Raw genomic sequence first — 57,671 nt, forward strand, 5'->3', positions numbered from 1 at the left:
AATAGAATCTAAACATTTTACTTCATATACTTTTTTGGTACACTAGTATAGCTTGAGAACGATTCTCAAACAGTCCATTGGGGGGATTATAAATGAACAAGAAGCTGATCGAGCTTTGGGGTGACCTAGTTGATTTAAAAGATTTGATTATAGCGATAGCTATTTGCGGTGGCACAACGATGGGGAGTTTTTTTCTTGCCCCTGCACATGATACAACGAAACAACTTTTTTTTGGGCTAGGTGGAGCTGTTTTGGGTTTCATTATTAGTACCTTTTTAATTAAACCAAAACGAATTGTGATCATGGAGGACGACGACTAATGGATGTTGGACTACTCTTTCAAATGCTGCTAGCCGTGATCGGAGCTGTCGTTTTATATACATTTATCGGTTTTGTCCCAGGAACGGATGAAACTTCTGTTTTGATGCCTGTCACACTAGCTATTGTTTTAGCAGGTGTACAGCCGATCATCGTTTTAACGTTTTTCATAGCTGCGATCATTACCTTAAATTTAATGAATGCTATTCCAACTGCATTAGTTGGTTTACCTGGTGGCGTGATGTCAACACCGATGATCGAGCATGCTTTATACCTTAAAGAACGGGGACTAGCAACAACTAGTATTAAAAAAATGGCAACAGGTTCTGTTATCGGAACTGCCGTTGCTATACCTGTAAGTTTGCTTTTAGCAAATATTTTGGCGCCTTTTTCAGATTCTGTGAAAGCATATGCCCCATTATTATTTGTTTTCGGAGCAATTTTTTTATCATTGATTGGAAAAAATAAATTACTCGCTTTGCTAAGTATTATCCCACTCGGATTATTGTTTCAGGGGCTACGTTATCTATATTGGGGAATCGGGGCTGTTCCTCAAGAAAAAAATGTGACGGTCTCTTTCTTTTTAGGAATCACGATCGGTCCTTTACTCGTTTCTTTATTAGGATTGTTAAATAAACAAAATCGAGATGCCTTACCGCGACATGAAATAAGTAAAATCAAGTTGAACAAAACAGATGGAAAACAAGCTTCACGGCACACTTTTCAAACAATTACTAAAAAAGAAGCTGGGACAAGTATTGTCGTGTCATTGCTTTCAAACTTTCTCTTCTTTTTAAGCCCAGTCGGTTTGACGATTCTATTTGGTGAGGCAGTTGCAAATAAAGAAAAAGATCCTGTCAAAAAAGCAAGTATGGCAATTACTTCTATGAGCGCCTTATCTCATGCGACTTATCTTTCAGGCGTAATCATTCCACTGATTGCTTTAGGCATTCCCTTATCACCAGTAGCAGTCGGCCCTGCCAACGCCTTATTCAATGCACCACCTGTTTTTACGCTAGAACATAATCTCCATCATCTATTAAGTCGCTGGGAATTTATTTTTGCTATTCTTTTTGCCGGAATCTTGGCTTCTGCCATTACGTACTTCATTGCGATGAAATATGCTCGCCAGATGACAATATTCGTTTTGAAAAAGATTCCCCATGAAGCCATTTTGGGATTATTTATTGGGTTTATTTTATTGTTAGCTTATATGGACGCTGGTTTGATCAATATTTTTGGTGTTTTGCTCGTAGGAATCGTTTGTGGTACTCTTAATGAGATGGGCGTAAATTATGGCGTTCAATTCATGATTCTTTACGCCGCACCTTGGATCACGACACATCTGATATTTAAATAGAAGGACTGTTTATTACTATGTATAAAGAAAAAATAGGACACGGACAAGCATCTGGAAAAATTATCCTGATGGGGGAACATTCTGTTGTTTACGGAGAACCAGCTATTGCGTTTCCTTTTCAAGAAACGTTTATAGCAACAACAGTTGAGCCTAGTACTGCCATGACATTAGATTGCCTTTACTTTTCAGGAAATCTTGCAGATGTTCCGTCACCATTAAAAAGTATCAAAGAAGCAGTCAACCAAACACTGATTGCTCTTCACCAAGAAAATACAACGTTAAAAATCACAATTACTAGTACGATTCCAGCCGAGCGTGGTATGGGTTCCAGTGCGGCAGCAGCGGTTTCGATCGTCCGTGCTTTATTTGATTACTTTGATGTAACATGCACCAAAGAGGTATTGTTGCCTTTAGTGAACCGGGCTGAAAAAATAGCTCATGGAAATCCCAGTGGCATTGATGCTGCAGCAACTAGTGGGAATGACTCCCTATTTTTCATAAAAGGACAGCCCTTAGAATCATTTCCAATGAATGTTTCCAATGCTTTTTTAATTGTTGCTGATACAGGTATCAAAGGCCAGACCAGAGCTGCCGTCAGCGATGTTGCGAAACTTTTTGAGCAGGATAAAGCTAAAATCGCACAACATATTACTGAGCTAGGCCGTTTGACTAGACTTGCCAAACAAGTCATTTTGGCAGATAATGTTTTAGCTTTAGGAAATAGTATGAACCAAGCACAAGAGCAACTTAAAGCATTAACTGTCAGTAATGAGCAATTAGACCGATTAGTTACAACAGCTCGTGAAAATGGTGCAATTGGTGCCAAACTAACAGGAGGCGGCCGTGGCGGTTGTATGATTTCTTTAGCTGAATCGAAAGAACAAGCGGAAAAAATCGCCGCTGCTTTAAAAAACACCGGTGCAGTAGCGACCTGGATTCAATCATTAGGAGTGAACAATTAATGTATGCTGGAAAAGCACGAGCCTATACAAACATCGCCTTGATCAAATATTGGGGCAAAAAAAATGAACAATTGATTTTACCAATGAATAACAGTCTTTCTTTGACCCTTGATGCTTTTTATACAGAAACTACGGTGATTTTTGATGAAACATTGACAAAAGATACATTTTTCTTAAATGACAAATTACAAAATCCTAAGCAAACAGCTAAAGTGTCAAAATTCTTAGACCTCGTCCGCGAGCAGTATAAATTAGCTTTATTTGCTAAAGTTGAAAGTCAAAATTTTGTCCCTACAGCCGCTGGCTTAGCCTCTTCAGCTAGCGGGTTAGCGGCTTTGGCCGGCGCCTGTAGCGAAGCTTTAAATCTACAATTAAATGAAACAGAGTTGTCCCGATTGGCCCGCCGTGGTTCAGGTTCAGCTTGTCGCAGTATTTTTGGTGGATTTGCTGAATGGCAAAAAGGGGACTCTGATCAAACCTCTTTTGCTCAAGCAATCCCTGCAGATGGTTGGGAAAATGATTTAGCGATGCTTTTTGTGTTAGTTGATGATGGTATCAAAGATATTTCTAGTCGCGATGGTATGAGACGAACTGTTGAAACATCAAGTTTTTATTCTGGTTGGCTAGAAACAATTGAAGCAGACTTAACAACTGCCAAACAAGCAATCGCCGCAAAAGATTTTAATAAACTTGGTGCAGTTACTGAAGCGAACGGATTGCGTATGCATGGTACAACCCTTGGAGCAGTACCACCATTTACCTACTGGTCGCCTGAAAGTTTAAACGTCATGCAATTAGTACGCACAGCACGAGAACAAGGTCTACCTTGCTACTTTACCATGGACGCTGGTCCAAACGTTAAAATTTTAGTTGAGAAAAAAAATCTGGCTGCATTAAAGAATATTTTAGCAGAACATTTTTCAGAGCAACAACTGATTACGGCTCATGCAGGACCAAAAATCACTTTGCTCCCTCTAGAAAGGTCGGAAGAATTATGATAGAAGTTTCCACACCTGGTAAGTTATTTATTGCTGGTGAATATGCAGTTGTTGAACCTGGGCATCCAGCGATCATCGTGGCAGTAGATCAATTCGTAACAGTCACTCTTGAATCTGCTGAAAATGTTGGTAGTATTCAATCAGCGCAATACAGTTCATTGCCTGTACGCTGGACCAGACGAAATAATGAACTCGTTCTTGATATTCGAGAAAATCCTTTTCATTATGTACTAGCGGCGATTCGTTTAACTGAAAAATATGCACAAGAACAACAAAAAGAACTTGCTTTTTACCATTTAAAAGTTACCAGTGAATTAGATAATTCAAATGGTCGAAAATACGGATTAGGTTCAAGCGGTGCTGTGACCGTCGCAACTGTCAAATCATTAAGCCTGTTCTATGATTTAGATCTATCTGAAGCAGAAATATTCAAACTTTCTGCATTAGCACATTTAGAAGTCCAAGGAAATGGTTCCTGTGGTGATATCGCTGCAAGTTGTTACGGTGGCTGGATCGCCTTTTCAACTTTTGATCATCAATGGGTCAACGATCAAGCTCAAAAACAAACACTGACGGCTCTGCTTCAAGCAACATGGCCTAAATTAATGATCAAACCTTTGACCGTTCCCAAAAAATTACGTCTTCTGATTGGTTGGACCGGCAGTCCGGCTTCTACTTCTGACTTAGTAGATCAAGTCAATCAATCAAAGGAAGTTCAAAAAAATGCGTATCAGAAATTTCTAGATGACAGTAAAACGTGTGTTGAGACAATGATTACAGGTTTCGACTCTGAAAATATTTCATTGATCCAAACCCAAATTCGGAAAAACCGACAGTTACTGCAACAACTAACATCGCTCACAGGTGTTACGATCGAAACGCCCGCTCTTAAAAAATTATGTAACTTAGCTCAGACTTGCGGCGGGGCTGCAAAATCATCTGGTGCTGGCGGTGGTGACTGTGGTATTGTGATTTTCAAACAAAAATCTGGCATTTTGCCGTTGATGAGCTCATGGGAAAAAGAAGGGATCACTCCTTTACCACTACATGTATATTTTTACGGAAAGCAGGAAAAAAATGAATCGAAAAGATGAACATATTTCTTTGGCAAAAGCTTTTCATAAAGAGAAAATGAATGACTTCGATCAAATTAAATTCATTCATCATTCATTTTCAGAAATAGCGCTGGACGAAGTTGATATTTCAACAACCTTTTTTGATTTTACCTTTAAACAACCGTTTTACATCAATGCCATGACTGGTGGTAGTGAACGGGCAAAAGATATCAACCAGCAATTAGGCATTATCGCTAGAGAAACTGGTGTCATGGTTGCGACAGGTTCAGTCAACGCAGCTTTAAAAAATCCTGGTTTAGCTGATACTTATCAAATCATGCGTAAGGAAAATCCTACTGGTGCGATCTGGGCCAATATTGGAGCTGGGCTTTCTTTAGATGAAGCGAAAAGAGCAGTCGATCTTTTTCAGGCGGATGGATTGCAAATCCACGTGAATGTTCCACAAGAGCTAGTCATGCCAGAAGGCGATCGTAATTTCCATGGTTGGTTGGATACTATTGAAGATATTGTCTCAAACCTATCCGTACCTGTAATCGTGAAAGAAGTTGGTTTTGGTATGAGTAGTGAAACGATTGAGCAATTAGTCTTGCGTGGCGTAAAAGCTGTTGATGTCAGTGGTCAAGGTGGTACTAGTTTTACCCAAATCGAAAATGCCCGTCGTAAAAAACGAGAGTTAGGCTTTTTAACTGACTGGGGCCAATCAACCGTCCTTTCCTTGTTAGAATCGATCAATTGGCAACGAGACTTGACTATTTTGGCTTCAGGTGGAGTGAGACAATCATTAGATATTGTTAAAGCTCTTAGTCTTGGTGCTAAAAGCGTAGGCATTGCGGGAACGATTTTAAACCAATTAATGAAAAATGGTGTTGATGACACCATCGCACTTGTTCAGCAATGGGAAGAAGAACTTAAAATGTTGTATACCTTGCTTGGGAAAAAGAGTACGAGTGACCTTACAACGACAGATATTATTTTTTCTGGTGAGATCATTCATTGGTGTGAAAGTCGTGGAATTGCTTATCAGCCGTTTGCTAAGAGGAGTAAATAAACGAAAAAGTGAGTGAGATATGACTTAAAGAGTCATGTCCCACTCACTTTAATTATTTCTAACTTGATTCAATATAACGTTTTCTTTAACATGTATAAATGGTGTTCATGAAATAACTTTTTCTCTATTGTTTCTAGAGACACCCAACGCATCGGTTCTGTTTCTAATGGCTCTGCAACCTTTTTAGCAAGCGTACAAGCATAAAAATAACCGATATTATGTTGCGATAAATCAGGATACTGTGGAGAAACCCAATGTTTTTCAGCTTTTCCAATAAATTCACCTATACTTAAATTAAAACCTATTTCTTCAAGCGCCTCTCTTTTTAAAGCTTCAATTGGAGCTTCACCATCATTACCCGATAGGCTCTTTCAGGATCTGAATTATCAAATAGCGTGTCCATATCTGTTGTAACGGTTTGTCAACACACACCATACTCATCTTCCATCCAACCACACGGCCATTCTTTGCCTTTGGCAGTAACAGCCTCCCATAGCTGATCGATTTCTGCCTGATCTTTACAATAGACATAAAATGACGTCCCCATTGTAAAGGTAAAATCATGTGCTTCTCCGCTATCCATCACCCTAAATGGTTGTCCATGCATTGTAAATAACGCTTGTGCGACAGTACCATCAGGATTTTTTTGGACATACTCAACCTGACCATCACCAAAGATTTCGATCCATTGATGCATTGCCTCTTCTGCTTTGCCAAATTGTGCTCCCACAAATAAAAAACTAGGTGTGATCGATTGTGGCGTTTCCGCTAAAACTAACTGCCATGAAACACCATATTGATCTTTCAGCCAACCATATTTCTTGCTGAACGGGTATTCCCCAAATTCCATCAATACTTCCCCATTATGACTTAATGTTTCCCATAGCTTGTCGATTTGTGCTTCTGTCTCACATTCTACAAAGAACGAAATTGCTGGTGTTAGGCTAAATTCAGGCCCCCCATTTAATATAATAACTTCTTGCCCTGCTAAGGTTGTCGTCACAGTTAAAACAGAACCTTTGGGTTGATGTTCACTATCCACATAGTAATCGACTTTATCGATGTTACTCTCTTCAAACGCATTGACATAAAATTCAGCAGCTTCTTCAACTTTTCCATCAAACCATAAACATGGAGAAATTTAGACATCTTGGATCATCCTTTCTTGATAAAACTGATTTTCGCGGTCTTTTCAACTAGATCTGTTCTGTCTTTTATTATAATAGAAGCTTTAGCTGTTTTAAAAATATTCTTGTCTTTTTTGTCACCCTTTGAAATTATACAGTGGTCGAATCACTTCTTGAATAATCATTGTTTCTTTGACGTCTTCCATTAGTTGTTTCTTTGGCTTATACGCTTTGGGTGCTTCATCGATCGTTTTCTTTGAAACAGAGGTCGTCCAGACATGTTTCATAGCATGCTGATAACTTTCTAAGCTGATTTTTGCCTTGGCTTGTGAGCGACTCAATAGTCTTCCTGCGCCATGAGGACCTGATTGATTCCAATCTTGATTGCCAATGCCTGTCGCTAAAATACTACCATCTTTCATATTCAAGGGTACGATGATTTTTTCACCAAGCTTGGCAGAGACAGCCCCTTTTCTCAGAAGGTTGTTTTCTAAATCAATATAGTTATGAGGACAATCAAACGATTCTATGACAGCTTTTTTCCATTTCATGCCTTTAAGAATTGTTTCAGCCATGATTTTACGGTTCATAGCGGCATATGCTTGCGCAATTTTCATATCTTCTAGGTAGTTCGTTAAATCATCTGCGGTTACATACGATAGCTCATAGGGCATTTTTACTGATTCTCGTGCTAATTGTAGTTCATGAGCTCTTTCAGTATCACCCTTTTGTTTCGCGTGAGTTGCAGCTATTTTTAAAGCTTTTCTTTGTTGTGATAACTTTTGATAGGCTACTTCTTGATGATATTCAGCGATTTCTTTGCCTAAAACACGACTGCCGCTATGGATCACTAAATATAAACCATCTGTTCCTTCGTTCACTTCAATAAAATGATTGCCACCACCAAGTGTCCCTAAACTTCTTAAAGCCCAACCTTTGTGGATCGGCGCATGGATATTTCCTAGTTCAAACTCATGTTGTTTTTTATCATGTGACTTAGAACCACTAGGGATTCTGGTACGAATGATTCGATCTAATTTATCAAAATTTGTTTTAATCGATTTGTTTAATTTCACAACATGCAAGCCACAGCCGATATCAACTCCAACTAAATTAGGAACTACTTTGTCTTTGATCGTCATCGTTGTGCCAATCACACACCCTGAGCCGCTATGAGTATCCGGCATGATTCTGATTTGACTTTCTTTAGCAAATTCTTGATTACATAAAGACATAATTTGTCCGATCGTATTATCATCTAACATGTCTGTGAATACTTGTGCTTCGTTATATTTCCCTTTAATTGTTAACATTCTGATTCCTCGTTCTCTTTTTATTGTCTGGAATGCAAAATGTCGGCCGCATTCCTTAGCCGCTTTGTTTGTTTCCTTTTCTTCCACTCATTGGATTCACCTCCATAAAATTTCAGCAAAAAACCGCCAATCAAAAAATGATTGACGGTTATCTATCTAAGAACTTAACTTAAATAGCTCTATATACCGAAAGAGAGCAAAAATAACTTTTGCCATTGCTTCAATATAAGATAACGCTCCACAACCCATTTCTGACTTTTACATATTTTGAATTGACTCATTGTCATTTCGCTCCCTCCTTTCTTCTTTGTTTATGGTAGCATTTCATAATTTACTTTGTCAATAGACAATTTTATTCATTACGCCAGCTATTTATATCTTCTTTAATCAAATAATTTTCTGAAATTCACTTGGTTTTTAACTCTTTTATATCCTTGATGTTCGTAAAATTTATGCGCTTTCGTTCTTTCAACACCTGAATTTAAGCGAATACCTTCAGCATTGTTTTCTTTTGCCCACAGTTCGGCATGATTCAGTAATGATTTGCCTATCCCTTGACCATGAATATCTTCATTTACAACAAGCGCCATAACATTCATCAGTTTGGGACCATAAGTACAAACATATTCACTTAACTGAATATAACCAACTACTTTTTCATCTATAACGCTTACAAATAATTGATTCGTTGGCGAAGATACTAAATAGATCAATTGTCTTTTAGCATCTTCTAGTGGATATTCATGATTTAACGGGTACGTATTTAACTGATTGATTGCTTTGGCATCTTCTAGTTTTGCTGCTCTAATAATCATTTCGTCTCACTCCTTCGCATTCTTAGTTTTTATTATACTGCTAAATAAAAAAAGAAGAGCAACTTTTCAGCTACTCTTCTCAATTTATTCAATTAACCATTGTAGGCATCAATGATGATTTGTTTCAATTCACTGATCAACGGTTCTTTTGGATTTGCTGTTGTACATTGATCTTCATACGCTAATTCTGCCATGTGATCAACAGTTGAATCAAGAATTTCTTGTGTCACACCTTGTGCTTTCAAGTTCATGTCGATTCCAACAGATACACCTAAATCGTAAACAGCTGTTGCTAATGCATCCACTAATTCTGCTGTATTTTTTCCTTTAAGACCTAAGAATTTCGCAATATCAGCGTAATCTGTGTCTGCACGGAAGTAATCATATTTAGGGAACATTGCATGTTTTGAAGGATCTTTGGCATTGTAACGGATGATATGCGGTAATAAAATCGCATTTGTACGTCCGTGAGGAATCCCATATTCTCCACCAATTTTATGTGCTACTGAGTGACAAATTCCTAAGAATGCGTTGGCAAAAGCCATACCAGCCATTGTTGATGCATTATGCATTTTTTCACGACTTTCAGCATCTGGACGTTTCACTGAGTTTTCTAAGTGTTCAAAAACTAATTTGATTGCTTGTAAGCTTAATCCACGTGTGTAATCAGAAGCCATAACTGAAACGTAAGACTCGATTGCATGTGTTAAGACATCCATACCAGTATCCGCTGTTACAGAAGCTGGAACTGACATTACAAATTGAGGATCAATGATCGCAACATCTGGTGTCAATGCATAATCTGCTAATGGGTATTTAACGTGTGTTTCGCTATCTGTAATAACCGCAAATGGCGTTACTTCTGAACCCGTACCTGATGTTGTCGGGATACATACAAATTGTGTTTTAACTGCCTTTTCAATTTTATACGTACGTTTACGGATATCTAAGAATTTTTGTTTAGCGCCAAAGAATTCTGTATCTGGGTGTTCGTAGAACATCCACATTCCTTTAGCAGCATCCATTGCAGATCCCCCACCTAAAGCGATGATCGTATCTGGTTTAAAATCAACCATGACTTTTGTTCCAGCATAGACTGTGTTTGTAGATGGATTTGGTTCTACAGCTGAGAATACTTCGATTTGAACATCATTTTTACGTTTTTGTAATTCTTTACGAACAGTATCCGCATAACCGAATTGAACCATTCCTGGGTCACAAACGATCATGACACGTTCAACGTTTTCCATTTTTTGTAAATATTGTAATGAATTTTTTTCAAAGAAAATTTTTGGCGGTAATTTAAACCATTGCATATTATTTCTCCGTTTCGCTACAGTTTTGACGTTGATCAAGTTAACAGCAGATACGTTTTTAGAGACTGAATTTTTACCGTAAGATCCACAGCCTAATGTTAATGAAGGAATCATTTCGTTATAAATATTACCAATTCCGCCTTCAGCAGATGGAGAGTTTACTAAGATACGGCAAGCTTTCATGCGTAACCCAAATTTCACTTGTAGGTCTTCATCTTCTGTATGGATTACTGCTGTATGTCCTAAGCCACCTAATTCAAGCATTGCTTCACATAAATCAAAAGCATGATCTGTATTTTTTGCTTTCATCATCGCAAGAACTGGAGATAATTTTTCACGAGAAAGTGGGTATTCAGCTCCTGCTCCTTCAAGTTCAGCAATTAGAATTTTCGTTCCTTTTGGTACTTTGATTCCAGCGAGTTCTGCGATATGTTCAGCAGAGTACCCAACGATTGCTGGATTAACAGCATATTTTCCTTCGTTCATCACGGCATCTTCCAGTTTTTGTAATTCGTTTGGTTTAACGAAGTACACTTGATGTGCTTCAAATTCAGCTTTTACTGCTGCATAAACTTCTTTATCTACAATCACAGCTTGTTCAGAAGCACAGATCATACCATTATCGAATGATTTAGAAACGATCAAATCATTTACTGCACGTTTGATTTTTGCTGTTTTTTCAATATATGAAGGAACATTCCCTGGTCCAACACCTAAGGCTGGCTTACCAGTTGAGTAAGCTGATTTAACCATAGCACTACCACCAGTAGCTAAAACAATGGCAATTCCAGGATGATTCATCAAACCTGATGTCGCTTCTAATGAAGGTTGCTCGATCCATTGTACACAGTTTTCAGGAGCACCTGCTTTGATGGCTGCATCACGAACGATACGAGCAGCTTCTGCAGAACATTTTTGCGCACTTGGGTGAAACGCGAATACGATCGGGTTACGTGTTTTAATTGAAATCAAGGCTTTAAAAATAGTTGTTGATGTTGGATTCGTTGTTGGTGTTACCCCACAAACTACACCAACTGGTTCAGCGATTTCAATCAATCCTGTTTGGTCATCTTTATTGATTACACCGACTGTTTTATCATGTTTAATGCTGTTCCAAATATATTCAGAAGCGTACATATTTTTAATTGCTTTATCTTCGTAAATCCCACGGCCTGTTTCTTCAACAGCCATTTTTGCTAAAGGCATATGTTGGTCTAATGCCGCCATTGCCATTTGGTGCACAATGTGGTCAACTTTTTCTTGATCGAAGTCTTCCATTTCTTTTAAAGCAACATTTGCTTTTTTTGCCAACTCGTCGATCATCGCTGATACATCAGTTGTTTTGGTATCTTCTTTCTTCATTGTTTTAGCCATTGTGATCCTCCTAAAAAAATATATAATTTATTTTTATTTGTTAACTATTTCACATACACATCATACAACATTATTTTTTTCTTGTAAATAGTTTTATTGTGATTTTCTTCACATTTAACAACTTTTTTATCCATTTTTTCAAGTAAGCGCTTTTTATTATACAAAAAGAAAAAAAGAATCTATTCTTCATTAGAATAGATCCGTTAGGTCTTGCCAATCTTTGATTGTCAGACTACTTGTTTGTGCAATTAATTGCTGGTAATCGAAAAATTCGTTTGGCTCAATATGTAAAATGTCTTCTCGACACGCTTTGATCGATGGTGGAGCTTGCTTTTTCCAACGATAAGAAACAAGATAGTTCATCAATTCTGTCTCGTTAACTGATGAATAACCAAGCTGTTGAAAAGTGTGGCATTTTATTTTTAATTCTTTTTTTAATAAGAATTTTTGGTGCCAAGATAACTTTTCGATGGTTCTCGCCCTCTTTCTAAAACCTATAAGCCTAAATAGATTTAGAAAGAAAAAATTCCAGCAAGCTGGAATTTATTCTTTCGTTTCATCGTTATCAGAAGTTGTTGTTGGCTCTTCAACAACTGTTTCTTCTGTCTCAACAACTGTAACGTCACTGTCATTTGTAACCACAGTACCTGGTTTTACAGTTTTGATTGCTGCACGATCAAATTCAAGGATGATTCCTTCACAATCGATCAATACAGTTTTTTTGTCATTGTCGATTTCAGAGATCACACCATGTAATCCACCAATCGTTACAATATTATCGCCCACTTTCATTGCTTCTAAAAGTGATTGACGTTCATTTTGTTGTTTCTTTTGGGAACGTGTCATAAAAAACATCATTCCAGCTAAAAGAATTAATGGTAAAATAAACGAAAGTCCTCCGCCCATTATCTATTCACCTCTCTATCCTATATTCACTAGTTTACTGTAACAAAATTTCGTGTACAACACTAGTCTTTTGATTATTTTTTTAGAAACTTTTCGCATTCTTTTTGTTAAACCCATATTCTTCAAAAAATGCTTGTCTAAATTCTAGTAGATTGTCATCCATGATCGCTTGACGGACTTGTTTCATCAAATTCAATAGGAAATACAAGTTATGATAAGAAGTTAAACGTATACCAAATGTTTCATCCGCTTTGATCAAGTGACGGATATAAGCACGAGTATAATTTTTACACGTATAGCAATCACATTTCTCATCTAGCGGACGGAAATCTCTTGCGTACTGCGCATTTTTAACGACAAGTCGACCTTTAGAGGTCATACAAGTCCCATTTCTGGCAATTCTCGTCGGCAATACACAGTCAAACATATCAATCCCACGAATGACCCCATCAATCAACGAATCAGCTGTTCCAACTCCCATTAGGTATCTTGGCTTATTGTCAGGAATCAAAGGCGTTGTAAAGTCCAAAACACGATTCATCTCAGCTTTTGGTTCACCAACAGATAAACCACCGATCGAATAGCCGGGAAAATCCATACTGATCAAATCTTTGGCACTTTGGCGTCGTAGATCTTCAAATCCAGCACCTTGAATGATGCCAAATAATCCTTGACGATCTGGGTTGGCGTGAGCTTTCAATCCACGTTCTGCCCAGCGTGACGTACGCTCAATTGATTTTTTCACATAATCATAGCTTTCATCAAACGGCGGACACTCATCGAAACTCATCATAATATCAGAGCCTAGATTATTTTGAATATTGATTGCTTTTTCTGGAGAAAGGAATAATTTAGACCCATTCAAATGATGTCTAAAATGAACCCCTTCCTCTGTGATTTTACGCATATCACTTAACGAGAATACTTGGAAACCGCCAGAATCTGTTAAAATCGGTTGGTCCCAATTCATAAATTTATGTAAGCCGCCAGCTTCTGCAATTAGATCATCGCCGGGACGTAGCCATAAATGATAAGTATTGCTCAAAATCACTCCGGCTCCCATTTCTTTTAAGTCCTCTGGTGACATGGTTTTTACTGTCGCTAACGTTCCTACAGGCATAAACATTGGTGTTGGAAATGTTCCGTGGGGGGTGATGATCTCCCCTAAACGGGCACCAGTATGTTTTTCTTTCTTTATTAAACGATAACGAATGGCTGGTTCTGTCATTCATTCTCCTACTTTCTTTTGCAAATTTACACTTTCCTCATCATACTTTTTTTTGTTCGTATTTGCAAGGTTTTGCAGGCTTTCTTTAGGATATCCTTAGACAAATGAAACGCCTCTCTCTTCGATTATCAGCATTGTGCCTCGTCAGCTCGGCAAGCAGTTGCTGTGATTTACAATAAAAGGAGCTTAGATAAAAAAATATCCAGCTCCAAGGTTTTTAACGGCTCTTATTTATCGCTCATTGCTGTTTCAAGTTCCATCATTGCTGTTTTCACAATTTCAGGCGTAATCTTTTCTTTTATATAATGAATGGTTTCATGCGACTCAGCAGCACGTTCAGCAACGCGCTGATAATCATCCTCTGATAAATACATATTCATCTCTTTTAAAGAAATTGGTAAGTCAAGACTGTGATAAAATGGAATTAGTTGTTCGATTTCTGACCATTTATTTTCGATCACTAACTGGACAAAAACACCGTAAGCCACTTTATTGCCATGTAGCTGGTGGTGACTTTCAGGTAAAATCGTCAATGCATCATGAATTGAATGTGCCCCAGCAGTCCGCCCATAATCATCACCAAAGCCACCAACCATTCCGCCAAGTAAGATATTCGTCTCCACTACATTTAAAAAAGCTTGATTGATTTTTTTCTGCTTCATAGCAACAAGCGCCTCTTGACTGTCAGCCAGTAAAACATCTCGACATTTTTTGGCTGCAAAAGCAGAAACCTGGATTTCGATTGGCTGTACCGCTAATTGAGAAATCATCGCATCTGCTTCGTACCATTTAGCCACAGTATCACCAATACCTGCGATCATCAACTCAATAGGTGAATCAAGAATAACTTTAGGTTCGATCAAAACTAATGCATTACTTTGAGCAAATACATCATAGCGATCCATAGAACCATCAGTTTTATAGATCACACTTAGTGGTGTATACGCCGCACATGTTGCCGCTAATGTCGGTAAAATCAAGATAGGTGTATTACATTGGTTTGCCACCGCTTTACCTAAATCCGCAATTTTCCCGCCACCAACTGCGATAATTCCTTCTAACCCTTCTTGTTCAAATAGTTGTTTCAATTCATCTGTCTTCTCATCTGTGCAGGCACCACCATAATCTACAAACTGTGCATCAATATTCACTAATGTAGGAAAATAGGATTTGGCTGCTGCCCAAGAAGCTTGCCCATGTAAAATCATAACACGTTTAAGCTTTCTTCTATTTAAATGTTCTTCTAAATCATCCCAAGCACCAACACGGCATTCATACTCCTGTGGCGCTCCTCTAACTATCAATGATTGATTCATCTGTCTCAACCTTTCATTTTTTACTTATTTTTATGCAAAAGCAAAATTTTTTAACTTCTTGATAAAATTCACTTTTCCTTTCCCTTAATCTATGATATGATAAAACACATCCGAAAACAATAAATTTTTATACATATATACACGTTTTTTAGAATATTTATTGAAAAATACAACAATTGAATCTACTTGATCGTTATCATTCTATCATAAAGGAGAAGAACAAATGAAACTATGTAAAAAAACCTTAGCCATTATTATTCCCATATTACTGGTATTACTCACTTTTCTACCAGTAACAACCGCTCTAGCCGAAGAACCCGATCCTGTCTACGACAGTATCATGAAACGTGGTGAATTGATTGTTGGACTATCTGCTGACTATGCACCGTATGAATTCCATGCAGACGTTGATGGCAAAGACCAAGTCGTTGGTTTTGACATCTCAATCGCACAAAAAATCGCCGATGATCTAGGTGTTAAATTGAAAATTGAAGAACTGGGTTTTGATGCATTATTAGGTGCATTAAAAACTGGTAAAATCGATCTAATTATTTCAGGCATGGCGCCCACACCTGAACGTCTCCAAGAAGTTAATTTTTCAACACCGTATATGACCGTTCAGCAAAAAGTTGTTGTTAGAAAAGACGACCAAGATCTATTCCAATCAACAAAAGATTTTGATGGGGTAAAAGTTGGTGTTCAAAAGCAAACCACTCAAGAAGAGCTGGCAAAAACAGAATTAGTCGGTTCGGTTCCGACCTCTTTACAAAAAGTACCCGACATCATCATGAACTTAAAAAATAAAAAAGTTGATGCTGCAGTTTTAGAAGGTCCAGTTGCTGAAGCTTATGTCGATCGTGATAAAGCCTTAACCTTTGCTGATGTTACGTTTGAACAAGGACAAAAAGATGCAGCGGTAGCCATTCCTAAAAATGCTCCTGTTTTAGAACAAAAAGTCAACGCTTCGATCAAAACGATCAATGACAATAATTTATTAGATGGTTATAAAAAAGAAGCCGGTAAATTGATGTTTACAGATGATCAAAGCTTCCTTGGTAAATATGGTAAATTCTATATCAGTGGTGCTGGCTATACGATTTTCTTAGCCTTTATGGGTGTATTATTTGGTGCCATACTTGGTGGTTTACTAGCCTTAATGAAACTTTCTAAATCTAAAATTTTACGTGGTATTGCGATTTGCTACATTGAGTATGTTCGTGGAACACCTTTATTAGTCCAAATATTTATTGTTTATTTTGGTACAGGCGTATTGGGTCTTGATTTATCAAAAATCGCTGCTGGTTGTATCGCTCTTGCATTAAATAGTGGTGCTTATGTTGCTGAAATCGTTCGTGCTGGAATCAACGCTGTTAATAAAGGACAATTAGAAGCAGCTCGTTCTCTCGGTATGAATCAACCACAAGCCATGCGCTACATTATTTTACCGCAAGCAATCAAAAATATCTTACCTGCACTAGGGAATGAATTTGTAACAGTAATTAAAGAATCTTCTGTTGTTTCTGTTATTGGGGTTTCAGAATTGATTTTCCAAGCCGGCAATGTTCAAGGCGCCAGCTTTAAACCATTCTTACCTTATCTAGTGGTATCATTGATTTACTTTGTTTTAACCTTTACCATTTCTCGCCTACTAGGTGTTGCTGAAAGGAGAATGAGTACTAGTGATTAATATTAAAAACTTGCACAAAACCTTCGGAAAAAATGAAGTCTTAAAAGGCATTGATTTAGATGTAAACGCTGGTGAGGTTGTCGTGATCATCGGCCCTTCCGGTAGCGGAAAAAGTACTTTCTTACGTTGTTTAAACCTATTGGAACAACCAACTGACGGAACAATTGAATTTGAAGGAAAAAATTTATTAGATAAAGATACTGACATTGATGCACTTCGTCAAAAAATGGGCATGGTATTTCAAAATTTCAATCTGTTTCCTCATAAAACAGTTTTAGATAATTTGACAATCAGTCCCATCAAAGTCAAAAAGGAAACCCCAGAAGCAGCTAAAGAAAAAGCTCTGGCTTTATTAGAACAAGTGGGTTTGAAAGATAAAGCTGCTAGCTACCCTTCCAGTTTATCTGGTGGACAACAACAACGGGTAGCCATCGCTCGAGCACTAGCGATGAATCCTGATGTAATGCTTTTTGATGAACCAACTTCTGCACTAGATCCCGAAATGGTTGGTGAAGTTTTAGCCGTTATGAAAGCTTTGGCCGTTGAGGGGATGACAATGGTTGTCGTAACACATGAAATGGGCTTCGCCCGTGAAGTTGCCGATCGTGTGATTTTCATGGATGCTGGAATCATACAAGAAGAAGGCACCCCAGAAGAAATTTTCGGTCAACCTAAAAATCCTAGAACACAAGATTTTTTAAGAAAAGTGTTGTAAAAACTACAAGAGGGCAAAGTAAGTAGAAAAACTTACTTTGCCCTCTTAAAAAAATAGTATAGAATGAAGTTAAGCAACAAGTAATTGGAGGTAACAAAATGGATCGACTAAATATTTCAAAGAAACATCAACAACCTGCTGAAAATATCTTAATGGATATTGCCACTTTAGCAAAACAAGTACCTGATTTACTGGACCTATCGATCGGCGATCCCGACTTGATTACAGATGAACGAATTATTAATGCCGCTTTTACAGATGTTAAAAATGGACACACAAAATATACCGCTTCTGGCGGGAGTCAGGAATTTATCGATACTGTTATTGCCTTTTATCGGAAACAATATGGTTTATCTTTTAAACCTGATCAAGTTCGAGCAACTGTTGGTGCTTTACATGGCATGTATTTAACATTACAAGTATTGTTAGATCCTGAAGACGAAGTCATTATTCATGAACCTTATTTTTCACCCTACAAAGATCAAGTGATTTTTGCTGGTGGTAAACCAGTATTTATTCCAACTTATGAAGAGGATGGTTTTCAAATCAATATTGATGTTTTGAAAGCTGCCATCACGGATAAAACAAAAGCGATTATTATCAATTCACCAAACAATCCTACTGGAGCCGTTTTTTCTCCTGAAACATTTAAAGCGATTGCTGAATTGGCGATCAAACACGATTTTTATATTCTTTCAGATGAAGTGTATGAAGCATTTTGCTTTTATGATGATTTTGTCCCAATGGCTACTTTTGCACCTGACAATACGATTACATTCAGTAGCTTCTCTAAAGCATTTGCAATGACTGGCTGGCGGATCGGCTATATGATTGCACCTGACTATATCAACAATGCCGCAAAATTGATCAATGAAAGTATCACTTATTCGGCTCCAAGCCCTTCTCAACAAGGAGGTATTTACGCATTAAAGCATGCTGAATCTTTGATACCAACTGTAGTCTCTGTATTCAAAGAACGACTAGAGTACTTAGAACAACGTATTGCGAAAATCCCTTTTCTTTCACTACATCCAGTCAAAGGGAGCATGTATGCATTTATCAACATTTCTAAAACAGGGTTGACCTCTGTACCTTTTGTTGAAACAGTTTTGAAAGAAACCAATGTGTTAATGATTCCCGGAAAAGCCTTTGGCGAGACAACTGGTGATGATTATGTCCGTTTAGCTGCAACACAAAATATTGATACTTTGAAGGAAGCATTTAATCGAATTGAAAAAATGACTTTTTAAATTAAAATAGTTTTGCTACTTCCATTAAGATACAGGAAGCAGCAAAACTATTTTTGCGTTAAGTTAATTTTTCAGCTTTCACCACCACTCTACTCATCATCAGCCAAAGTATTATACAGAATAACGATTGTTGTATTAACACACACAACTATTTGAATCCATAAATTATCTGAAAAATTTTCAGTTATTTTGAGTGTTGCAATTGCTAAAAAGAAACACATTGCTAAAATACCAGCTAACTTCACCCGTTTAAGTTCTTGCTGGATCCGATAAATCGTTTCGATTGGAACACCTTTTTGTTCAGCAATCACTCTCAATTTCCGTTTTCCAAACAATTGCCACATCACGTCACGGTATAACTGCTTAGCGTCCTTATCCTTACTAAACACAGAATAGGTGTCCTTATTTCTACTCTTTTCTTGCTTCAATTTTAATTTGATCAAACGTGGATGCAATAACCGATCATTTTTATCGATCCATAAAAGGACTTCCCGCCACTCAACTAGCGTCAACTCTGGTGAAGTCAACACAATCACTTCTAGGCCTAGCTCCTCCAATTCATCAAAAAATTTGAGTAATATTTGATAGTCTCTTGAAATCACTTCTAAAAAAGCAATGACTAAACAATCCCCCGGCTCTGTATAATCCAACAATCTCTGATAGTCACTTTCTGGATCTTGAAATACTTCATAGCTACGATTGTCATCTGAAAAAATTTCATCTACTTGATATTCTTCTAAAAAATCAAATTGCTGATTTAATCTATTTCCACGAGCATATCCTAGATTCATCCTTACTTATTTCCTCATTTCATTGGTTTAGTCTTTTATTTAGGGATTGTTTACCCTACCTATTTACTTCTTTCTTTGAAGAGATGGGTTTAGAAGATGGTCTTCTTTTATTTATCTGATCAAGTCTATTTGCTATTTCCGTATTTTTTCTAAGGATAAAAATAAGTAGGATACTATGAATAAATATAATACTTCCTAATACAACTAACATTAAATACATTGTACGTCAATCCTATCATTAGATTTAGAGTTTTCATTTATATTCACTGGGTCATAATTGTTCCTAATTTATTTTCCTTATATTCCCAATGATAAAATGTTGGCTGTACTGTAGTTGGTTTGATATATGTTGTCAACCAAAATTCCGAGTTCTTTGATACATCAATTTGAACGGGTACTAGAGAACTGTTATCTGGAATATGTTGTTGGTTAGTTGTAGTCAGCACATACCCCGCCAATTTGTAATTCATTGGTATCTGAGGTATAAACGTATAGTTTGATTCATTTCTTTGATAACGAATAATGTAGGTATTAAAAGATGCTTTATTATTATCGGTTGAAACGGTTGTTAGCGGAAACTCATTTTTTCTTTCACCTATCTCAGTTTTAGTCTCTAACACGCCAAACCCTTTTTTGGGGAGAACAACTTGTGCATTTTTATCAAGCACAACTTGTCGAGCATGAACGGTCAATTTTCTAGAAGCATAAATCAATTTTCCTTCCTGAAAAGTACTACTAATTGTATATTCAAGAGGAGAAATTTGATTTTCAACTGTATCCACTAGTTTAATGAAATCATACATATCAAAATTTTCAGGCACAATAGTTTCTTTTTTCCCAATTTTTAGTTGTTGATCTAATTGGATATTTCCTGATGTCATGGGGGCACCATTCTCATCAACAGCTCTTACTGAAATTTTTTGAGGAATTTCCCTAATTGCCGAGACATCAGTTTCTTCCTCTGTTTCTACCTGAGAACCATATTCAGAAAACTCAACATAGTAGCCCGTATTATAAGTTGTTCGACGATAAGATAAGTCATTCCACATTTTCGTTGGATTAACCGCACTAGCTTGTGCAAATTCTAATATAAACTCATCTCCAGAATTATTAGGCTCAGAAGCAGTTCCTCCTGCGGCAGGATTATTAAATCCTTGATAAACTCCACCTGGGGCTTTTCCACCTTCTTTGAAAGTTGGTTTATCAAAAAAAACTAACCTTTTTTCAGGTCCGTTTACCCAATACCATTGTTGCGCAGAAGCCCCCCTGATGATATAATCTGCAACATTTTCAGATATTGCAGATTCATCGTTAAGTTTTTCACCATTCGATTTCGCCAGTCTTCCACCACCTAACCAACCTGATTGCTTTGCAATATTAGTATAAACAAAATTATGTTCTTCACTTGAAGTTAACGTTGCTAAATATCCAGTTAGTCCTCTGTATCTCATTTTTTTTGCTAAATTATACGCCTCTAACCACGTATACGGTGTTGGAACAAACGTATAATAATGTATTTTCCCATCTGGGGATTCCCAAGAAGTATAGATTAGCTCATGAAAAACTATTTCAATGTTTCCCTTTTTATTAGCCGCACTTTTAATCGTAAACTGTAAAGCTTCTAAAAAATTTTTAATAGTAGTTAAATTATTATTATTGTTCATTGCTAAAGTAAATGATCTGAAATCCTCATCATCACTATTTTGAAATTTATACCAAGAAGTAGGTAAAACAAGTTTATCATAATCTTTAATCTCCATGTTTTTTGGAATTTTAATTTCAAAGGATTTCATTTTCCCATTCAAAGAACTACCCAACGAAATATCAACTAATTTTGCTAAATCAGCTGTTCTTTCAATATTGAAATCAATATAACGATTTGCATCTTTTAACTCAACCTTCTCTTCATCATTTCTCAGCTCAGTATGTTTCACATCGCTCACATTATTAGCACGATCAACTGCCATTATATGTATCCAAGTTTTATTTTCTCTATCAATTCCAGAAACAGTAGTATTGTATTCAGTAGCGCCTACACTAATGTCAATATTTGTTACTTCTCCAGAAAAGTTTCGATCAATTATCGGAACAGTTGTTGCGGAATTATCCACCACATAAATGTACCCCTTAAGTCCACTAGTTATCTCTTCTTTCATAACATCCGACTTTTGTGTTCCAGCGCTTGTAGTATCAGATGCAACATACCATTGATATGATTTCCCTTCATCTTCAGAGAACACTTCAATAGCAAGCTTGTTATCCTTAATATTTTCTACTGCTATATTTGGAACTTTAGGTGGAACATCATCTTTGACAGAGTCATCAATAACCTTGTTTTCCAAATATCTTGCTTCCTTTTTAGAACTATTAGATTCTTCACTTGTCTTACTATCACTTAAAGAAAGTTTATTCCAACTCTTTCCGTCTTCACTTCGATACAGCTGATAACCAGAACTTTCTATATCAGCTGGTTCTTTCCATATCAACTCAGTATAGTTACTTGCTTTTTCATCATTCCATTTATTAGATACCGTTAATTGAAAATCCTGCTGTACTAAATCATTTGACGCCTTTATAAATTTTTGTCCAATTGCTCTATTGACAAAAAAAACACCCATCATACCAACCAAAACTAGCAGAAATATCAACTTAACTATCTTTACATTCCTTCTCACTTTCCCACCTCGCTTTTTCAAATATGTATCAAATCAATGATTTTTTCGTTGAAAACACTCAGTTCATGAGCGTTGGATTTAAAAAGGCATACATGGAATGATATTCCATGTGCCTATCTTTACTCTGCTTTATTAGCCAAATGTTTGTCAATTGCTTGTAGTTCTCCATTATTAGGTACAGTCCCTTGCCACCAAGCATCACGATAAGCATATTTTGTACAATTAATCGCCTCAACTTTTATCAATAAACTAAATTTTGCAGTGTGGTATTCTGCCCCTAATTCCTTTTTTAAATTTACTTGTTTAAACAAAGTTTCTGTCTTATTCGGTTCACCTGCTTTTAAAGTTTTCAAATAATAGTAATACCCATCCTCACCAAGTTTCCAATGGGGACTATTTAAATCTAAAAGAACTTCTGCACCAATTTTTGCAGGTAACAAACGAATACTTCCATTACTTTCTAAACGAATTTCTGGCTGAACCATCACTCGAACGAATTGGTTAATCGTTCCTGTATTTTCTATAGTTACTTTTTTTTCAACCGAAGTGCCTGGTAAAATTGTTGTTGGTTCATTGAAAACTTCATTCACCTTAGTTTGAAGATCTCCGATTTGAAAAATGTTTGCTTTCTCTTCTCTTACCGTCATCGCAGCATAAGCAACCGCACTTCCTATAACTAAACATCCGATAATCAAAGGGATTATCCAGAAAATATGAACAAACTTTTTCTTACGTTTCATCTTTGAGCCCTCCTAATGAACTTTTCCACGATACATCTTTTCTACATATGAATTGGTAGTAATCTTCCAATCCATCAATAACGACTTTGTAACATCATGAGCATCCATGACTGGAATTAATTGATACAAAGAACTTTTGTATTTATTGGGTAAACCTTTATCTAAGGTTACACTCTGAATCAGTTGCTTCGTTTTTTCTTTAGGTTGCAGTACTTCTGAATAATAAAAATAGCCGTCTGAATAATACCAATAATTCTTTATTCCCGATGCTGGTTTATTCTGTTCATCATAAATTTCACGATCGTTAAATTGAATAGTTACATAGTTAAGTCCTTCAACTATCCGTTCACCTTTATAGACATAAGCTGTTTTTGGATTTTTTGTATTCCCTTTATGAACTTCTGATGCAGTATAGTATTTACTTGGACCTATCTTATATGTACGACCTTTTTGCCACGAAGACACAGCTTCTATTTTTATATCCGTCCCACTAGAATTAGCTGCAATTTTCGGACTACCATTTCCCCCCCCATCAGTCATATCAAGTTCAAACTGAGCAAAATATTCGTACAAAGAGAGACGTATAATAGCGGGAGTCTGTCCGTTATTATTCACTAGTAATTTCTTTTCTGTTGCTTTTCCAGGTATCCACTGCAGATTTGGGGTGAAGACTTCATCTATTTCTGCAGAAAGCTTTTTAGTATTAGGCTGACTTAGATTTATTTTCTCATCACTGTAGGTAATCCATGCATATGTGCTTCCCACAACAAGTAATGAGCTTAGAAATACAGAGAATATAGCCAATAAAGGTTTATTTTGATTGATTATTTTCAATATTTTTTTTACACCATTCATTTACTTCTCCCCTTCCACTAGTCTACTTTTGCTTGTTCTTCCTTACGTTTTTTCCATAGTAAAATTGCAATTAAAACTAGTAATAACCCTGCCAATGTTTTATAAATCAAATTTTTGATTTCTTCACCTGTCATTGGAAACATCCCTTTAGGTTTTACCTTAGTTGGTAAAGGTGAACTACTATCTTTGGGATCTATTGGCTTAGGCTGGTTTTTTGTTGCAACGAATGTCCAATGATAAAGTAACTGACTATCTTCTTTATAATCTGCCAATGTCAGGTCTTTATCTACTTCAAATACTGCCGTTAAAATTTGATCTTTTCCATACTCACAAACGCCTAGTATTAACGGCTGAACCGTCCAGTCAAATTCTCCATTTCCCAATAAGGGACCTTGATATATATTTTTTTCATCAAGAGACAGAGTCAATTTGATTTGTTTGTTAAAATCGATTACTCCTTTTGATGAATCTGGCGTAACTACTATTCCTAACTCAAAGGGTTCTTTTAAATCCATACTACGAATCGTGATAGTCTTTTCATAACTTTCTCCAGGTAAGACATTTGGTAAATCAACATAATACTCTCCTTCAGAAGAAGCGGATATTCCTGTCTCATCACCAATGACCACCCCTGGAGGAAGGGTTTGACTGGCAACCGCTAATAGCGTTCCACTGGTAAAGGTGATAAAAATACATGAAAAACTATACAAAACCAGAAATAATAGACGTTTTCGCATTGATCGTTGCTGCATCGTTTTTCCCCTTCCTATTCATTACTTCTTAATTCTCACTTCCAGCAATTAGAATTAACTTACTGCTTGCCCATCTAAATAGGTTGTGATTTTTTTAGTTTCTGAACTATCAGCCCCGTTCAAGTTCCAACCAGTGTTATCTGATAAAGCTTCTTTAGTTGCTTGAATAGCTTCCATTTTCACAATCAAATCATAAGTTGCATTTGTATATTCTTTTCCGATTGCATTTGTAAAGATTAATTTTTTCAATAACTGTGGTGTTGTTGCACCTGATTTAAGTGGACTAGTGAAATAGAAATAGCCATCTTCATTGTTGTAAACCCATTTATCATTTTTCAAATCAGCCGTTGTTCCCATATCTACACCGTACTCAATATTGATTCCACCAACGTTTAAAGCGGCTTTATCCGTTTGAACACCTTTTTTCTCTGAATTAGCTACTGGGATTTGATCAGCAGCTGTCGTTACAGTTACAGCTGGAATAGCTGGAAGACCTAAAGCTGCAATCGTATAATCGTAATCTACATCATATTTTTTACCTGCACTTCCTAATAGAGAAGCTTTAGCATTTGTTGATTCTGGAGATGCGCCTTCTAGAGAAGCTGCTGCCCAGTTCGCTACTGCATATTTGTATCCGCCACTATAAACTGAATATTTAGCTTTAGACATAGTAAAGTCCCAATTTTCTACTAGAGATCCTTCTACATTTCCACCTGTTACTGATACAGTGGTTTCCATTGCTTGGTATTTACCTGGTGCATATTCAAAAAATGCTGAATAATTAAACGTCGTAACTTCGGCACTTGTCACTGGATTCTTAGTAACCGATCCTTTGGCATATACTTTTACACCATCTGGTAAAGCTGCCGCCTTAGCATCTTTAACTTTGCTGGTCACATCTTTATAGTCATTTGTTTGTGTAACATACTTATCTCCGTCATATTCAACAGGAATATCATCTGCTAACGGATTTGGTGTAGCACTAACCGCCCATCCATTATCCCGACTTGTCACAGCACCTTTTTCTGTCAAATGCTTCAAGACTTCTTCATACGATACACGGACAAATACCGGCACATTCCCAGTATTTTTAACAGCTACTTCTTTCGTTGCTTCTGTTCCTGGAATAATGTCTTGAGGTTTCCAAGTCTCTTCCACCGTGACACTGTCATCTTTAATTGCGGCTGCATCCACACGGTTAATCTTTTGATCCTGTGAGTTGATCCAAGCAAATGTCCCCGCTAGAAAAGCCAACAATGCCAATCCAGAAGCCGCTACCAACTTTTTCTTTTTGTTTTTTTTCATTTTTAATAATCCTCCTATAAATATAATGTATATTCTCACTTGCTTTAGATAATTGTTAAAGCAAAGTGTTAATATTGCCTTTCATACCTTGGTCGTTCCCTATGTCTTTTCCTAATTTGTTCTTCCTCTGACGTAAACAGGTAGGATTTCAGCACTAAAAAGAAACCATACAACGAGAGAATACAAACCAGACAGGCCCAAAATTCTTCTCGAGCAAACTCTATAACATTGCCTATCTTTGGCACAGCAAACACGACTTTACCTAATACTCGATCTGTTGTTATTGGTGGATCATTGCTTTTATTCGCATCACCTTTAGTAACAAGGTAATTGCCTTTTTCTCCATTTAATTCCTCTTTCCGCTCGACCATTCTATGAGTCAAATAACGTGTCCCATCTCCAACTGCAAACGTTACAATATCATCTTTTTTGATCTGATCACCATCCATAAGTTTTACAATGACGATATCTCCAGCATAGAATCCGCCTTTTGGCCCCTCTTCTTGCGGAGCCATAGAATTAGTCAAAACTGTATAAAAACGATAACCAAAAATTGATGCTGTTGACTTTGAACTGAATGAAAACATAACTGCCATAATGATGATTCCAATCGTAACACCATAAAAAACTAAGTTACTAAAGAAAGAAAATACCAATACACCTGGACTTTTTACACTAGGCTGCGGAGATTGAGGTCTTTTATAATACTCATCGCTTGTTCTCCTTGTAGGAATCGACCGACGTGGTCTTCTTTGATGAGGTGTTTCTGGATATTCAAAACCTCTAGAGTTTTCATAAAAATCATTGCGAGACCTTTGTTCAGTTGGTCGTGGTCGTTTTTTTATAGTACGTTGTTCATATCGTTCATTTTCCGGATATGCTCTAGTAGAATTCGCATATATCTGACGACCTCGTGAACGTTCTGGAGTACTTTGCCTTGCCTTTTCGTCTTTAGAGCGAATATTCTTTCGGACAGGCGTTTTTCTCGGCATACACAATCTCCTTTCATTTCGTTAAATATTAGTCGTTTACTGACAATTTTTTACGTTGATTTTTATCATAAAAAAAAGAACGACAAAATAAATATATATTTTAATTATTAATATTTCCGCCCACATGTAAACTATACCTATTGTTATTTTTTATGTCAATGAATTTTCTCTTTTTTCTATTCAATTATTTTTTACTAAAATAGAAAACAAAGATACTTCGTTAGATACGTTTTTCATAATTTAAAAAAACAAGAATAAACCCTTAAAAATAAAGGGTTTATTCTTAAATAAAACTAATTATCTATATAAAAAAATATAACTACTATATGTTAGTTTTATTAATAAACATAAACACCATTTTATGAAAATCAACAAAAAATATTTTTGCATTGTTATTTAATATACAAAAAAAACAGGAAAAAAATACAAAAAAAACATAAAATCATTGTTATTTTTAGGTTATTTAAAATATACCTACCCTGTCTCTTATACACATCTAGATGTGTATAAGAGACAGAAATATACCTACCTCAATAACTTCAAAAAATAAGAACGAGGAGTAAAACCTGTCTCTTATACACATCTAGATGTGTATAAGAGACAGGTTATTTAATATACAAAAAAAACAGGAAAAAAATACAAAAAAAACATAAAATCATTGTTATTTTTAGGTTATTTAAAATATATCTCTTATAAACATCTAGATGTGTATAAGAGACAGTACCTACCTCAATAACTTCAAAAAATAAGAACGAGGAGTAAAACTGAGAACCAGTTTTACTCCTCGTTCTTAACTTTTTTAGCTATGCATCAAATAAGCTACGTGTCGCCTCTCTAATTTTTTGTGCCACATAGGGATTATTCATCGTATACAGATGGATTCCATCGGCTCCTTGTGCCACTAAATCAACAATTTGATTGATTGCATAAGCAATTCCTGCATCACGGATGGCTTCTGGATTATGCTCATAGCGTTCCATCATTTTCAAAAACTTCGTTGGCAATGTCACATTAGACATTTTTACCATTCGCTCGATTTGCTTTTTATTGACTACAGGCATAATTCCAGCCTGAATAGGTACTTCGATAGCAGCAATATCACACTTTTCTTTGAACGTGTAAAAATAGTTATTATCAAAAAACAGCTGCGTAATCAATTGATTGGTCCCAGCATCAACTTTTCGTTTTAGATTTCTAATATCTGTGACTGAATTTTCTGAGTCTCCATGTGTTTCAGGGTAACAAGCCCCTATAATATTAAAGGCCCCTTGTTCTTGGATAAATGAAACCAAGTCATTTGCATAACAAAAATCTTTTTTTGGTTCTCTATCCGGTAAAAGATCTCCTCTTAAAGCCAAAATGTTTTCTACCTTTTTTTGTTTCAATTCTTCTAAAATAACCACGATCTCATCTTTTGAAAAATTTACAGCCGGTAAATGTGCCACGCTTGGCAAAAATTGCTCATCTTGAATTTTCTGCGCAATATCTGCAGTGCTTAAATTGGCAGCTGTGCCACCAGCTCCTAAAGTAACGCTGATAAAATCAGGCTGTTGTCCTTTCAAACGATCTAACGTATGATAAATCGTATCGATCGGCGCTGTTCGTCTAGGCGGAAAAATCTCATAGGAAAAAACGGTCTTTTCTTTAAACAAGGTATCTGTTCTCATTTACACCCCTCCACGTACCTTTTCTGCTGCAAGGACTAAGTTTCTTAAACTAGCTTCTGTTTCCGGCAAACCTCGTGTTTTTAGGCCGCAATCAGGATTGACCCAGACTTTTTCGATAGGTAATTTGTTTAAAATACTATGGATCGTTGTTTCGATTTCTTCTATAGAAGGAACACGAGGTGAATGAATATCATAAACCCCAGGTCCTACTTGTGTTTGAAAATCAATGGTTTTTAAAGCATCTAAAATATTTAGATTTGAACGGGAAGCTTCAAATGAAATAACATCGGCATCCATATTATCGATATCTTGAATAATATCCGCAAACTCGCTATAACACATATGTGTATGAATTTGTGTCGTCGGCTGCACTTTACTATGAACAAGACGGAAAGCCGGTATTGCCCAGTCTAAGTACTCAGAATGCCAATCAGTTTGACGTAAGGGTAGTTTTTCACGTAAGGCTGCTTCATCTATTTGAATAATCCCGATACCGTTTGCTTCTAAATCCAATACCTCTTCTTGGATCGCTAAGGCTAATTGCAAGGTTGCCTCTCTTAAACTGATATCCTCACGAGGAAATGACCAATTCAAGATCGTTACTGGTCCTGTCAGCATTCCTTTCATTGGTTTATCCGTTAAGGTTTGGGCATATTTCGAGTAGGAAACAGTAATTGGATTTGAACGTGAAACATCTCCCCAAATGATTGGTGGTTTTACACAGCGTGTTCCATATGATTGGACCCAAGCTTTTTCAGTAAACAAATAGCCATCTAGGCTTTCACCAAAATATTCCACCATGTCATTACGCTCAAACTCTCCATGAACTAAGACATCTAAACCGATTTCTTCTTGGAAAGCGACACATTCAGCGATTTTTTTCTTATTGAAATCAGTATATTGTGTTTCAGTAATTTCACCCTTTTTAAATTTTGCCCGATTTTGTTTGACTTCTTTTGTTTGTGGGAAAGAACCAATCGTTGTTGTAGGTAAGATCGGTAGGTTTAATTTATCTTTTTGAACCACTGCACGTTCGTTTAAAGATGGTAAGCGAACAAAATCTTGTTCAGTCAACGCTTGGACTTGTTGTGCTACGTGTTCATTTTTAGAAAACCGCTCTTGTGCGAATAAGACAAGATTAGTATTCAGTAGGTCTTGATTGAGATCCTTATTTGCAATGATTTGCTTTAGATCATTTAATTCAGCTAATTTTTCTACAGCAAAGGCGAAATGATCTGCCACTTTTTTTGTTAGTCCTGTTTCATTGGCTAAGGTAAACGGAACATGTAGTAATGAACAGGACGTATTTAATACGACATCACCAAATGATTTAATTTTTTCAAGCAATGCTAACGTTTCTTTATAGTTGTTCTTCCAAATATTTTTGCCATTAACAATCCCGGCAAATAATAATTTATCTTTAGGAAATCCATATTTTTCAAGTAGGCTTACTGTTTTTCTACCTTCTACAAAATCTAATCCAATACCATCAAAAGATAAATCGATCAATTCTTGATACGCATCTCGAACGTCTCCGAAATAAGTTTGAACCAAGATTTTCAAATCACCTTTTTTAGCCAATAATTTTTGGTATAAACCCTTGAATTGTTGCACTTCTACTGGGGATAGATCTAAAACTAAAGCCGGTTCATCAATTTGAAGCCACTGGCAACCTGAGCCAGCTAAGCGATTGAAAATCTCGACATATGCGTTAATCGCCGCCTCATAAAAATCAGGTGCCTGTTTTGAACCGTGATACGTCGCTAGTTTTAATAAGGTAAACGGGCCTACAATTGTTGGTCGCGTAATAACCCCAGCATCTTTCCCTTCATTAAAAGTGGTAAATAATGTATCTCCAACCAGTTTTAATTCTGTATCATCATCGATTTCAGGAACCATATAATGATAATTGGTATTAAACCATTTTTTCATTGCCAAGGCCGTCACATCTCCTGACGCTCCTTGATAACCTCTAGCCAAGGCAAAATAAGTTTCTAACGGTGATAATTGTAGCACTTGGTATTTTTTAGGCACAATATTCAATAAAACCGCTGTATCCAATGTGGTATCAAAAAATGAAAAATCGCCACTTGGAATAAAATCGATTCCCTGATCAACCAACAGCTGCCAATGTTTTTTACGTAACTCTTTTCCTATTGATTCTAATTCTTCTGCTGATAATTCGTTTCTAAAATACTTTTCCGTTGCAAATTTTAATTCTCTCAATTCTCCCACACGTGGGAACCCGATAATCGATGTTTTCATACTTTTCCTCCTTCAAAGGGTATTTCAACTACTTTACCACGAGAAGAGAATATAGAATAACACTTATTTTCTATCATTAAATATAGTTTTAAACTATATCGAACAATCAAAAAAGGATAATGATAAGACAAAAGTTGGGTCTCTTTTTGTTAAACAATCTAATCCCGAATAAACGGTGGGAGCAAACGGTCCTCCACGCTTCGAGGATCGGAGTGAAACGAGAATCGTAGATGCAGAAGCAGTCCCTTCAGAAATAAGCCAGCATTCACTAAAATTTGAAGAACAATTTTAGTGAATGCTGGCTTATTTCTGTAAAACACTGCGAGGTACGAGCTGATGTTACACAGTACCTACTTGATTCTCGGGCCTGAACGCTTCTGTCCAAACCTTATCTTTTCTACTATTTTTCTTGTTTTGCCAAGAATTCTTTCGCCTCTTTATTCACAGCTTTTAAATCTACACCTTGCTTTGTTGCGGCAAACATACAGCCACAGTAGCATTGGCGATAGACATCGTACTCTTTGCATAATTCGATTGAACGCTTATAACCATTATTTTTCTTAAAATCACTTGGTAAATAATTAGTGGCATAAAACTTTTGAATATCAATCCCAATCTCATTGATCAATTGACTATTTTTCTTTGGTGATAACGTTAGCGCACTGCCAAAATAGTCATAGCCTAATTCTTGTGCCTTTTCTGCCACGATATCCAAACGCATTTGAAAGCAGGCTGAGCAACGTTTGCCGCCTTCCGGCTCTTCTGTTAGCTCTTTTTCTTGTACCATTTGAATAAATTTATTGGGCTCATATGGCGCTGCTAAAAATCGAACCTGATTGTTTGTCTGCTGATTAAAATCCTCGACAAATTTTTGCTGAACGATTTCCCGACGCTGATATTCTGCTCTCGGATGAATATTTGAATTCGCAAAAAAAATCGTCACATCCGCATATTGCGTCAGATATTCAAGTGAATAGGTACTGCAGGGCGCACAACAACTATGAAGTAAAATCGTAGGTCGAATCGTTGCTTTTTCCCATTCTGCAATGACTTTTTGTAAAACACGGTCATAATTTATCTTTTGATTTGGAGACATCTTCTCCGTTATTTCTGTTAGATTTATCAATGAATTGCCTCCACATTTTATCAAGTTCGATACTTTATTTTACTGCTTAAATGGTAAATTCGCTAGTCAATTTTTAATAATTTGAACTGATTCTTTTAAGCTATTTTGCTCCTTTTCAGTTAGTTGACATGAGATGAACGATTCTATCCCATTTTTCCCGATCACTACAGGTTGCCCATAATAACTATCCATTTGATCATCATACGCTGAAACGGATACGATCGTTTTGGCGTCATTCAAAATCATTCGGATCAGTCGAGCACCACAAGTTGCAATCCCATAGCTTGTGTAACCTTTTCCAGCAAAAGCATTCCAGCCACCCGCACGAACTGCTTCATCCAATTGGTTTAAATCAAGTTCACTATTCCAAGTCAATAAGGGACGATCTCCAATCGTCACAGTCGACCAAGCTACAAATTTAGAATCTCCATGTTCACCATAAACATAGCCACCCACATTCCGACTGTCGATCGATACATTACGGCTTACAGCTTGTTGCATACGTGCTGTGTCAAGCATTGTACCTGTTCCAAATACTTGATTTGTATCAAAACCTGTTAGCTTTTGCATATAAGCTGCAATCACATCAAAGGGATTTGTGATCGTCACAATAATACCATTAAATCCAGATTGTTTGATTTTAGGAGCTGTCTCTTCTACGATTCTGCTAGTAATTTCAAGCTCTTTGAATCGATCGCCTTCCTCTCCTAGTGCACTGATTTGCCCTGCACAAAAAACAATGACCGATGCGTCTCTTAATGCTTGATAATCTTGAATGATAATCTTCGTTTTACCCGTCAAAAAAAACTTGTGCATCTAATAAATCATATTCTTCAGAAATCGCTAGCTTTTCATCTTTATCGATCAAAACCAGTTCGTCAACTAAGTTTTCAGTTACTATTGTATAAGCTAATGTTGCACCTACATGTCCTAACCCGATGATCCCTACCTTACGCATTTAAACACTTCCTATCCCATTTTTCTTAATCCTATCGGAATAATACGCTTCCGTCAATCCTATTTTTCCGTTCTATTCAATGAAAACGAAAAATAAAAAGCCACAAAGAATGATTGATTTTCTTTATGACTTTTTTCTCTATTCAGTTGCTTTTGTTACTTTAAAATAATCAATATGCGCATGTTCATAATCAAGTACCTCAAGCGTAAATCCATCAATCTTGATTTGATCACCTACAGCGATTTGATTATTTTTTTGTTCTACAATAAAACCAGCTAGAGTGGACATTTCAGAGGCTTCAAAGGTTGGGATTTTAATTCTAAAATAGCGTTCAAAATCATCAAGTGTGATTTTTCCGGAGACGATATAAGAATTGTCTGCTTCTTTGGCAATCAAAGCGTTCTCCAGATCTGTTTCATCTCTGATATCTCCGACTAATTCTTCTAAAATATCTTCTATGGTCACCATCCCGGTCGTTCCACCGTATTCATCTTTTAAAATCGCAATATGTTTTCCTTCTTTACGCATCATCGTCAATAGACTTTTAATTGGGATCGTTGTTATCGCCACGATTGGCTCTTCTACTAATTCACTGACTTTTCTTTGATCGTTGATAAATGACTCCTTGATCAAGGCTGGCAATGTCACATACCCTAAGACATTATCTTTAGACTCTTCGATTACTGGATAACGTGTATGTCCTCGCTTTAACGAATGTTGAATGGCTTGAGCTACTGTTTCATCCGCTTCAAAAACTTCCATTGAGGTCCGATCGACCTGAATTTCTTTGGCTAGCGTATCATCAAATTCAAATACATTTTCCATGTAATAATATTCTTCTTTTGTTAATTCACCTTTTTTATAGGAGTCATCTGCTACGTACAACAGCTCTTCTTGAGTGAGTGTTTCTTCTCCTTCTGAGACTAGTTTAATCCCAAATAGTTGTCCTAATTTAGCAGCCGAATGATTGAGCAACCAAATAAAGGGATACATCACTTTATAAAAGTAATGCAGTGGCTTCACAACTGCCAAAACAACCTTCTCTGGTTGGGCAATACTGTAACTTTTAGGAAATAATTCTCCCACAACCACCACAAGGTAGGTAACAATCACAAAGCCTAAAACAATTGAAATCGTGCTGCTGATTGCACTACTAATCGGCAGATCACCTAATAAGGGATGCAGTAATGCCGCAACGGATCCTTCACCTACCCAACCAATGATCAATCCTGTTAAAGTAATCCCCAATTGGCTTGTAGACAAATAGGCATCTAAATGATGCGTCACGTGAATTGCTAATTCTGCATTTTTGACACCGTCTTTTTTTAACTGTTCTAACCGTGACATCCGAATTTTTACTAATGCAAATTCACTAGCCACAAAAAATGCAGTGATCGCAATCATTAACAGTAATATTAAAAAATTTATTGCAAGCATTCTTTACACCTCATTTTTTTCCTGATTCTATTTAGTATTATACTGGTCCTTTATCGATAGTGCGAATAAGAGCTATTGTATCTACAAAAAAGTCTCCAAGCCATTAAATTTGACTCAGAGACTTTTTATTTAGGATAAAGCTTTCCGTTCTCTTAATCTGGTCTTTCGTGTATCGCCAATGATTAATGGAACAGATTCATATTTCACTTCACTATACTCTAAGCCAAACCAGTTTTCTGGTGTGGTCGTTCTCTTTTTGATTGCTAATTTCAGCTGCATGATTTGGCGGTCCCATTTTTTCAATTCGGTTACTTTTGATAATTCTTCCCGAATAATAATAAATTGGAAGTCCCCCACTTCACGTCCTGGTGTCAGTGAATATTTTTGCGGTTGTTTAGGTAAACGACCTTCTTTCATTAAATCATACACGATTTGACGAATAAAGACATTGACTTCTTGAGCCACATGGAACCCTAGATACAATTGAACTTGCACAATAAAATCAGTCCCCATCATATCGACAGAGTATTCTTTTGTAAATGGTTCATCCGTTACTTCAACATTAACAAACCAATAAACATTCGCTCTTTTCGGTTGTTTATCTAAAATAGAGTAAATAATTTGTCTACCAATTTCATCCCCAATCGTATCAGGAGTCATAAACACCACATTGGTTTGAGATTTTGGCACCGTTGTATCATCTTTTAACAGCCGTAATTGTTCTACATATTGCTTAAGCGGAACTGTATCAGATGTTTTCTCTTTAATAATATTGCCCCATTCCCAAATCGTCATAACGGCTAAAATCAAGAGCGCGATCCCTACCGCAACGTAACCGCCATGGAAGAATTTTGCAATACTTGAGACAAAGAAAATCGACTCGATACTACCAAAGAATAAGGTAATTAGATAGGCAACCCATTTTGGCGCACCTTTTTGTAGTAGATAAAACATTAACAAAATAGTTGTCATTAGCATAGTTACAGTAATAGAAAGACCATAAGCTGCTTCCATATGTGTAGAGGTTCTAAAGGTAATCACGATCAATGAACACACGATCCACAACATCATATTAACTGCTGGGATATACATTTGACCGATATTGGCACCCGGATAAATAATTTTTAATCTTGGCAATAGTTTTAATTTGATTGCTTCTGACACTAAGGTAAAAGAGCCCGAAATCAAAGCTTGGGAAGCGATAACTGCCGCAACTGTTGCAAAAACCACACCAATCAGCATAATACCCTTTGGCATCATTTGGAAAAATGGATTTAAATTTTCAATCGCTAAAACTGACGGATCATTTTTAGCACTTAAAATCCACGCTGCTTGACCTAAATAGTTAAGGATAAGGCACACTTTGATATACGGCCAACTAGCCCGAATATTATGTTTTCCAACATGACCTAAGTCAGAATATAACGCTTCTGCTCCGGTTGTTGCTAAAAAGACATTCCCTAAAACAAAGATTCCCAGTTTATTTTCTGGACTAAGCAGTAGATGGATCGCATAATACGGATTCAACGCACGAAGCACAGTCCAGTCTTGACCAAAATTAATCAGCCCCATCACACCTAAAAAGGTAAACCAAGCGAACATGATTGGCCCAAATGCTTTACCAACCGCATCCGTTCCAAAACGTTGGACAGAAAATAGAATAAGAATAATAACTAAAGTAATCATCACGATGATGTTTTGATTACTCCCAAACCGATCAAAGAAAACGGGAATCCCACGCAATCCTTCGATTGCGGTTGTCACCGTTACCGCTGGTGTTAATACACCATCTGCTAATAGCGCCGCACCACCAATCATAGCCGGAATGATCAGATACTTCCCTTTTTTACGGACAAGTGTGTATAAAGAAAAAATTCCGCCTTCACCATGATTATCCGCATTTAAAGCAATCACAACATATTTGATCGTTGTTAAGATCGTTAATGTCCAAAAAATCAACGATATCGCACCAATAATGAAATTCTCTGAAATATTTTGAAGACCACCATTATCTCCAACGATCGCTTTCATTACATAAAGCGGACTTGTTCCGATATCTCCATAAACGACACCCATGGCCACTAAAAGACCAGCAGCAGTCAATTTCTGATGATGCGAAACTTTTGACTTCTCTACCACAAAATTCTCCTCCAATTTAAAAGCGTAGTGGGCTCGTCCTGCTCTGACTGAAAAATAGGAAAATCTGAAGGTGACGTTTTTTGTCACAGGCAGATTTTATCTTTTTTCCGAAGAGCTAGTCCACAAAGCTAGATAATACAAAAGCTGAAAGAGCTCGTTCAGCCTTGACTGAAAAACAATAAAACTTGTCAGAACTCCTCTTCAACCCAATTCCACTTTTTAAGTAACATAAGAGACCTAAGTGAAACGACACTTGGCCCTTACACTTAGGTCTCGCAATTTCATTCTTAGACCAGTGTTCTCACACTTGCTGTTGATCTAAAAACATAGATAAACTATGCTGCTACTCCCCTAAGATTTTTATTTGGACATCCAAATAAAAATATCGATTATTCGTTATAGTTAATTTAAAAAAATACCAGCTAAAAAACAAAAATAACTGATTTTGATAACAACTATAATACTCCTTCACCAATTTAGCAAGTCTTTTATGTAAATAAATTCAATAGTATTTTCAAAGCATTCTTTCAATCTAGCTCAATCTATGAAAAAGAACGCTTGGAGACTTGATTTCCACTAAGAAATCAGCACTTCAAGCGTTCTTTTTATGCTTATTTTATTCTGTATCTTCTTCTGGTGAATAATGGAATTTGATCATTTCATTAACAAAAATCGGAATGATCGATAAGCCCATTACTAACAACCAATGATTGATACCAATTGGAACTAATCCAAACAGCTCTTGAGTAAATGGTAATAATGCAATGACCGTTGTAATGATCACAGCCAATACAGCCATTTCAAACAATGATTTATTGGTTGATAATTTTACTCTGAAAATTGATTCCGTACTTCTCACATTGAAAACATGTAAAATCGATGAGTAAGCTAAAATCAAGAATGCTACTGTTTGACCAATTTCATGACTTGCTTCGAAAAAGTAAGAGACTGAATCAACGTTAGCCCCTAAATAGAAACCAAATAAGGTAATCACTGTAAAGACAAAGGCATTGATTCCGATTTTTTGCCATAAGCCACGTGCAAAAATCCCTTCATTTCTTGGAATCGGTGCTTCATCCATGATTCCTTTTTCCGCAGGTTCTTTCCCTAAAGCAAACCCTGGCAGACCATCAGCCACAACATTTACAAATAATAATTGGACAGCTGTGAACGGCGCTCCCCAACCAAGCAACATAGCAATCAGCACAATAAATATCTCTGAAATATTACAACTTAGTAAAAAGTTGACCGCTTTACGAATATTCCGATAAACAGCTCGACCTTGAGCAACAGCATCGACGATCGTTGCAAAATTATCATCCGTCAAAATCATATCCGCTGCACCTTGTGCTACATCGGTTCCAGTAATCCCCATAGCACAACCTACATCACTGGCTTTTAAGGCAGGTGCATCATTGACACCATCACCTGTCATCGCTACAACGGCACCCGTCCGTTGCCAAGATTTAACGATACGAATCTTGTCTTCTGGCGTTACCCGAGCGTAAACAGAGAGCGATTTCACACGTGAATCTAGCTCTTCATCCGACATTTGTTGCAACTCTGAACCTGTTAAAGCCTCGCTTTTATCCGTTAAAATCCCTAATTCTTTGGCGATGGCTCCTGCTGTTACAACATGATCTCCTGTAATCATGACTGTTTTGATTCCAGCTTTTTTCGCTCTAGCAATCGCCCCTTTACTTTCCGGTCTTGGCGGATCGATCATACCGATCAAGCCTAATAGCCTTAGATTCTTCTCTAAAGCCTCTGAAGTGATTTCTGTGGGTTCTTCATCATAAATCGCATAACCGACTGCAATCACGCGTAAAGCGCGTTTTCCAAAACGATCATTTACTACAGCCGCTTGTTCAACATCACCAAAACGGAAGCGAGTCAGTAAAACATCGAAAGCTCCCTTTGTGACAGAAATATACTTTTTCCCCATTTTATGAACAGTCGTCATCATTTTTCGCTCTGAGTCAAAAGGAATTTCACCGATTCTTGGGTATTTTTCTTCCAATTCAGCCTTAGTATGGTAATTTTCTTCCACAGCACGTACGATTGCAGCTTCGGTCGGATTTCCTTGGATGACTAAATCGTCTCCGTCTTTATCTACAATAACATCCGTACAAAGAGAAGCCATTTTCAAAACTTCCATTGCTTCATCTGTCATCGCATCTTCAGTATCCGTTACTTCATCTCCACGAGACCAAACACGTCTGACCCGCATTTTATTTTGCGTCAACGTTCCTGTTTTATCAGAACAAATCACATTGGCCGTCCCTAGTGTTTCAACAGCTGGTAAACGGCGAATGATCGCGTGTTTTTTCGCCATTTTCTGTACACCATAAGCCAAAGTCAAGGTCACGATCACCATCAACGTTTCCGGTACCGCAGCAACAGCTAAAGATACTGCTGTCATAAACATTTCTAATATTGGTTCGCCTTGGATCTGACCAATGATAAATACTAAAGCCGCAGCAGCTAAAGCAATTAAACTAATCCGTTTCCCTAATTGGTTCAAACGTTTTTGTAACGGCGTTTGTTGGGTTACATCATCATTCAACAAGCCGGCAATTTTACCCATCTCTGTTTGCATTCCAGTTGCCGTAACAATCGCTCGACCACGACCATTTGCCACTGTACAGCCTTTAAATACCATGTTTATTTGATCGCCGATCGGTGCATCCTGTTTGCCTATGTACTCTGAGTCTTTTTCAATCGGTTCACTTTCGCCAGTCAGTGCTGATTCTTCTACTCTAAGTTGTGCCGTTTGGATCAAGCGAGCATCTGCCGTAATCATAGATCCTGACTCTAGTACTAGTATATCGCCAACAACTACATCTTCTGCATCAATGGTCTCAACTTTGCCATCACGTAAAACCGAACTGCTCTGTTTGTTCATATCTTGCAGGGCGGCCAACGATTTTTCAGCATTTCCTTCTTGAACAATCGCTAATACTGCATTAATGATCACAATGGCGATAATCAGAATTCCTTCAAAATAATCCCCGTGATCTGTAGCAATTGCTGTGTAAAATGAAATAGCTGCTGCAACTAATAAAATGATTGTTGTAAAATCCGATAAACTATGCAGAAACTTCTTTACTATCGACTCTTTCTTCGCTTCATGAAACTTGTTCGCGCCATGTTCAGCAAGCCGCTTCTTGACCTCTTGTTTTGTCAATCCTTGTTCTTTATCTGTATCCACTTCTTTGATAATTGTCTCGATAGGTTGTTTGTATGCTTCCATCCTATCCCCCCATTCTTTAATTTTTCCTTCTATTAATATAGTATCTATATTCACTATACCATGTTTTTTTTTCAAACTTCAATAAATATGGCTAAATTTTCATTTTTTTCCGGTAACTTTTTTGTGATTGCCAATCACCCAGCGTATAAAAATCATTGGTTCATTTGAAGTCTTTTAACTTGAAAACGCTTACTAAATGTGTTTCTATAATTATAGAAGGAAGGAGGAACAATCAGTCGTATTGAAGAATTTCTCGAAGTAGATATGAGTAAACGCAAAATTGTTAGCAGAACACGATTCACCTTTCATCAAGATATATGTGTAGAGTATAAAAATCATAAAAACATCTTTAAAAAATAGTGAATATGTGTAAAAAGTTGGACCATCAATCCAAATAAAGCAAAAAAACACGTATAAAGATTGTTTGATTGAAAAAAAATTAAAAAAAGAAATGTATGAAATGTAATGAAAACAAGATTTGGTTTATGAACAAGAAATTCAACTAATTAATTTACATGTATAACGAAAAGTAAAAAATGATCATTCAATACACTGATTCCTTCCGGTAACGAAAGCCAAGCTAGTCGAGAAGCTTGGCTTTTTTCTTTTGATTTTATCTGCAAGTTATTTGTAAGTGAAAGTAAGATATGGTATATTGACTATGCGCTTTTTATTTAATACATAAATTAGACTATTGGAGGGATTTGCATTGCCAAAAAAGAAGAACTCATCTTTTGAGAGTTCCATTCACGTCTACAGAGCCATGAAACGCATGACCCAACAGGAACTTGCTGACAAGGTGGGAGTATCTAGACAAACAATCATTCAGTTAGAAAGAAATAGGTACAATCCTTCCCTTTTACTGGCTCATGACATAGCAGACGTTTTCGAAGTGCCGATTGAACAAATCTTCACTTTCAAAAAATTAACAGATGACGAGCAAACAAACGAAGGAACCGACTAACAGACGGAAGGAAAGGATAAATTATGACTGAATCACTTAAATCTTTTTTTGATAACTTGCCTATAAATCACTGGAGCAGTTTAGTAGTTGTTGTTCTATCTATTTTATTCATAATTTACTCAGTTTATTTTTTCTTTAGTAAAGAAGGAAAAGATGAACGTGGAAAGAAAATTATATCAACAGCAAGTTTTATTTCTTTTATCATTACTTTGATTATACTATTTGCTTTAAGTAACTTGTTCTATGATATTGCGTCATACAATGAATTAGCATATTCATGGATTTTGAATTTCGCTGTATTGCTTATATCTGGTACTGAAGCTATTTGTATTATGATTTTAAAGAAATCAATTTAAAAATAAAAAAAGAGCTAACTTTCGTTAGTTCTTTTTTATTTTCATTGATTTCTATGGCCAACAAACTAAACGAGACCAACCACCTACTGTATTTGCAACAATTGTTTCTGATCTATCCGCAGTATCTTCAGAATTTTTACTTCTTTCAAATGAAGCTCCTACAACTGCATCCACTTTTTTTAGATCTTTCGCTGCTTCCATTTTTTCAATCGATAATTTTCTCATGATATATTTTCTCCCCCTTGCGTTAATACCTAAATTATAATGCGTCTACTCAAATAAGTAAAGTTCTTTTTTCAGATTGTGTCACTTAATAAATAACAAGGATCGTACACTGGACGAATCATATGCTCTCAATATTTGATAGCCTATTCCCGATAATCCGCAAAAAAGGCTTATTGGAATGCAGGCTGGATCAGTCTTCAATTTAATAACGTCATCTGTTAATAGATTAATATTAGTCAAATAATCATCTGAATTTCCATAATTTCCATGACATAAACAATCGTCTTCTACAAAAGTATCCTCGACTTTTCCAATTGATTTCCCGATAACTTTTTCAATGCCCATTTTCCCTCGACACCAAGAATTATTGCGTATTGGTTCCCGTACAAAACTTTTTTCAACTTTTTCTTGGTACCATTCCAGTTTTGCTTCAATCGCCGCTTCTTTCAAGAATTGATTGGCTTGAGCCAATCCATAACAAACACCAGCATAACCATGAGCAAAGCTGCTATCTTCCATTTCCTGAAACTCTACAGCATCTGCGTAATGCGCTAACAGTCCATAGACTTCGTCACTTGGAAATTCTCGGTAGACGGCTGCCAAAATAGCCAGTAAACTAGCTTTTCCATAAAGCCATTCATTCAACTGATTATGCTCCATTACTTGAGCCATTTTCAAGTTTTGCAGACTCTGTTGTAAGTATGCTCGATGTTTTTCATCATCAAGCAATCTCGTCACATAAAAAGCAACGGTTAGACGCATCCCTTCATCAAAAAAGGCACTTTCATAAGAACTTTCAGCTTGTTCATTTTGAAAAAGCTCTTTTTCCAATAACTCAATTACATCTTGATAACTAGCTTTAGGCACAAAATAGTTCAAATAGACTAAAAACAAATAGACTCCGGCACTCCCTTCATAAAGATCTGTGCTTGGATAGGCAATCACTACCTCCTCATTTTCACCTGGTAGAACGGACATCCAATCAACTTCGCCAAGCTGTTGGTCCACTACAATCTGATCAATGATCTTATCACCAATATCAGCAGCCTTTTGCAATAATGGTTGTTTAATAGGACTATTTTGTACTGAAATCGGTATTTTTTGTGTTTTATATTCTAATGTACCTAGACTTTCTTTTAGTAAAAGGTAGGAAAATCGACTGGTTCTTTCTGTTATTTGTTCCATATGCTCCACCGTGTCTTGTATTGGTGTCTTGGCCAATAGTCCAGGGAGCTTGTGACCATTGGTGTAAACTGTTGTCAAAGAAGTGTTCGCTGTAACTAAAGGAATATCGTGATCCAACATTGCTTCTACTTCAAAGGGGATCAACGCTTCTGGAATGATTTTACTAGCCCATAAGTTTTCAATGATCTTCTCCCGTTCAATATAGTTTGACATACTCTCTGTATGCAAAGTAAAATTCAATAAATTCCCATAATCTTGCGTATCTCTGTAAATCAATCTGATTGTTGTATTAGAAAATAACTCTTTGACTTTCTCTATAAAAGCAGCTTTATTTTTCAATAATAATTGATTCATTGTTTGAAATGCTGCCTGGATCACGTGACGATATAATTGATAATCTACATCTTGTCCCGCTAAGCGAGGAATATTTTGAGCACCCTCCATGTACGCTTCCTCTAATTGAAAAGCGATATCACTAGAGCCTTCATTTCTCAGCCTTCTAACTTTTTTAGGCAACTTTTGCTTAGTACCAGATAAAGCGTCCATTTCCAGATCACGTTTCCATTGCTTTTTTTGTGGCAACAAACCAGAGACGATAACTGATTGTTTTTCGATGCGAACTTGCCGTGATAGTTTTTGTGTTTGTTTGAACATCTCAGGACGAATCAACGTTTCCACATCGATCAAGACGGGGTAGGAGCCACTAGCAATTAAGTTTTCCATATGCAAATCTGTTGCCCCTAACCAATAAACGATTGCTAATAGCTGGCCATAGTTTCGATAAAAACTCATCACTTCATTCTCATTTTGACATTCTTGATAGATTACTTTTTCCTCGATCGTAAATGTTGGTAAGACAATACGCTTAATTTTATAGAAGGACAACGTTGTATCTAGTTTTTCCAGATAAGACAGTAATGCATTAAAACGTTCACCTATTTCAAGGTTTTTAAATTTAAAAATCAGGTCTGTCTTCTGTATCTGAAATTGAATCACTGTTTTTCCTTGGTCGTGGCTGTCTCCTTGCCCCAATTCTATTTGTGTAAGTTTTATCGGTGTTGAAATGGCGAAAGTTTCTGTCAATTGTTCAGTAGAATTAGTCAACGAAGCAATAAATTCTTCAATCATTTCACAAGCAAAGCCCAAACGAACTGCAAGAACTCTGGCAAGTGTCGGATATTCTCCATAAAAAAGATACGTTCGTTGTTTGTCTCCAAGAAATTCTTCAATGTACTTGGCAAATTCTGCTTCTTTTGATTCCGCCTGTAACTGGTATTCTTCAATCATTTGATGAACATCCCAAACCAAGGTTTTTTGCGCAATAAAAAAGAATTCAGCAGATAATTGCTCGATCAGTTCCTCGATCACATTTTCTGGTAGTTGAATCAATGGGTATTTTGGTAATAGACGTCTAATATGTTGTTCATAGTAGTTTAAGTGAAAACGAAGTCCAGCTGCTAAGTTCATTTCTTTTATTGGAATTTCCTCTGCAAATAACTGTCTATGTAATTGGAACCACTCACTTTTTTCAACAGTTGGTAATAATAATTGTGCTCGTTCTTCTGTAAACGGCACCAGTCCGCGGTTAAGTTGCTGCTCGTTCCATTGATAATGGTGCATCATTTTATGATAATCTGACTCTTGTAAGAAACTCTTGCGTACTTGCCATTGCTTTAAGTAAACGGGTTCCTCGGTGTCTACATGTAGGTTTCTCCAACACTGGATTCTTTCAGAAATGGTTGTAGCATAACTATAGGTCAACTCTTCGATCATCGTTTTCTCTCCTTTAGCATTGTGTCTCCTCTTTATAATCATAATAAAAAAGTAGCAAAAATACTACGATATTTTTATTTTCTTTAAAAGTAAATAAAAATATCGTAGTATTCAACTGAAGTACTAGCAAAAAATAGTAAGGGATACTCAATCTCTTGCAACAGATAAAAATGATTACCTTAAAAAGGCTCTATTGATCAAAAAATCTTTAGGTGCTAACAAATAGGCTGCGGTTGTTAAAAATTCTGATTGGGCAAGATTGGCATATACCATGCTATGCGCGGCATTTTTCATTTTATAAACAGATAGCAAGTCTGTTGGTATTTTTTCTGAGTATGTTTTTTCAGTGTCCTTAATATCTACGTTTTGGTCATGGTCAGCAAGGATCAACTCAACTGGGACATCTATTTTTTCTAAATCAGCTCGACTGTTCCCTCTGAATTTTTTTTTAACAAAGGACCAGCGCTCTTTTGACATTGGCTCTGATTCTGGCGTATTTGCTAGATATTCTTGAAAAGATACATTATTTTTTAATAACGTGATTACTTGTGCTTCTTTTCCTAAGGCTTCTGTGATTTGTTGCGGTGTTTTGCCTTCTCGTTTTAATTTTTGTGTCGTATAATACGTATTTTGCGTTAACCAGTCAATCGCTGGCGATACCAAGATTATTTTAGAAAGCGGGACTTTCTTTTGCGCAGCAACTTTTGGGACAACCCAACCACCTTGACTTATTCCCCATAACACAATTTTCTCTGTATTTATGGTTGGCTGCTTCCTTGCCCATTGAATGACTTCAGTTACTTCATCTGCCCGATCATCCATCGATTGATTCAGCCAGTTTCCTGCTGATCCAGTAACCCCTGGTTTTGCCCAAGAAATAGTTGTAAATCCAGCTTTAGCAAATTGTTCCATCATAGGCCTATAACCACCTTCGTTTGTGGCATCAACTGCTGCATCTCCATGAACTAGCACTACGATTCCACGAGACTCACGCCCTTTTGGTTGTGTTAACACAGCAGCTAAACGGCCTTTAGTAGTTGGAATCCATTTAGTGGTCTCATGCATATCATAAAAATGTTCATACCAAATAAATATGCCTAAAATCATAAGTAATCCTGTAAAGAGCAGGATCAACTTTTTCACTCGTTTCATCTTATCTACTCCATTCCATAAAAAGCCAATTTGGTTCATTCACTAAAAAACCTAAAAGAACTTTTCTTTTCCTTTTAACGATTGAAAACCCGCACTTCAAATATAGGCGCTTTGCATGTGTATTTTTAGCGGAAACAAGAAGGGTCAGCTTTTCACCTTTTTTCGTATTTGTTTGTGCCGTCTGGATTAACTCCTTCGCAATTCCCTGTTTTTGAAATTTTTCGTATACTGCAATATTTTCAATATACTGCTCCTCATCAGCTGGACGATACTCTAGCGCTGTCAGCAATAAGAGATAGTGAGCGATAGTAAAAAAACCATACTTTTTAACTAAATCAAAAGGATACGCTAGTTTTTGGGTATAATTATTTTTTCCCGCAATAGTCAATAACCCGACGATTTTGTTTTCCTTCTTTGCAATATAATCAACGGGAGCGATCTGCTGAGAATATTTCCGTTCAAGATAAACTAAAATATCCAGCTTTTCAGCTAGCTTTAGATGGAGTGTTCCAAATTTAGCGGAAAAAGATGTTAGCAACAACCTAAGTACCTCCTTTTCTTCCTGCTGACTTAATTGATCACGAGCAATCACATGGATGCTATTATTCATAACCCCCTCACCCTTTCATTGAAATAAACCCTTGAAGTTCATACAAAAGTTTATTGTTCATTAAAATAGAAGAATAGGCTTCCTCTTTGATGATCACTTCTGATACACCTAAGGATGGATAGTTGGTGTCTTGCTTAAAGTTATCAACAGCTTCTAACAATTCTGCCTCTTCTTCTACCCAAACTCTTTTTACTACATAGTCACCCGCTTTTAGACGTTTATCTTTTGCCAAAGGGTCTTCAACGTAAACATCCATCTGCTGATCGCAGACTAAATAATAGAGTGATTCAAAAAGCATAGGTTGGTTGTTTTGAGTATTTTTGAAAGCTTTAAAGAAGCCAGCTATATTCATTGATTCCATCACTGGATATGAATAGACTTTCCTCAAATTTCTTGCTGGCAAGCTAAGATATCCCTCCTCTTTTTGTTCGATCTCTGGCAATAACGCTTCAAGTTTCTTTTTAGCAACGACTAATTGGTGAATTTTGTCTTCTGTAGCTTGTAGTGTTTCTTTTAACGTTTGTTCCGCCCAAACATTATCCTGATTGGTCATAAACTTAGTAATTTGAGCCGTTGATACGCCTAAACTTCTCATTAAAAGAATATTTGCCAACTGATACACTTGATCAATACCGTATTTGTGGTATCCATTATTATCAATAAATGCTGGCGACAATAAGCCTTTTTCTTCGTTATAGCGAATTTGGTGTTTGGAAATAGCCAATAATTCAGCTAATTGTCCCATAGTTAAATATGTTTCCATTTTGATCTCCTCCAATAAAAAATAGATATGCTCATCTAAAACGACTAAAAATGTGGTCCAGTTTTTTTAGTGAGCGTTTGTTCTTAGTTCTGTTAGCATAAACTATGAGGTCACCCAACAGTCAAGTGCCGATAAAAAATAGTTCCTTTTCCACACCATACGAAAGCGATTTCAAAATCATAATAAAAAAAATGCTATTGGATGTTCGTGCATACATAACAAACAACTTCACTATGTATTAAAGCTAATAGTGTAATTTATCCGAAAAAAATAACAAAAGTTTGTGAATTTCCAGTTATTTCTTCCTTTTACTAGAGATAAACAGCTATTTTATAAGCATTTATTTTGTGAATTCTTTACTTTTAGTATATTATAGTTATTAAGAGGTATGTACCAATATTTTCGAAAGGATATGAAAACTATGTTAAAATTATATACTACAAATAGCTGTACATCATGTAGAAAAGCGCGGCGTTGGCTAATTGATCATGATATTCCATTTGAAGAAAAGAACTTTGGCACGACTCCCATTACATTAGACGAACTAAAAAATATATTAATTTTTACTGAAGAAGGCACGGAAGATATTATTTCAATCCGTTCCAAAGTTTTTCAAAAACTAGATATAGATATCAACGAATTACCTTTACATGCATTATTGGAGCTGGTGAAAGACAACCCCGGATTATTACGCCGCCCGATTATGATCGATGAAAAAAGATTGCAGATTGGCTTTAACGAAGATGAAATTCGTTGCTTTTTACCAAGATCTGTTCGCAAAAGAGAATTATCACAAACATTGCTTTTAAGCGGCTTATAACTGTTACTACCTCGAATCTAATAACGTAAAAAAATCGGCTTCTTCTAAATTTGAGCATGAAGAGGTTGGGGCAGAAACAACCCCACCGTTTATTCGGATAATAAGAGCCTGAAACATACCTTTTAAAGGTATGTTTCAGGCTCTTATTCCAACTCTGTTCAAATAGAACCGAGTCTTTTTCTGATTGATTTTTCGTTATCTCACTTTACAAACATAGCATCACCGAAGCTAAAGAAACGGTAACGTTCATCGATTGCATGTTGATACGCAGCCAAGGTTAGATCACGCCCAGCAAATGCACTGACCAACATCACTAATGTTGATTTAGGTAGATGAAAATTAGTAGAAAAGGCTTGGACAATTTTAAATTCATAGCCAGGGGTAATAAAAATATCTGTCCAACCACTATCTGCTTTGATTTGGCCATCAAACTTCGTTCCGATTGTTTCTAAAGTCCGAATCGAGGTCGTGCCTACTGCAACAATTTTTCCGCCGTTCGTACGAACTTCATTTAATTGGCTAGCCGCATCTTCAGTTAAACGATAAAATTCACTGTGCATTTCATGTTCTGCAATATTGTCAACACTAACCGGACGAAATGTACCCAAACCGACGTGTAAGGTCAAATAAACTAGCTTCACGCCCTTTGACTGGATTTTAGCAAGTAGTTCCTGTGTAAAGTGCAAACCAGCAGTAGGAGCTGCTGCAGAGCCATTTTCTTTTGCATAGACGGTTTGGTATCGCTCTGGGTCTTCTAAACGCTCTTTTATATACGGTGGCAAAGGCATTTCGCCAAGTGATTCCAAGATTTCTAAGAAGATTCCATCATAACTGAACGTGACGATTCGACCACCATGTTCGAGTTCTTCAACAACGGTTGCACTTAAACGACCATCGCCAAATCTGATTTTTGTGCCAACTTTTGCGCGCTTGGCTGGTTTGATCAGCGTTTCCCACGTATCACCTTCTGTATTTGTCAAAAGCAGCACTTCCAAATGGCCACCAGTTTCAGATTTTTCTCCATATAAGCGCGCTGGTAATACACGCGTATCATTCATGACTAACGCATCTCCAGCGTTTAATTCATCAATAATATCATGAAAATGTTTATCTTCTATCTCCTTTGTATCACGGTTCAAAACCAAAAGACGTGAACTCGTTCGATCTTTTAAAGGGGTTTGAGCAATTAGCTCTTCTGGTAAATCAAAATCAAAATCTTCTGTACTAAGCATATTTGTCACTCTTTCTACTTGATTTGTCTTGGCTATTCTACCATTTTTTACGTTATCTGGCTACGAAGAAAACACCTTGCTAAAAGACAAAATACTTGAATCTACTGTTTCAAACCGTTAAACTTACTAAAAGTAAGTTATTGAAACTAGGAGGTTTATCATGTTTGCACCACTTCATCATGTTTCCTTATTGACTAGATACGCTGAGGAAAATCACTTTTTTTACACAACGCTTCTTGGGTTGCGTTTTGTAAAAAAAACAGTCAATCAAGAGAATCACAAAATGCTTCACTACTATTACGGAGATTACGCTGGAACACCTGGTTCTGTCATTACCTTTTTCGTCGTTCCGGCACTCGCTAATCGGTATGATAATGACCATTTTTTGAATTCAATCGGACTAAAAATCCCCAAAGGCAGCTTGCACTTTTGGGAACAGCGGTTAACTGAAGCTCAAATGATCTTCACTAAAGAACAAAACACATTATATTTTCAAGATCGAGATCAAGTAACTATTCGGCTAGTTGAAGTAGAACAACCATCATTAGCTAAGGCGTTACAGGTTCAAAACTCCATTCCTGGCGACAAGCAAATTTTAGGTCTTTTGTCGACCGAGTTTCATGTCGCTGATCTTGAAAAAACAGCAGAATTTTTTTATCGATTGTTAGGGTGGAAATCTGATCAGGGGTATCTACAGCTGAATGGAACAGACTTTATTCAGCTAGTGCAGACCGATACAGCAGAAAAAACGAGGATGGGTCGAGGCAGTATGGATCATGTAGCCTTTTCGATTAAAGATGAAACGGCTCTTGATCATCTATATAAAAAAGCGAAACAACAAGGTTAGCATATTGAAAAAATAATCCATCGTAGTTATTTTAAAAGCTTGTACATCAGAGAACCCGGCGGTAATCGTGTTGAATTCGCTACTTTAACACCTGGATTTACGATCGATGAACCCTTAGACGCTTTAGGTGAACAGCTTGCACTGCCGCCCTTCTTGGAAAAAAAGCGGACAGAGATCGAAGCAACTCTTTATCATGAACCATAAATTGAATGACTCTTAAGTAAAATCCTCTATGTAGCTTACCCTAAGATACAAACAGGTGCCAAAGACAAAAATAAATGAACTTATCTAGAATAGGTCAAGATTATTTTTGTTCTTCTGCTCCTGTTTATACCTCTTGAAAATCAAAGACTAGATCAAACAAAACAGAACATTACCATCTCAACGATTCTACTAGGTTTGTCCAGCTTTGATTTTTGCAAAACTGCAAAGATCAAATTTATGAAACAGCTTTTGACTGTCGGCTTCAGTTAAAGCAATTCACAATCCAACTCTTTACACTCTCTAGATAGAAACAAAAAAATGGTATCGGTAAACTCTACCAACACCATTGCATGTTCAACAAATAGGCATCACATAATCCATCTTAAATTCTGGAAAAGAAAGTTCTAGATATTTCTCCCAAAATTGAGTAAAATGGAATATGTCGATGTTACGCATTGACAAGGGCAACTTGATTGGTCAGCTTTCTCTGACTTATCAGGGCTTCACGAATCAGCGCCAACTGATTTGTGAAGTGCCTTTTTTATTATATTCGTTTCTATCTATTACTCATTTTAAAGAAAAACAATTTCATAGTCAACAAAGTGTCAGAAAATATTTCATTTATCTTGTTTTATTATGAAAATAAGCGAATTATTCTCTATTTTTTAGTAGCCTACTTGACTTCTTTGTTAATTAAAATAGGTAAAAAAAAGAGCGAGAGAAACACCTATGAGAGCTATCGCCCTCATAGGTGTTTCTCTCAGCCTCTCTGTTGGACATCCATCTAGATATTCTGAGTATCTAGATAGTCCTCATTGGACCAAAAGGATTCTTCATCTATCGGAGTTTGAGGTTTTCTTTTTTTGGTTGGTATTAATTTTGGTTGTCTCGTTTTTCCCTCTTCAATTAAAAAAAACCATTTTTTACCATCATTGGCTTGAATGATATCGGTAAAATCAATCATATTTTTTTTCAACCATTTTTTTCTATCTAGGTTATATTTTGAATCGTCATGAAACAACTCTTCTTTCAACAACACAAATTTTGCTGAAAAATCCATCCCTGCAGCCATAAGATATAGCTGATCCGCCTCTTCAAAACACAATTCCTCGTTATAAATATCACCAAGTGAAATAAACGCATTGAAACACTCATTTAGTTGAATGCCGCCATTTTTGATACTTGCTTCTATAACCAATTTGAAAAAATAAACTGCTTGTTGGTAATCTTTTGTTTCCAAGGAACGCTTTCCTTGTTCAAACCACTTTTTAATCTTCCTTTTTTTAAACATCCTTTTCTCCTTAAAACTTTTTTGAAAAACGAGCAAAGACAGCTACCAAAGTGCTGCTTTATTAAAACATAGATTCAACCTTCGATTTTTTTATAACACCCATTCAAGCTTAAGGAGAATGTTTTGCCTAACTCCCCTTATATAATAGACCCGTTGTAATTCATAAAACTAGACCATTGTCATCTCTTCGACAAACTGCTAAAACCTATTCAACTTTTTCCAAAATTTTAACATCGCCAGTTTTTGATTTTACATCAATTTTATATTTTCCGTCATTTGATACATCAGAAAAATCATTTCTCAATTCGCCAGTCCCAGTACTAGCAATAACTTTGATTGCTTGACTTGGGTCTTGGAGCCATTTGATAAAACCCGATTGGCTGGATACAGTTGCATTTACTTTACTTTCTTGAATAGCAATTGTTGGTCCAGAGCCATTTTTTAAATCTAATGTCCCTTGATTTTCTTTTGAAACGTTTTTGCCGCTCTCATTGACCATTAAAAGATCCCCTTTGGTTCTTTTTACAATCACTTGACCATCTATTGCCGTGGCCGTAAGTTTCTTTGTTTCGGAGTCTTCTAAAATCATTCGTCCTGAATGATTGTTCAAAACAACATTATCCGAACGTAAAAATTTCAAAATAGAAAGTCCCTTATTGCCATCGATCGTTAAATCACCCAGCATACCAGTGATAACTGTTTTGCCAGAAGTACTTTTAACGTTTAAATTCATCGCTGATTCTTCGATAATTACGTCGCCATAATCACTAGCTACATTGCCTTCATCTGCAATAATATTTTTGGCATAAACATCTCCTGAAATTAAATCTAAGTCAAAATTTTTCGTTTGGATATCCAGCAAACGTAAATCGCCTTGGCTTAAACCTAAGTGAAAATCATCGAGGGTCGTCCCTTTCGGAATAAAGAAAATCACTTCTGAACGTCCTGTTCGTGTGAATGAATCAAAAATATTTTCCTCATCCAATGTTAAGTCAACTTTATTGTCATATGAGCCATTTTCGATCTTTTTAATGTCACTTTCTTTGAATCTGCCTTTCACCATTAAGCTTGGTTTTTCAGTACTAGATACCTCAACTATGGTGATCTCAACATCTGCATCTGAATCAAAACTAAAAGCAGCATGATTGCTGGAAGCTAGATTGATTTCTTTGGAATATGGTCTACCGCTATACATTAACTGGCCTGTTACTGAAAAAAATAGCAACAATGCGATGCCAAGTCCAGATAAACCAATTGCAACCCCATTGATCAAGCGCTACTTTTGACTAAACCAACTTTTAATAACTTGTAAGATAATCGCCAATAAAAATAAACATAAAATTGTTGGAATACCAGCAAGATTTCGTTCTTCTATCAATTCTTTTACGACATAGATCAAGAAAAATCCAAAGACTGCCAACAGTCCTAAAAGAAATAATGGTCTCAACACTTTAAATACCGTCTTGATAAATTTTTGCATTCTTTTTTTCTGAGTTTGAATGAATACATCTTGAATTTCTTCTCTAGGAACAACAGAAGCTTTGGCATTGATTGCAGCATCTAAGCTTAGATCTGCGTAAAAATCAGCAGCTATTTCTTCTGGCGGAGCAAGTCTGGCAACAACTTCTGCTTCTGTTTGTCCTTCTTCTAAACAAATAGCTAATTACTTCAATAAATCTTCTTTCAGCTCGTTAAAATTTTCTATATCTTCTTCAGCAAAAGCAGCCTTTAGTTGGTTTAAATATTCTTCCATTGTGTTCACTAATCTGCCTCCCTCAGTTTATTTACTTGTTCAACGAATTCATCCCAATCACGCTCTAAAAGCTCCAAATATTCTTTTCCTTTATCCGTCATTTGGTAGTACTTTCTGGAAGGACCATCTGGTGATTCTTTGGTATAAATCTCACAATATGATTCTTTAACTAATCGGCGTAAAACTGGGTAAAGCGCCCCTTCGGTAATTGGTATAAACTGATTCACTCGTTGTGTTAATTCGTATCCATATCGATCTTCTTTTTGAATAAAATGAAGTACACACATTTCTAAAGCACCTTTTTTAAATTGGCTGGAAGCCCTCATCGCTCAATCCCCTTATCACAGTTTTGATTGACAAATTACCCGCAGTTTCTATAAGTAACCACTGAAATAAATCGACTATGAAAAGAGCACATGTCTAATTTCTAAAAAACAGCAAATTAAGCGCTGCACCAAAGTGCTTTATTCTTTGGTACAATTCTTGTTCAGTCCTTTATCGGTGGTTATTGCGGTTGTAATTCTTTTTCTCTTGAATGATACCTTGACGCTCTTCTGGTGTCAAATTAGGATCACCCAACTGCCGGCCCCACTCTCTATTTTGCTGACCTCTTTCCCGCCCACTAGCTGAGGCGCCAGACACCGCTTCGGGCTCCTCAACAGGAACAGGTGCTAGTGGCGTTTGGGTCTGTTCTACTGGTTGTTGTGCTGCAGCTTGATCTTGGCCTGCTGCCTGTTCATTTGCTGCTTCTTGAGCTACGGTTTGACTGGCTACTTTTTCTTCTTCCGCTTTTTTAGCGGCCTCTTTCTTTTCAGTCTCTTCTTTTTGTTTTTGAACTTTTTTTGCTTCTTGCTCTTTTAGTTTTCTCTTGATTGAGTTCTCTACATGAGCGATCTTTTAAGAAACGACTTCTGCTAGTCTTTCTCTTTTTAAAGCAAACCGCTCCCTAACTGCTTCATCTTTTGAAAAAGCAGCATCTGCGGTATTTACCGTCTGGGTCGTCCCGATCCCGATCATTAAAAGAGCTATGCAAAATACTATAAATATTGATGGATAAAACATTCCACCACTGTAGCTGACCTAGATCTAATTGCCAGATATAATAAATCAAAGCGAAACAGTTTACCCCTAATAATAGGATCTGAATTTTGCAGTTGCGCCAATCAAAGTAGCTTTTTTCCCCTTGGATCCCTTTAATCGTCACATGGAATTTTTTATTCTTTTTAGGACTAAACAAGGTCTCTTTCCAAACTGCCCAAGAAACTTGCGGTGCTGTAACAAGTTCATAAATATTATTTATGAAGGAATTATATTTTTTTCTAGTAACTGACTTATACATCAGACTTCCCGATAAAAATGCTGGTAACCAAAATATCACTAGTTGCGCCAACATCGTTTTCAAGCTTGAAATGTTAAAAACCAAATATAAAAATGGACATAGTAAATAAATCAATTTATACATGCCAGAATACCAGTACAGCACACCATCAAGATAAAACCATTTTTGAATGAAGCTTAAATTTTTCAGTTTCTCTAATGTATATTTTTTAGCAACCTGGACATTACCACGTCCCCAACGATCCCGTTGTTTCACATAATCTGCTAACGTTTCTGGAGAAAGGCCTGAAGCGAGCGCTTCATTGACAAAGACGCCTTGCCAGCCATTATTTTGCAACAATAAACCTGTAGCCATATCTTCTGTGATCACACCGGTTGTGAATCCACCGATCGAATCTAAGGCGGCCCGCTTAAATAATGCATTACTTCCTACGTACAGTACTGTACTGCATTGAATTGATCTTTGCCTTCTTCTAAACTACGCATAAAAAAGTCTTGCTCATTGTTGATTTCACTATCTAAATATAGATTGTGTTGAAATATATCGGAATTAAAAAACGTTTGCGGTGTTTGAATAAACCCAACATCCTCTTGCGCAAAATACCCAAGCGTTCGTTGTAAAAACTCACGTTTAGGCACCATATCTGCATCTTGAGTCACAATAATTTCTCTGCTAGTTTTGGTTAGTGCATAATTTAACTTCCCAGCTTTGGCATGCTCATGTGTTGGACGAGCAATGAATTCAACATGATGTTTTTCTGCTAATTTTTTTACTATCAAGCGATCTCCATCATCACAAAGATAGATCTTTAATAGCTCTTTAGGATAGTCAATAGATAAACATCCTACAACAGTTCTTTCTAAAATATCAATATTTTCATTATAGGTAGCGATCAAAATATCAACAGTGGGTAACACTTTTAATTCATCTACGGTTTTTTCTTTCCGTTTATACGGCTTCCAAAATAAGATCACTAGAGTAAAGGCCTGAATGAATCCCATAAATTCTGCCAGATATAATAAACTCCCGGCAATCGTTTCAACAATACTTCCACTAGGAATCGTATAAACAAACCGCCAAGCTAAGTAAATAAATTGGATAATAACAAAACCAGTTAAGACAAATTTCCGATAGTTTTCATTTCTCTTCGCTACAAGATAAAATAAAAACAAATAACTCAAACTAAATACCAAATTCCATAACCCAAATTTTTCCATTTTTTTCTCCTTTTCGCCTCCTGTTATTCATAAAACAGTAGTTGCTAGTCAACAATATACTAAGGTTTCCAACTATTGTTAATAGAATAATAGTTAATAAGTCCTTCTTTCCTCTCTTTTTCCAGCATTTCTTAGAAAAATACGTTGCTCATCTCATTCTTTTTGACCTTAAGAATGGTCATAAAAACCTCTGATTTGTCCAAATCGTTGTTTTGTAGCATACTAGTAGTAGAAACATTTGTTAGGAAACATTGTAATTATGTAAGAAACAAGACCAAGAAAAAAGAATTTGGGGTGAGAAAGTTGATCGAATTTCAACATGTTTCAAAAATTTACAAAGGCGGGAAAATCGCTGTAGATGACATCAATCTGTCTTTTGATAAAGGTGAATTTATCTGCTTTATCGGAACCAGTGGTAGCGGAAAAACAACTTCAATGCGGATGATCAATCGGATGACGGATCCTTCAAAAGGGAAAATCTTGATCAATGGTGAAGATATCCAAACGATTAATCCTGTTGAGTTGCGTAGAAAAATCGGGTATGTTATTCAAAATATCGGGTTGATGCCACATATGACAATTAGAGAAAACATCGTACTTGTACCGAAGTTATTAAAAGTAGACCTTGAAGAACGCAATAAAATCGCAGAAAAAATGATCGATTTAGTGGAACTACCTAGAGAAATGCTTGATCGTTATCCAAACGAATTATCTGGTGGACAACAACAACGAATCGGCGTTGTTCGGGCTCTTGCAGCCAATCAAGATATTATCTTGATGGATGAACCTTTTGGTGCACTAGATCCAATCACTAGAGACTCTTTACAAGACTTAGTCAAAGATTTACAAGAACGATTAGGAAAAACAATTGTATTTGTTACTCACGATATGGATGAGGCCCTTAAATTAGCCAATCGAATTGCCATTATGAGTGAAGGTAAAGTGATTCAATTTGATACGCCGGATAATATTTTACGTCATCCAGTCAATGAATTTGTCGAAGAATTAATTGGTGAAGATCGTTTGATCCAAGCAAAACCTGATATTACTACGGTTGGTGAAGTGATGCTTAATAACGCTATCACGATCACACCAGAAAAATCATTATCTGAAGCAATCAAACTAATGAGAGAAAAACGGGTTGATACCTTACTAGTCGTTGACGGATCTGGTGTTTTAAAAGGCTTTATCGATGTTGAAACCCTTGACCGTCGTAGAAATACGGCTACCAGTGTTAGTGATATCATGAATCCAAAAGTCTTCTTTGTAAAAAAATCTTCTTTATTGCGTGATACGTTGCAACGAATTTTAAAACGTGGCTTAAAATATGTTCCTGTTGTAGACGACCAACAAAAAGTCGTTGGTATTTTAACCAGAGCTTCTCTAGTAGATATCGTTTACGATGTTATCTGGGGTGAAGAAGAAACAGAAGAAACTGCTCCAACTCAAAATGAATCAGAACCAACTGATGTCAAACAGCCTCAAGCGGAGGTGTAAAAAAATGAATCAGTTTTTATTAGAAAGAGGAAATGAACTTGTCACTAAAATTGGTGAACATATTTTTATTTCTGGTATAGCACTGCTACTAGGGATTTTATTTGCTGTACCGATTGGAATCCTGTTGACCAGAACCAAAAGAACCGCTGCAATCGTTATTGGGTTGACCAGTGCCTTACAAACCGTTCCATCACTTGCTTTACTTGCTTTGATGATCCCAATTTTTGGTGTTGGAAAAATTCCAGCAATCATTGCATTGTTTATTTACTCTTTATTACCTATTTTACGAAATACGTATATCGGTATCCGCGAAGTCAGCTCAGATTATAAAGATGCTGCTAAAGGGATGGGGATGACTAATGTCCAATCGATTTTTATGGTCGAGTTACCAATCGCTATGCCAACGATCATGGCTGGGATTCGCCTTGCTGCAGTCTATGTGATTGCATGGGCAACACTTGCTTCTTACATTGGTGCTGGTGGTCTTGGCGATTTCATTTTCAGTGGGTTAAACAACTACCAACCTGATTTGATTTTCGCTGGAACGATTCCTGTGACTATTTTGGCTTTAGCTGCCGACTTATTATTAGGACTGTTGGAGAAAAAATTGACGCCTAAAGCATTAAGGGGGGCGGAATAATAATGAAACAAAAACTTAAATTATTACTGTTAACTTGTT

Annotated in this window: 52 protein-coding genes and 1 pseudogene (1 of these 53 only partly in view); 16 read left to right on the forward strand and 37 right to left on the reverse strand. The window is 36.6% G+C overall.

All coding sequences use genetic code 11. The features are described from left to right. Positions 1-92 precede the first annotated feature (92 nt). The 6 genes from A5819_RS03160 to fni are packed head-to-tail and all read left to right on the forward strand — an operon-like array spanning position 93 to position 5,762. The gene (locus A5819_RS03160; protein WP_086279805.1) at positions 93-320 is read left to right on the forward strand and encodes a hypothetical protein; all 228 of its coding nucleotides are present in this window, start codon (positions 93-95) and stop codon (positions 318-320) included. After that, on the forward strand, positions 320-1,678 hold the full coding sequence (locus A5819_RS03165; RefSeq protein ID WP_086279803.1) for a tripartite tricarboxylate transporter permease: 1,359 nt from the start codon (positions 320-322) through the stop codon (positions 1,676-1,678). The genes A5819_RS03160 and A5819_RS03165 overlap by 1 nt, the downstream gene beginning before the upstream one ends. A 17-nt stretch (positions 1,679-1,695) precedes the next feature. Next, complete coding sequence (gene mvk / locus A5819_RS03170; protein WP_086279800.1) at positions 1,696-2,640, forward strand: mevalonate kinase; 945 nt, start codon at positions 1,696-1,698, stop codon at positions 2,638-2,640. Further along, positions 2,640-3,638 (forward strand): diphosphomevalonate decarboxylase, encoded by a 999-nt coding sequence (gene mvaD, locus A5819_RS03175; RefSeq protein WP_086279797.1) that lies wholly within the window; start codon positions 2,640-2,642, stop codon positions 3,636-3,638. The genes mvk and mvaD overlap by 1 nt, the downstream gene beginning before the upstream one ends. Further along, positions 3,635-4,732: a phosphomevalonate kinase gene (locus tag A5819_RS03180; RefSeq protein ID WP_086279794.1), complete on the forward strand. Its 1,098-nt coding sequence runs from the start codon at positions 3,635-3,637 to the stop codon at positions 4,730-4,732. The genes mvaD and A5819_RS03180 overlap by 4 nt, the downstream gene beginning before the upstream one ends. After that, positions 4,716-5,762: a type 2 isopentenyl-diphosphate Delta-isomerase gene (gene fni / locus A5819_RS03185; RefSeq protein ID WP_086279793.1), complete on the forward strand. Its 1,047-nt coding sequence runs from the start codon at positions 4,716-4,718 to the stop codon at positions 5,760-5,762. The genes A5819_RS03180 and fni overlap by 17 nt, the downstream gene beginning before the upstream one ends. Before the next feature lie 68 nt (positions 5,763-5,830). On the opposite strand, the gene A5819_RS20055 is transcribed toward fni, so the two are convergent. The 9 genes from A5819_RS20055 to A5819_RS03230 form a co-directional block, all read right to left on the reverse strand. After that, positions 5,831-6,100 (reverse strand): NUDIX domain-containing protein, encoded by a 270-nt coding sequence (locus tag A5819_RS20055; RefSeq protein WP_086279790.1) that lies wholly within the window; start codon positions 6,098-6,100, stop codon positions 5,831-5,833. 83 nt (positions 6,101-6,183) lie between these two features. Continuing rightward, a complete protein-coding gene (locus A5819_RS03195) occupies positions 6,184-6,903 on the reverse strand; it encodes a VOC family protein (RefSeq protein WP_254907293.1) in 720 nt (239 codons plus the stop codon). 123 nt (positions 6,904-7,026) lie between these two features. Beyond that, positions 7,027-8,202 carry an RtcB family protein gene (locus A5819_RS03200; protein ID WP_086281400.1) on the reverse strand — a complete coding sequence of 392 codons (1,176 nt, stop codon included), beginning with the start codon at positions 8,200-8,202 and terminating at the stop codon, positions 7,027-7,029. Between the two features lie 383 nt (positions 8,203-8,585). After that, on the reverse strand, positions 8,586-9,017 hold the full coding sequence (locus A5819_RS03205; protein WP_086279787.1) for a GNAT family N-acetyltransferase: 432 nt from the start codon (positions 9,015-9,017) through the stop codon (positions 8,586-8,588). A 92-nt stretch (positions 9,018-9,109) separates the two neighbouring features. Beyond that, positions 9,110-11,707, reverse strand: a complete 2,598-nt coding sequence (gene adhE / locus A5819_RS03210; RefSeq protein ID WP_086279783.1) for a bifunctional acetaldehyde-CoA/alcohol dehydrogenase — start codon at positions 11,705-11,707, stop codon at positions 9,110-9,112. Between the two features lie 189 nt (positions 11,708-11,896). Then, positions 11,897-12,205 (reverse strand): post-transcriptional regulator, encoded by a 309-nt coding sequence (locus A5819_RS03215; protein ID WP_086279781.1) that lies wholly within the window; start codon positions 12,203-12,205, stop codon positions 11,897-11,899. 45 nt (positions 12,206-12,250) lie between these two features. After that, on the reverse strand, positions 12,251-12,613 hold the full coding sequence (yajC, locus tag A5819_RS03220) for a preprotein translocase subunit YajC (protein WP_086279778.1): 363 nt from the start codon (positions 12,611-12,613) through the stop codon (positions 12,251-12,253). Positions 12,614-12,695: 82 nt separating this feature from the next. Beyond that, positions 12,696-13,841, reverse strand: coding sequence for a tRNA guanosine(34) transglycosylase Tgt (gene tgt, locus A5819_RS03225; RefSeq protein ID WP_086279775.1), 1,146 nt, complete (start codon positions 13,839-13,841; stop codon positions 12,696-12,698). Positions 13,842-14,068: 227 nt separating this feature from the next. Continuing rightward, positions 14,069-15,157 carry an iron-containing alcohol dehydrogenase family protein gene (locus tag A5819_RS03230; protein ID WP_086279772.1) on the reverse strand — a complete coding sequence of 363 codons (1,089 nt, stop codon included), beginning with the start codon at positions 15,155-15,157 and terminating at the stop codon, positions 14,069-14,071. 223 nt (positions 15,158-15,380) lie between these two features. On the opposite strand from A5819_RS03230, the gene A5819_RS03235 reads away from it, so the two are divergent. The 3 genes from A5819_RS03235 (at position 15,381) to A5819_RS03245 (ending at position 18,809) form a co-directional block, all read left to right on the forward strand. Next, positions 15,381-16,844 (forward strand): ABC transporter substrate-binding protein/permease, encoded by a 1,464-nt coding sequence (locus tag A5819_RS03235; protein WP_086279769.1) that lies wholly within the window; start codon positions 15,381-15,383, stop codon positions 16,842-16,844. After that, positions 16,837-17,559 (forward strand): amino acid ABC transporter ATP-binding protein, encoded by a 723-nt coding sequence (locus tag A5819_RS03240; RefSeq protein ID WP_086279766.1) that lies wholly within the window; start codon positions 16,837-16,839, stop codon positions 17,557-17,559. Before A5819_RS03235 ends, A5819_RS03240 begins: the two co-directional genes overlap by 8 nt. 98 nt (positions 17,560-17,657) lie before the next feature. Further along, positions 17,658-18,809 (forward strand): pyridoxal phosphate-dependent aminotransferase, encoded by a 1,152-nt coding sequence (locus A5819_RS03245; RefSeq protein ID WP_086279763.1) that lies wholly within the window; start codon positions 17,658-17,660, stop codon positions 18,807-18,809. 89 nt (positions 18,810-18,898) lie between these two features. Here the strand turns inward: A5819_RS03245 and A5819_RS03250 are convergent, their stop codons facing one another. The 15 genes from A5819_RS03250 to A5819_RS03315 form a co-directional block, all read right to left on the reverse strand. Further along, the gene (locus tag A5819_RS03250) at positions 18,899-19,600 is read right to left on the reverse strand and encodes a recombinase family protein (protein ID WP_086279761.1); all 702 of its coding nucleotides are present in this window, start codon (positions 19,598-19,600) and stop codon (positions 18,899-18,901) included. Positions 19,601-19,863: 263 nt separating this feature from the next. Continuing rightward, positions 19,864-22,275: a hypothetical protein gene (locus A5819_RS03255; RefSeq protein ID WP_139843318.1), complete on the reverse strand. Its 2,412-nt coding sequence runs from the start codon at positions 22,273-22,275 to the stop codon at positions 19,864-19,866. A gap of 119 nt (positions 22,276-22,394) precedes the next feature. Continuing rightward, positions 22,395-23,015 carry a hypothetical protein gene (locus tag A5819_RS03260; protein WP_086279758.1) on the reverse strand — a complete coding sequence of 207 codons (621 nt, stop codon included), beginning with the start codon at positions 23,013-23,015 and terminating at the stop codon, positions 22,395-22,397. Positions 23,016-23,027: 12 nt separating this feature from the next. After that, a complete protein-coding gene (locus tag A5819_RS03265; RefSeq protein WP_086279756.1) occupies positions 23,028-23,870 on the reverse strand; it encodes a BsaA family SipW-dependent biofilm matrix protein in 843 nt (280 codons plus the stop codon). A gap of 17 nt (positions 23,871-23,887) precedes the next feature. Beyond that, positions 23,888-24,622 carry an LPXTG cell wall anchor domain-containing protein gene (locus A5819_RS03270; protein ID WP_086279754.1) on the reverse strand — a complete coding sequence of 245 codons (735 nt, stop codon included), beginning with the start codon at positions 24,620-24,622 and terminating at the stop codon, positions 23,888-23,890. A gap of 54 nt (positions 24,623-24,676) precedes the next feature. Next, on the reverse strand, positions 24,677-25,927 hold the full coding sequence (locus tag A5819_RS03275; protein WP_086279752.1) for a hypothetical protein: 1,251 nt from the start codon (positions 25,925-25,927) through the stop codon (positions 24,677-24,679). A 68-nt stretch (positions 25,928-25,995) separates the two neighbouring features. Next, a complete protein-coding gene (locus tag A5819_RS03280) occupies positions 25,996-26,919 on the reverse strand; it encodes a signal peptidase I (protein WP_086279750.1) in 924 nt (307 codons plus the stop codon). A gap of 803 nt (positions 26,920-27,722) precedes the next feature. Next, positions 27,723-28,586 (reverse strand): methylenetetrahydrofolate reductase [NAD(P)H], encoded by an 864-nt coding sequence (gene metF / locus A5819_RS03285; protein ID WP_086279748.1) that lies wholly within the window; start codon positions 28,584-28,586, stop codon positions 27,723-27,725. After that, positions 28,587-30,851: a 5-methyltetrahydropteroyltriglutamate--homocysteine S-methyltransferase gene (gene metE / locus A5819_RS03290; protein WP_086279746.1), complete on the reverse strand. Its 2,265-nt coding sequence runs from the start codon at positions 30,849-30,851 to the stop codon at positions 28,587-28,589. It lies immediately after the preceding gene. Positions 30,852-31,251: 400 nt separating this feature from the next. After that, positions 31,252-31,977, reverse strand: coding sequence for an epoxyqueuosine reductase QueH (locus A5819_RS03295; protein ID WP_176271346.1), 726 nt, complete (start codon positions 31,975-31,977; stop codon positions 31,252-31,254). Between the two features lie 66 nt (positions 31,978-32,043). After that, positions 32,044-32,793 carry an L-lactate dehydrogenase gene (locus tag A5819_RS03300; RefSeq protein ID WP_254907207.1) on the reverse strand — a complete coding sequence of 250 codons (750 nt, stop codon included), beginning with the start codon at positions 32,791-32,793 and terminating at the stop codon, positions 32,044-32,046. Beyond that, on the reverse strand, positions 32,768-32,935 hold the full coding sequence (locus tag A5819_RS19670; protein ID WP_254907208.1) for a hypothetical protein: 168 nt from the start codon (positions 32,933-32,935) through the stop codon (positions 32,768-32,770). Before A5819_RS19670 ends, A5819_RS03300 begins: the two co-directional genes overlap by 26 nt. 138 nt (positions 32,936-33,073) lie before the next feature. Further along, on the reverse strand, positions 33,074-34,372 hold the full coding sequence (locus A5819_RS03305; protein ID WP_086281848.1) for a hemolysin family protein: 1,299 nt from the start codon (positions 34,370-34,372) through the stop codon (positions 33,074-33,076). A gap of 129 nt (positions 34,373-34,501) precedes the next feature. Next, positions 34,502-36,448, reverse strand: coding sequence for a KUP/HAK/KT family potassium transporter (locus tag A5819_RS03310; protein WP_176271449.1), 1,947 nt, complete (start codon positions 36,446-36,448; stop codon positions 34,502-34,504). A 679-nt stretch (positions 36,449-37,127) separates the two neighbouring features. Further along, positions 37,128-39,764 carry a calcium-translocating P-type ATPase, PMCA-type gene (locus tag A5819_RS03315; RefSeq protein WP_086353016.1) on the reverse strand — a complete coding sequence of 879 codons (2,637 nt, stop codon included), beginning with the start codon at positions 39,762-39,764 and terminating at the stop codon, positions 37,128-37,130. Positions 39,765-40,527: 763 nt separating this feature from the next. On the opposite strand from A5819_RS03315, the gene A5819_RS03320 reads away from it, so the two are divergent. Both A5819_RS03320 and A5819_RS03325 read left to right on the forward strand, forming a co-directional pair. After that, on the forward strand, positions 40,528-40,728 hold the full coding sequence (locus A5819_RS03320) for a helix-turn-helix transcriptional regulator (RefSeq protein ID WP_254907295.1): 201 nt from the start codon (positions 40,528-40,530) through the stop codon (positions 40,726-40,728). 23 nt (positions 40,729-40,751) lie between these two features. Continuing rightward, on the forward strand, positions 40,752-41,084 hold the full coding sequence (locus tag A5819_RS03325) for a hypothetical protein (RefSeq protein ID WP_086281845.1): 333 nt from the start codon (positions 40,752-40,754) through the stop codon (positions 41,082-41,084). 51 nt (positions 41,085-41,135) lie between these two features. Here A5819_RS03325 and A5819_RS19155 read toward each other — a convergent pair whose 3' ends face one another. The 5 genes from A5819_RS19155 to A5819_RS03345 form a co-directional block, all read right to left on the reverse strand. Then, positions 41,136-41,309 (reverse strand): hypothetical protein, encoded by a 174-nt coding sequence (locus A5819_RS19155; protein ID WP_176271347.1) that lies wholly within the window; start codon positions 41,307-41,309, stop codon positions 41,136-41,138. 81 nt (positions 41,310-41,390) lie between these two features. After that, positions 41,391-44,267, reverse strand: a complete 2,877-nt coding sequence (gene lanM / locus A5819_RS03330) for a type 2 lanthipeptide synthetase LanM (protein ID WP_086281844.1) — start codon at positions 44,265-44,267, stop codon at positions 41,391-41,393. A 174-nt stretch (positions 44,268-44,441) separates the two neighbouring features. Then, the gene (locus A5819_RS03335; RefSeq protein WP_086281843.1) at positions 44,442-45,419 is read right to left on the reverse strand and encodes a S9 family peptidase; all 978 of its coding nucleotides are present in this window, start codon (positions 45,417-45,419) and stop codon (positions 44,442-44,444) included. A 1-nt stretch (position 45,420) separates the two neighbouring features. Further along, positions 45,421-46,029 carry an N-acetyltransferase gene (locus A5819_RS03340; protein WP_086281842.1) on the reverse strand — a complete coding sequence of 203 codons (609 nt, stop codon included), beginning with the start codon at positions 46,027-46,029 and terminating at the stop codon, positions 45,421-45,423. Between the two features lie 7 nt (positions 46,030-46,036). Then, positions 46,037-46,792, reverse strand: coding sequence for a MerR family transcriptional regulator (locus A5819_RS03345; RefSeq protein ID WP_086281841.1), 756 nt, complete (start codon positions 46,790-46,792; stop codon positions 46,037-46,039). A 421-nt stretch (positions 46,793-47,213) separates the two neighbouring features. Between A5819_RS03345 and spx the strand changes: the two genes are divergently transcribed. Then, positions 47,214-47,612 carry a transcriptional regulator Spx gene (spx, locus tag A5819_RS03350; protein ID WP_086281854.1) on the forward strand — a complete coding sequence of 133 codons (399 nt, stop codon included), beginning with the start codon at positions 47,214-47,216 and terminating at the stop codon, positions 47,610-47,612. A gap of 200 nt (positions 47,613-47,812) precedes the next feature. Here spx and queA read toward each other — a convergent pair whose 3' ends face one another. After that, complete coding sequence (queA, locus tag A5819_RS03355) at positions 47,813-48,844, reverse strand: tRNA preQ1(34) S-adenosylmethionine ribosyltransferase-isomerase QueA (protein ID WP_086281840.1); 1,032 nt, start codon at positions 48,842-48,844, stop codon at positions 47,813-47,815. Between the two features lie 160 nt (positions 48,845-49,004). Here queA and A5819_RS03360 point away from each other — a divergent pair. Then, positions 49,005-49,895: pseudogene (locus A5819_RS03360) on the forward strand (VOC family protein). Positions 49,896-50,679: 784 nt separating this feature from the next. Here the strand turns inward: A5819_RS03360 and A5819_RS03370 are convergent. From A5819_RS03370 to A5819_RS03390, 7 genes are all read right to left on the reverse strand, one after another. After that, a complete protein-coding gene (locus A5819_RS03370; protein ID WP_086281838.1) occupies positions 50,680-51,186 on the reverse strand; it encodes a hypothetical protein in 507 nt (168 codons plus the stop codon). A gap of 205 nt (positions 51,187-51,391) precedes the next feature. After that, on the reverse strand, positions 51,392-52,459 hold the full coding sequence (locus tag A5819_RS03375) for a DUF4097 family beta strand repeat-containing protein (RefSeq protein WP_254907209.1): 1,068 nt from the start codon (positions 52,457-52,459) through the stop codon (positions 51,392-51,394). Positions 52,460-52,462: 3 nt separating this feature from the next. After that, a complete protein-coding gene (locus A5819_RS19675; protein WP_254907210.1) occupies positions 52,463-52,666 on the reverse strand; it encodes a hypothetical protein in 204 nt (67 codons plus the stop codon). Between the two features lie 281 nt (positions 52,667-52,947). Beyond that, the gene (locus A5819_RS03380; protein ID WP_086281837.1) at positions 52,948-53,265 is read right to left on the reverse strand and encodes a PadR family transcriptional regulator; all 318 of its coding nucleotides are present in this window, start codon (positions 53,263-53,265) and stop codon (positions 52,948-52,950) included. A gap of 169 nt (positions 53,266-53,434) precedes the next feature. Further along, positions 53,435-53,581 carry a hypothetical protein gene (locus A5819_RS19160; protein WP_176271348.1) on the reverse strand — a complete coding sequence of 49 codons (147 nt, stop codon included), beginning with the start codon at positions 53,579-53,581 and terminating at the stop codon, positions 53,435-53,437. A 313-nt stretch (positions 53,582-53,894) separates the two neighbouring features. After that, complete coding sequence (locus A5819_RS03385; RefSeq protein WP_086281836.1) at positions 53,895-54,734, reverse strand: glycosyltransferase; 840 nt, start codon at positions 54,732-54,734, stop codon at positions 53,895-53,897. Then, complete coding sequence (locus tag A5819_RS03390) at positions 54,707-55,495, reverse strand: glycosyltransferase (protein ID WP_086281835.1); 789 nt, start codon at positions 55,493-55,495, stop codon at positions 54,707-54,709. The genes A5819_RS03385 and A5819_RS03390 overlap by 28 nt, the downstream gene beginning before the upstream one ends. A gap of 303 nt (positions 55,496-55,798) precedes the next feature. On the opposite strand from A5819_RS03390, the gene A5819_RS03395 reads away from it, so the two are divergent. The 3 genes in view from A5819_RS03395 to A5819_RS03405 are tightly spaced (at most 4 nt apart) and all read left to right on the forward strand, a layout consistent with a single transcriptional unit that may run on beyond the window. Further along, the gene (locus tag A5819_RS03395; protein ID WP_176271349.1) at positions 55,799-56,992 is read left to right on the forward strand and encodes a betaine/proline/choline family ABC transporter ATP-binding protein; all 1,194 of its coding nucleotides are present in this window, start codon (positions 55,799-55,801) and stop codon (positions 56,990-56,992) included. 4 nt (positions 56,993-56,996) lie between these two features. After that, positions 56,997-57,632 (forward strand): ABC transporter permease, encoded by a 636-nt coding sequence (locus tag A5819_RS03400; RefSeq protein WP_086281833.1) that lies wholly within the window; start codon positions 56,997-56,999, stop codon positions 57,630-57,632. Positions 57,633-57,634: 2 nt separating this feature from the next. Next, a protein-coding gene (locus tag A5819_RS03405) for an osmoprotectant ABC transporter substrate-binding protein (protein ID WP_086281832.1) crosses the window boundary here: on the forward strand, positions 57,635-57,671 show its 5' end (the start). 896 nt of this gene lie beyond the right edge of the window; 37 of the gene's 933 nt are visible here — the first part of the coding sequence; the start codon lies at positions 57,635-57,637; its stop codon lies beyond the right edge, outside the window.

The sequence above is a fragment of the Enterococcus sp. 7E2_DIV0204 genome (assembly GCF_002140855.1).
Classification (GTDB): Bacteria; Bacillota; Bacilli; order Lactobacillales; family Enterococcaceae; genus Enterococcus_L; species Enterococcus_L lemimoniae.

What these genes read in the sequence shown, in the direction of transcription:
- A5819_RS03160 (WP_086279805.1), top strand. Translation starts at nt 93, where the DNA reads ATGAACAAGAAGCTGATCGAGCTTTGGGGTGACCTAGTTGATTTAAAA.
- A5819_RS03165 (WP_086279803.1), top strand. Translation starts at nt 320, where the DNA reads ATGGATGTTGGACTACTCTTTCAAATGCTGCTAGCCGTGATCGGAGCT.
- mvk (WP_086279800.1), top strand. Translation starts at nt 1,696, where the DNA reads ATGTATAAAGAAAAAATAGGACACGGACAAGCATCTGGAAAAATTATC.
- mvaD (WP_086279797.1), top strand. Translation starts at nt 2,640, where the DNA reads ATGTATGCTGGAAAAGCACGAGCCTATACAAACATCGCCTTGATCAAA.
- A5819_RS03180 (WP_086279794.1), top strand. Translation starts at nt 3,635, where the DNA reads ATGATAGAAGTTTCCACACCTGGTAAGTTATTTATTGCTGGTGAATAT.
- fni (WP_086279793.1), top strand. Translation starts at nt 4,716, where the DNA reads ATGAATCGAAAAGATGAACATATTTCTTTGGCAAAAGCTTTTCATAAA.
- A5819_RS03200 (WP_086281400.1), bottom strand. Translation starts at nt 8,202, where the DNA reads ATGTTAACAATTAAAGGGAAATATAACGAAGCACAAGTATTCACAGAC.
- A5819_RS03205 (WP_086279787.1), bottom strand. Translation starts at nt 9,017, where the DNA reads ATGATTATTAGAGCAGCAAAACTAGAAGATGCCAAAGCAATCAATCAG.
- adhE (WP_086279783.1), bottom strand. Translation starts at nt 11,707, where the DNA reads ATGGCTAAAACAATGAAGAAAGAAGATACCAAAACAACTGATGTATCA.
- yajC (WP_086279778.1), bottom strand. Translation starts at nt 12,613, where the DNA reads ATGGGCGGAGGACTTTCGTTTATTTTACCATTAATTCTTTTAGCTGGA.
- tgt (WP_086279775.1), bottom strand. Translation starts at nt 13,841, where the DNA reads ATGACAGAACCAGCCATTCGTTATCGTTTAATAAAGAAAGAAAAACAT.
- A5819_RS03230 (WP_086279772.1), bottom strand. Translation starts at nt 15,157, where the DNA reads ATGAATCAATCATTGATAGTTAGAGGAGCGCCACAGGAGTATGAATGC.
- A5819_RS03235 (WP_086279769.1), top strand. Translation starts at nt 15,381, where the DNA reads ATGAAACTATGTAAAAAAACCTTAGCCATTATTATTCCCATATTACTG.
- A5819_RS03245 (WP_086279763.1), top strand. Translation starts at nt 17,658, where the DNA reads ATGGATCGACTAAATATTTCAAAGAAACATCAACAACCTGCTGAAAAT.
- A5819_RS03250 (WP_086279761.1), bottom strand. Translation starts at nt 19,600, where the DNA reads ATGAATCTAGGATATGCTCGTGGAAATAGATTAAATCAGCAATTTGAT.
- A5819_RS03260 (WP_086279758.1), bottom strand. Translation starts at nt 23,015, where the DNA reads ATGAAACGTAAGAAAAAGTTTGTTCATATTTTCTGGATAATCCCTTTG.
- A5819_RS03265 (WP_086279756.1), bottom strand. Translation starts at nt 23,870, where the DNA reads ATGAATGGTGTAAAAAAAATATTGAAAATAATCAATCAAAATAAACCT.
- A5819_RS03270 (WP_086279754.1), bottom strand. Translation starts at nt 24,622, where the DNA reads ATGCAGCAACGATCAATGCGAAAACGTCTATTATTTCTGGTTTTGTAT.
- A5819_RS03275 (WP_086279752.1), bottom strand. Translation starts at nt 25,927, where the DNA reads ATGAAAAAAAACAAAAAGAAAAAGTTGGTAGCGGCTTCTGGATTGGCA.
- A5819_RS03280 (WP_086279750.1), bottom strand. Translation starts at nt 26,919, where the DNA reads ATGCCGAGAAAAACGCCTGTCCGAAAGAATATTCGCTCTAAAGACGAA.
- metF (WP_086279748.1), bottom strand. Translation starts at nt 28,586, where the DNA reads ATGAGAACAGATACCTTGTTTAAAGAAAAGACCGTTTTTTCCTATGAG.
- metE (WP_086279746.1), bottom strand. Translation starts at nt 30,851, where the DNA reads ATGAAAACATCGATTATCGGGTTCCCACGTGTGGGAGAATTGAGAGAA.
- A5819_RS03300 (WP_254907207.1), bottom strand. Translation starts at nt 32,793, where the DNA reads ATGCACAAGTTTTTTTTGACGGGTAAAACGAAGATTATCATTCAAGAT.
- A5819_RS19670 (WP_254907208.1), bottom strand. Translation starts at nt 32,935, where the DNA reads ATGCGTAAGGTAGGGATCATCGGGTTAGGACATGTAGGTGCAACATTA.
- A5819_RS03305 (WP_086281848.1), bottom strand. Translation starts at nt 34,372, where the DNA reads ATGCTTGCAATAAATTTTTTAATATTACTGTTAATGATTGCGATCACT.
- A5819_RS03310 (WP_176271449.1), bottom strand. Translation starts at nt 36,448, where the DNA reads ATGGGTGTCGTTTATGGAGATATCGGAACAAGTCCGCTTTATGTAATG.
- A5819_RS03315 (WP_086353016.1), bottom strand. Translation starts at nt 39,764, where the DNA reads ATGGAAGCATACAAACAACCTATCGAGACAATTATCAAAGAAGTGGAT.
- A5819_RS03320 (WP_254907295.1), top strand. Translation starts at nt 40,528, where the DNA reads ATGAAACGCATGACCCAACAGGAACTTGCTGACAAGGTGGGAGTATCT.
- A5819_RS03325 (WP_086281845.1), top strand. Translation starts at nt 40,752, where the DNA reads ATGACTGAATCACTTAAATCTTTTTTTGATAACTTGCCTATAAATCAC.
- A5819_RS19155 (WP_176271347.1), bottom strand. Translation starts at nt 41,309, where the DNA reads ATGAGAAAATTATCGATTGAAAAAATGGAAGCAGCGAAAGATCTAAAA.
- lanM (WP_086281844.1), bottom strand. Translation starts at nt 44,267, where the DNA reads ATGATCGAAGAGTTGACCTATAGTTATGCTACAACCATTTCTGAAAGA.
- A5819_RS03335 (WP_086281843.1), bottom strand. Translation starts at nt 45,419, where the DNA reads ATGAAACGAGTGAAAAAGTTGATCCTGCTCTTTACAGGATTACTTATG.
- A5819_RS03340 (WP_086281842.1), bottom strand. Translation starts at nt 46,029, where the DNA reads ATGAATAATAGCATCCATGTGATTGCTCGTGATCAATTAAGTCAGCAG.
- A5819_RS03345 (WP_086281841.1), bottom strand. Translation starts at nt 46,792, where the DNA reads ATGGAAACATATTTAACTATGGGACAATTAGCTGAATTATTGGCTATT.
- spx (WP_086281854.1), top strand. Translation starts at nt 47,214, where the DNA reads ATGTTAAAATTATATACTACAAATAGCTGTACATCATGTAGAAAAGCG.
- queA (WP_086281840.1), bottom strand. Translation starts at nt 48,844, where the DNA reads ATGCTTAGTACAGAAGATTTTGATTTTGATTTACCAGAAGAGCTAATT.
- A5819_RS03370 (WP_086281838.1), bottom strand. Translation starts at nt 51,186, where the DNA reads ATGTTTAAAAAAAGGAAGATTAAAAAGTGGTTTGAACAAGGAAAGCGT.
- A5819_RS19675 (WP_254907210.1), bottom strand. Translation starts at nt 52,666, where the DNA reads ATGCAAAAATTTATCAAGACGGTATTTAAAGTGTTGAGACCATTATTT.
- A5819_RS03380 (WP_086281837.1), bottom strand. Translation starts at nt 53,265, where the DNA reads ATGAGGGCTTCCAGCCAATTTAAAAAAGGTGCTTTAGAAATGTGTGTA.
- A5819_RS03390 (WP_086281835.1), bottom strand. Translation starts at nt 55,495, where the DNA reads ATGGAAAAATTTGGGTTATGGAATTTGGTATTTAGTTTGAGTTATTTG.
- A5819_RS03400 (WP_086281833.1), top strand. Translation starts at nt 56,997, where the DNA reads ATGAATCAGTTTTTATTAGAAAGAGGAAATGAACTTGTCACTAAAATT.